Raw genomic sequence first — 57,671 nt, forward strand, 5'->3', positions numbered from 1 at the left:
AGACCGGGGCGGCTAGACTCGTCGGGTGCGTAGAGCAAAGATCGTTTGCACCCTTGGCCCGGCTGTCGACAGCCCTGAGAAGATCACCGAGCTCCTTGAGGCAGGGATGGACGTCGCCCGCCTCAACATGAGCCACGGCACGCACGCGGACCACGCGCGCATGTACGCCATGGTGCGGGAGGTGAGCGAACGCACCGGCCGGGCGATCGGCATCTTCGCCGACCTGCAGGGCCCCAAGATCCGCCTCGGCAACTTCCGCGACGGGTCCGCGGTCCTGGTCCCCGGCCAGGAGTGGACCATCACCACCCGCGACGTCGAGGGCGACGGCACGGAGTGCGGGACGACGTACGAAGGCCTGCCCGGCGACGTCAACGCCGGCGACCCGATCCTCATCGACGACGGCAAGGTCCGTCTCGAGGTCGTCGCGGTCGACGGCCAGGACGTCCGCACGAAGGTGATCGTGGGTGGACCGGTCTCCAACCACAAGGGGATCAACCTCCCGGGCGTCGCGGTCTCCGTGCCCGCGCTCTCGGAGAAGGACACCGAGGACCTGCGCTGGGCCCTCCACCAGGGCGTCGACTTCATCGCGCTGAGCTTCGTGCGTCACGCCGAGGACGCCGACGACGTGCGCGCGATCATGGACGAGGAGGGCATCACCGTCCCGGTGATCGCCAAGATCGAGAAGCCGCAGGCCATCGACAACCGCGAGGCCATCATCGACGCCTTCGACGGCCTGATGGTCGCGCGCGGCGACCTCGGCGTCGAGTGCCCGCTCGAGCAGGTCCCGCTGCTGCAGAAGACGCTCATCGAGCTGGCCCGCCGCCACGCCAAGCCGGTCATCGTCGCGACCCAGATGCTCGAGTCGATGATCAACGCCCCGGCCCCCACCCGTGCCGAGGCCTCCGACGTCGCCAACGCGGTGCTCGACGGCGCCGACGCGGTGATGCTGTCGGGGGAGACCAGCGTGGGTCGCCACCCGATCGCCACCGTGCGCACCATGGCCCGCATCGTCGAGAACACCGAGGACCACGGCCTGGCCCGCATGGCAGCCGTCGACTGGCAGCCGCGGACCAAGGGCGGCATCATCTCCAAGGCTGCGGCCGAGGTCGCCGGGCGCATGCAGGCCAAGTTCATGGTCGCCTTCACCCAGAGTGGCGACTCGGCCCGACGGCTGGCCCGCTATCGCGGTGCCATCCCGCTGCTCGCCTTCAGCCCGCTCGCCGAGACCCAGCGCCAGCTCTCGCTGACCTGGGGCGTCGAGCCGATGCACACCTCCGAGGTGCGCAGCACCGACGAGATGGTGCGCCAGGTCGACGAGATGCTGCTCGCTTCGGGCCGGGTCGAGGAGGGCGACTGCATCGTCATCACCGCCGGCACGCCGCCGGGCATCCCGGGCTCCACCAACGCCCTGCGCGTGCACCGCATGGGTGACGCGATCAAGGGCGTGGCCCCCGCCTACCGCGGCGAGGACTGAGCCCCGACGTGAGAGCCACGACGTGAGAAGGGCGCCCGACATGACGTCGGGCGCCCTTCTGCGTGGTGCGTGCCCCGGGTGGGATTCGAACCCACACTGGACGGTGTTTGAGACCGCTTCCTCTACCGGTTGGGATACCGGGGCCTGCTCACCGCGACACAACTTACTGCAGACCCGTGGCGTCCACGCCTGCCGGGGGAGGGGATAACCTCGGTACGTGACTGCCTCGCCCCTCCCCGCTCCCACCGTCGTGATCGCCGAGGACGAAGCCCTCATCCGCATGGACCTGGCCGAGATGCTGGCCGAGGAGGGCTACGACGTGATCGGTCAGGCCGCCGACGGTCAGCGGGCCATCGACCTGGCCGAGGAGCTGCGACCCGACCTGGTGATCCTGGACGTCAAGATGCCCGTCCTGGACGGGATCGCGGCCGCCGAGCGGATCGCCGCCCAGCGGATCTGCCCCGTCGTGATCCTCACCGCCTTCAGCCAGCGCGAGCTGGTCGAGCGGGCGCGTGACGCCGGAGCCATGGCCTACCTGCTCAAGCCCTTCAGCAAGGCCGACCTGGCGCCGACCATCGAGATGGCGGTGGCCCGGTTCACCGAGGTGAAGGCCCTGGAGAGCGAGGTCGCCGACCTCTCCGAGCGCCTCGAGACCCGCAAGACGATGGACCGCGCCAAGGGCCTGCTGCAGAGCGAGCTGGGCCTGTCGGAGGTCGACGCCTTCCGGTGGATCCAGAAGACCGCGATGGACCTGCGCCTGTCGATGCGACAGGTCGCTGCCGGGGTCATCGAGCACGGACCCAGCATCGCGCAGGGCTGATGCCCGGGGCCGCCGCACCTCAAGGTCACCGTTTGGCATCGGTGTGACCTGAGGACTGTGAGGTACTCCACAGGGCGTGGTTTCCTCCCTACACTTCGGATGCGCCCCAGTGGCGCGACGACGGGAGGAACGGGTGAAGAGTCCACACAGGTGGAGCATTGACGGTCCCCGCGCGCGCCGCGGTTCCGTACGAGGTGGCGTCATCGCGGCCGTGGTCGGGCTGCTGTGGCTGCTCGCGCCGGTCTCCGCGAACGCCGCGGACACGCTGTGCATGCCGACCCCCGAGTCGGGCTGCATCGCGGGCACGCTGCGTACGGAGGAGGGAGTCCTCGCCGACGTCGACATCGAGCTCACCTCGCCCTCCGGGGCCGAGGAGACGGTCACCACCAGCGACACCGGCAAGTGGAACCTCTCGGTCACCGAGGAGGGCCCGTGGCAGGTCACGATCGTCGAGGACACGCTTCCTGACGACGTGGAGACCGAGGGCAAGGTGACCGCCCGCGTACGCCTGGGCGCGACCGCCGCGGCCCTCATCGAGGTCCGCACCACCAACTACTCCTCGGAGCGCAGCTTCGCCGAGTACCTCGCGCAGAGCTCGGCCAACGGGCTGCGACTGGGCCTGCTGCTGGCGCTGGCCTCAGTCGGCCTCTCGCTGATCTACGGCACGACCAAGCTCTCCAACTTCGCCCACGCCGAGCAGGTGACCCTGGGCGGCATGCTGGCCTACGGCCTGGTCAACGTGGGTGGCCTCAACCTCTGGGTGGGCGCCGCGCTGACCGTGCTCATCTGCGCCATGACCGGGTGGACCCAGGACCGGGTCATCTGGCAGCCGCTGCGACGGCGCGGACTCGGCCTCACGCAGATGATGATCGTGACGATCGGGCTCTCGCTCGCGCTGCAGTACTGCTTCCAGTACTTCGTCGGCGCGGCCACCGTCCGGGTCGTCCGTGAGAACCCGGCCGTCACGGAGATCGGTCCGATCACCATGACCCAGCAGTCCTTCGCCGCCATGGCCATCTCGGTCATCGTGCTGGCGGTGGTCGGCTTCGCCCTGCTGCGCACCCGCATCGGTCGGGCGACCCGCGCCGTGGCCGACAACCCGGCCCTGGCGGCAGCCTCCGGCATCGACGTCGACAAGGTCATCCGCCTGGTCTGGACGGTCTCGGCAGGGCTCGCCGGTCTCGCCGGCGTGATGTACGCCCTGGTCACGAACGGCATCAAGTGGGACTCGGGCATGCAGATCCTGCTGCTGCTCTTCGCGGCCGTCACGCTCGGCGGACTCGGGACGGCCTTCGGCGCCCTGGTCGGTTCGCTGGTCATCGGCCTGGTGGTCGAGCTCGCCCCGGTCGTCGGCATCCCGGGTGACTTCAAGTACGCGACCGCCATGCTCATCCTGATCCTCCTCCTGCTGGTGCGGCCCCAGGGCCTGCTCGGCAAGGCGGAGCGAGTCGGCTAGAAGGGGACACCATGTCGATCGACGCAGAGGCTCGCAGCCTCACCGAAACGACCGAGTCGAAGCCCTCCGGGGCGCGCCGGGCGCTCGTCATCGCGGCCTCGATGCTCGGGGGCTTCGTGCTCCTCCTCCTGGTCGGCGAGTTCGTGCCGGGCGAGGCGGGCGCGATCGCCCGAGCCATGGCGCGCGAGGCGATCAGCCCGCAGACCGCGGCGGTGGCCATCGCCGTCATCGGCCTCAACGTGCACTTCGGCTTCACGGGCCTGCTCAACATGGGCCAGGCCGGCTTCATGCTCCTGGGCGCCTACGGCTTCGCCATCTCGCTGATCGAGGGCGTCCCGCTGGTTCCCGCGGTCCTGATCGGCCTGCTCGCCGCCGCCCTCTTCGGCCTGGTGCTGGGCATCCCGACCCTGAAGCTGCGGGGTGACTACCTGGCCATCGTCACCATCTCGGCGGCCGAGATCATCCGGTACGTCGGACGCTCGGCGCTGCTGACCGACGTGACGGGCGCCGCGCAGGGCCTCCAGGGCAAGCGCTACCGCGACCCCTTCACCGACCTCTCGTTCTTCGGTGACGGTGAGGCCAACATTCTCTTCCTGAACTACCAGATGACGGGCGTCAACGGCTGGTGGGTGCGCTTCGTCGCGTGGTCGCTGGTGGCGCTGTGCGTCCTGGTGGTCTTCCTGCTCGCCCGCAGCCCGTGGGGTCGCCTGTTGCGCGGCATCCGCGAGGACGAGTTCGCCATCATGAGCCTGGGCAAGAGCGCCTTCTCGGTGAAGATGCAGGCGCTGCTGATCGGCGGCATGCTCGGTGCGCTGGGTGGCATGGTCTACGTGCTGCCGGCCTCGGTGCAGCCCGACTCCATGGGTCGCGCGATGACCTTCTTCGCATGGACGGCGCTGCTCCTCGGCGGAGCGGCCACGATCTTCGGGCCGGTGCTCGGGTCGATCCTCTTCTTCACCGTGCGCATCTTCATCAAGGGCACGGCCGACGTGGTCGTTCCCAACACCATCATGAACAGCCAGCAGACCGAGCAGTTCTCCTGGATCGTCGTGGGTGTGGCGCTGATGCTGCTGGTGATCTTCAGACCCCAGGGCATCCTGGGCGACAAGAGGGAGTTGCGTTTCAATGTCTGAGAGCTCCAGTCCTCGCGTCGTCCACTCGGACCCGGCGGCTCGCCGAGCCCTGGTGGAGACCTTCGAGGCCAAGGCGGGTGGCTCCAAGCCCGACGCCATCCTGTCGGTCGACAACATCACCCGTTCCTTCGGCGGCATCACGGCCGTCGACGTCGAGCACCTCGAGGTCGAGCGCGGCATCATCACTGCGCTGATCGGCCCCAACGGTGCGGGCAAGTCGACCTTCTTCAACCTGATCACCGGCTTCGACAAGCCCACCTCGGCCGGCAAGGGTGCGCAGTGGAGCTTCGAGGGCAAGAGCCTCGGCAAGACCTCGCCGTCGAAGGTGGCGCAGGCCGGCATGGTGCGCACGTTCCAGCTGACCAAGGCGCTCAACCGCATGACCGTGCTCGACAACATGATGCTCGGGGCCACCGGCCAGGCGGGGGAGAACCTCCTCAAGGCCTGGATCAAGCCGCTGTGGTCGGCCCAGGAGCGTGAGGTCGAGGCCAAGGCGAAGGACCTGCTCCAGCGCTTCAAGCTGCTGGAGAAGAAGGACGACTACGCCGGCAGCCTCTCCGGTGGTCAGCGCAAGCTGCTCGAGATGGCGCGCGCGCTGATGACGGACCCCACGATGATCATGCTCGACGAGCCGATGGCCGGCGTGAACCCTGCCCTGACCCAGTCGCTCCTCGGCCACATCCAGAGCCTGCGGGACGAGGGCATGACCGTGCTCTTCGTCGAGCACGACATGCACATGGTCCGCCACATCTCCGACTGGGTCGTGGTGATGGCCGAGGGCAAGATCGTCGCCGAGGGCACCGCCGACGTGGTGATGAGCAACCCGGCCGTGATCGACGCCTACCTGGGCGCCCACCACGACGCCGACCTGGGTGACGACGCGTTGCTCACCGACGAGACCATGGCCCAGCTGGCCACGGAGGTGCAGAAGGAGGAGAGCGCCCATGAGTGAGGCGAGCTCGCAGCCGGTCATCGAGACCGAGAACCTGGTGGGTGGCTACCTGCCGGGCGTCAACATCCTCAACGGATGCACCATCCAGGCCTACCCCGGCGAGATGATCGGCATCATCGGCCCCAACGGCGCCGGCAAGTCGACCCTGCTGAAGGCGATGTTCGGCCTCGTCCAGGTGCACGAGGGCACGGTCCGCCTGCACGGTGAGGACATCACCAACGCCCGGACCAACCGTCTGGTCGAGATGGGTGTCGGCTTCGTGCCCCAGACCAACAACGTCTTCCCGTCGTTGACCATCGAGGAGAACCTCCGCATGGGGCTCTTCCTGCGCCCCAAGAAGGTCAACGAGCGGCTGGCCGCGATGTGGACCTCTTCCCGGTCCTCCACCAGCGGAGCAACCAGCAGGCCGGTGCCCTCTCCGGTGGTGAGCGACAGTCCCTGGCCATGGCGCGCGCCCTGATGATGGAACCGTCGGTGCTGCTGCTCGACGAGCCATCCGCCGGTCTGTCCCCGGTTCGCCAGGACGAGACCTTCCTCCGCACCCGCATGATCAACAAGACCGGTGTCTGCATCGTCATGGTCGAGCAGAACGCCCGCCGGTGCCTGCAGATCTGCGACCGCGGGTACGTCCTCGACCAGGGTCGTGACGCCTACACCGGCACCGGTCGCGAGCTCGCCGACGACCCCAAGGTGATCCAGCTCTACCTGGGCACCCTGGCCTCCGACGTGAAGACGAAGAAGGAAGGCGCCTGAGCCGAGCAGACCGCCACGGCTCGACCGCAGCGAAGCCCCGACCGCGTACGTGGTCGGGGCTTCGTGCTGCGGCGGGATGGCTGGGGACGTACGAAGGGCCCGGACCGAGTGGTCCGGGCCCTTCGCGCGGTGCTCAGGAGATCACAGCTGCTGCATGGTGCGTCAGCTGCTGGACTCGACCTCCGAGGCCCACTTGATGGTGTTGTCCTTCTGGAACTGGAAGATCCCGATGAAGGCCGAGGACGGGTCGTTCTTGTCGTTGATCGGGCCGATGCCTGCCGGACCGCGGTAGTTGATGTCCTTGCCGTCCTCGAGGAGCTTGACGCAGTCCTCGTAGGTGCTGCACTCCTCGCTGCCCTCGACGGCGCCGGAGACGGCCGCCAGGTTCTTCTGGATCGTCACCGAGGAGGTGTCGCCACCCTTGGTCGCGGCGAGCGCGGCCAGGATCACGGCGTGGTAGGACTCGGCACCGTAGGTGAAGTCGGTGAGGTCCTTCTTCTCGGCCGACTTGTACCAGCCCGACAGGTCGTCCTTGAACGTCTCGTCCGGGTTCGGGCCGGGGATGGTGCCCTGGGCGCCCTCGAGGGTGCCCTCGTCGAAGACCTCGCTGTAGTCGGCGGTGTTGCCGTCGGTGAAGTAGGTCTTGGACATGTCCCAGCCCTGGTTGGCCAGCTCGGGGACGATCGCCTTCGTCTCGTCGAACGCGAGGACGACGATGGCGTCGGGCTGCGTGTTGAGCGCTGCGGTCACCTCGGCCGAGAAGGTGGTCTGGCCGGCGGGGAACTCGTCGCCGTCGCCCTTGCCGCCGTAGACGACCTCGCCGCCCGCGTCCTCGATGGCCTTCTGGGTGAAGTTGCGCAGGCCGGTGCCGTAGGTGTCGTTGAAGACCAGGAAGGCGATCTTCTTGTGACCGTCGGTCGCGATCAGCGTGCCGAGGGCGGCACCCTGGATGGTGTCCGGGGGAGCGGTGCGGAAGTAGAAGTCCGAGTAGCCGCTCAGGTCCGTCGCGGTGTTGGCCGGCGAGATCTGGGTGATCTTGTTGCTGGTCAGCGTGTCGACGAAGTTCAGCGAGACGCTGGACGACGCGGCACCGATGACGACCGACGGCTTGGCCGAGACCATCTCGCCCGCGGCAGCGGTGGAGACGGAGAGGTCGGTGGAGTCACCGGAGTCCTCGATCTGGTGGCACGCGTCGGCGCCGCCGACGCCGCCCGCCGCGTTGATGTCCGAGACGGCCAGGCCGACGCCCGCGATCTCCGGCGGGCCGAGGAAGGCCAGGTTGCCGGTCAGCGGGAGGATGCCGCCCACCTTGAAGGTGTCGGCGCTGGTCACGTCGCCCTTGCAGACGTCGTTGGTGTACGAGGCGGCGTCTGCCTCGCCGTCCTTCTCGTTGTCGTTGGACTCGCCGCCACAGGCAGTGAGAGTGAGGGAGAGCGCTGCGGCCCCCGCCATCACCTTGAGCCACGATGGAGTGCTGGTGCGATTCACGTCGCGAACCTTTCTGGTCTGCACTGCTCAACTGATCCGACCCACGCCCGTCCCGAGGATGGGCCCAGTGCAGTCAATGTAGGGGTGGGTGGTGTGAGAGAGAACACGCGTCGCTCGTCGTTGCCGAACCGTTACCCATGGTCTGGACCCCCTCCACGCTCAGGACCGCACGGGTCCGCCGAACCGGAGTACCTACGGGCCCGATCCATGGGTACTCTGAGGGGCGGCGCGTCAGGGGGGCTCAGGCGCCGGGGTCAGTCAGTTTCGGAGGTGTGACATGTCGCGAGCGTCGGTGCTCATCCGTACCGCGACCGAGTCGGACGTGGTCGTCCTGCGTGAGCTGTGGAGCGACGTCCTGCGGTCGACCACGCGCGACGAGCAGATGGCTGACCTCCGCACCGTGCTCGGCACCGCCGAGGAGGACGAGGACTCCCGTGTCGTCGTCGCCGAGATAGACGGCCAGGTCGTGGGTGCGGTCCACCTGCGCGTCACGGTCGTCTCCACGCTCAACCTGGACCGCATGGTCCTGGCCTTCGCCCCGCACGTGATGCCCGGTCACCACCGTCGCGGAGTCGGCTCCGCCCTCATGGAGGCGGCCGCGTCGTTCGCGGAGGAGCGCGGCGTCGGGCTCGTCGGATCTGCGGCGCTGTCGGCGTCGCGGGACGCCAACCGCTTCTTCGCCCGCCTCTCGATGGGTCCCGTGGCCACGCTCCGGCTGGCCACCACCAACGGCCTGCGCCAGCGTCTCCCCGCCGCCCGCCAGGTGCGCAGCACCAGCGCCAGCGCCGTGTCGAGCGGTCGCCACATCGACCGGGTGCTGGCGGCGCGTCGCGGCCGGCGTTCGGCGCGCGTCAGTTCCTGAGGCGTACGCAGCCCACCGGCGCGCGGTCTCAGCTGCGCGGCGGGATGAGTGCGCAGGTGATGCGCGAGGTGCACAGGCGTCGCCCCTGCTCGTCAGAGATGACGACCTCGTAGCAGGCGCTCGTCCGACCCAGGTGCACCGCCGTCGCCACGCCGGTCACGGTGCCCGAGGCCGCCGAGCGGTGGTGGGTGGCGTTGATGTCGACGCCGACCGGGATCCGCTCGGGGTAGCCGTGCATCGCCGCGCCGATGGAGCCGAGCGACTCGGCCAGCACGACCGACGCGCCACCGTGGAGCAGCCCGTAGGGCTGGGTGTTGCCCTCCACCGGCATCGTGCCGACGATGCGGTCCGCGGTGACCTCGACGAGCTCGATCCCCATCTTCTCGTTGAGCGCACCCATCATGTCCTGCATCCCGGCGATCAGCTCGTGGGGCGGGCCGTCCTTGAGGCTCGGGTCGACGGCGTGCACGTTCATGGGGTGGTCGCTCATGCGCCCATTGTGCAGACCCGGTGGCCGGAGCGGGGCCGACCCCCAGGAACAGGAGAGACGTCGGTGGCTGCGGCTAGGGTTTCCGTCGTGACCGAGACGTCTTCGCGCCCCCGCCTCCTCCTGCTGGACGGCCACTCGCTGGCCTACCGCGCCTTCTTCGCGCTGCCCGAGGAGAACTTCTCCACCAGCACGGGGCAGCCGACCAACGCGGTCTACGGATTCACCTCGATGCTGATCAACGTGCTGCGGGACGAGGAGCCCACCCACGTCGCCGTGGCGTTCGACCTCTCGCGGCAGACCTTCCGCCTCGAGGAGTACTCGGAGTACAAGGCGAAGCGCAACAAGACCCCCGACGGCTTCAAGTCGCAGGTGCCCCTCATCCAGGAGGTGCTCGACGCGCTCCACATCCCGCACCTGGCGGTGGAGGGCTACGAGGCCGACGACATCATCGCGACCCTCTCCACCCAGGCGGTGGCGGAGGGCATGGACGTGCTGATCCTGACCGGTGACCGCGACTCGCTCCAGCTGGTCAACGAGCACTCCACGGTGCTCTACCCGATGCGTGGCGTCTCGGAGCTGGCGCGGATGACCCCGGAGGCGGTCGAGGCGAAGTACGGCGTCCCGCCCACCGCTACCCCGAGCTCGCGGCACTGGTCGGCGAGGACTCCGACAACCTGCCGGGCGTGCCGGGTGTCGGGCCCAAGACGGCCGCGAAGTGGATCACCACCTACGACGGCCTCGACAACGTCATCGCCCAGGCCGACGCGATCAAGGGCAAGGCCGGCGACAACCTGCGGGCCCACCTGGGCGACGTGATCCGCAACCGCCGGCTCAACGCGCTGGTGTGCGACCTCGCGCTCGACCTCTTCCCGGCCGACCTGGCCCGCCGGCCGTGGGACCGCCAGGAGGTCCACACCCTCTTCGACGGACTCGAGTTCCGGGTCCTGCGGGACCGGCTGTTCGAGTCCCTGACCTCGGTCGAGGAGACCGACGACTCCGGCTTCGAGGTCACCGGGCGCAGCCTGGCGCCTGGCGAGGTCACCGCCTTCCTCGACGAGCACGCCGGGGACACCGTGGGGCTCCACGTCCGTGGCGCCTGGGGTGCCGGCACCGGTCGCGTCGAGGGCCTCGCGCTGGCCGCGGGGTCGAGCCACGCGGCGTACGTCGACGTCGAGACCCTGACACCGGAGGACGACGCCGCCCTCGCGACGTGGTTCGCCGACCCGGCCCGGGGCAAGGTGCTCCACGACGCCAAGGGCCCGATCCTGGCGCTCGCCGCCCACGGCTGGCAGCTCGAGGGACTGGTCAGCGACACCGCCCTGGCGGCCTACCTGGTCCGGCCCGACCAGCGTTCCTACGACCTGGCCGACCTCACCGTCCGCTACCTGCGCCGCGAGCTCAAGGAGGAGAGCGACTCCGGCCAGGGACTGCTCTTCGCCGAGGACGACTCGGTCGCCGACAACGCGATGCTCCGCGCCCGTGCCGTGCTCGACCTGGCCGAGGCCCTCGCCGGCACGGTGGAGGAGCACGGGGGACGGCGCTGCTCGCCGAGGTCGAGCTGCCGCTCGTCCACATCCTCGCGCGGATGGAGCAGACCGGCATCGGCGTCGACCTCGACCACCTCACCGGGCTCGAGTCCGAGTTCGCGGGGGAGGTGCGCAAGGCGGCCGAGGAGGCCTACGCCGTCATCGGCAAGGAGATCAACCTCGGCTCGCCCAAGCAGCTCCAGGTCGTGCTCTTCGACGAGCTGGGCATGCCCAAGACCAAGAAGACCAAGACCGGCTGGACCACCGACGCCGACGCCCTGCAGCAGCTCTTCGAGAAGACCGAGCACCCGTTCCTGCTCCACCTGCTCCGCCACCGCGACGTCACCCGGCTGCGCCAGACCGTGGAGGGGCTGCTCAAGACCGTCGCCCCCGACGGACGCATCCACACCACGTTCAACCAGATCATCGCGGCGACCGGCCGCCTCTCCAGCACCGACCCGAACCTCCAGAACATCCCGGTCCGCACCCACGAGGGGCGCCGGATCCGCGAGGCGTTCGTGGTGGGCGAGGGCTACGAGTCACTGATGACGGCCGACTACTCGCAGATCGAGATGCGCATCATGGCGCACGTCTCCGAGGACGAGCTGCTCATCGAGTCGTTCCGCTCCGGCCAGGACTTCCACTCGACGACCGCCTCGCGCGTCTTCGAGGTCGCGCCCGAGGAGGTGACCTCCGAGATGCGCGCCAAGATCAAGGCGATGAACTACGGCCTGGCCTACGGCCTGTCGGCGTTCGGGCTCTCCCAGCAGCTCAAGATCGAGCCGTCCGAGGCGCGACTGCTCATGGAGGACTACTTCGAGACCTTCGGGGGAGTGCGCGACTACCTCCAGGGCACGGTCGACGAGGCCCGTCGGACCGGCTTCACCGAGACCCTCATGGGCCGTCGCCGCTACCTGCCCGACCTCACCAGCGACAACCGGCAGCGTCGGGAGATGGCCGAGCGCATGGCGCTCAACGCCCCGATCCAGGGGTCGGCCGCCGACCTGGTCAAGGTCGCGATGCGTGGTGTCGACCGCGCGCTGACCATGTCCGGGCTGGCCTCCCGGATGCTGCTCCAGGTGCACGACGAGCTCGTCCTCGAGGTGGCCGACGGGGAGTCCGAGGCGCTGGAGGCTCTCGTACGCGAGCAGATGGGCGCCGCGGCCGACCTGCGGGTCCCGCTCGACGTCTCCGTCGGCACGGGCCGCAGCTGGCACGACGCGGCCCACTGACGCAGGTCTGCTGACGCGGGTGCGCCGGTGACGGCGCTCAGACCAGGGCGTCGGACTCCACCGGCGTCACCACCGGCTTGCGCACGAGGTAGTAGCTGACCGCGACCAGGAGCGTGAGCAGCGAGCCGATCACGAGCATCACCCAGGTGAGCAGTCCTTCGACGCTCTCGGCGGTGAGCCCGCCGGCCACCAGCACGGCCAGGGCCGCCCACACGACGTAGGAGGAACGCTGGCCCTGACGGGCGAGCACCGAGTAGACGACGAGGTGGAGCAGCGCCAGCATCGTGCCGAGCAGCGCGAAGATCCAGAGCTCGCCCTGGATCTCGGCGAACTCCTGGCCGCCGACCAGGGAGAGCACCAGCGGCGAGGCGATCGCGACGGCGCCGGTGCACAGCAGCCCCAGGCCGGAGACGGCGAAGAGGCTGCGGGTGAGGGCGCGCGTCCGCTCCCCGGCAGTGGCCATCGCCGGGAAGGCGACGACGACGACGAACTGGGGCAGGAAGGTCAGCATCTTGGCCAGGATCAGCCCGCCGGCGTAGAGGCCTGCCTCGTGGCCGTCGAGGGTGTTGCGCGCGACGATCACGTCGACGTTGGAGAGCGCGAAGAAGGCCAGCAGCGCTTGGGAGTTGTGCACCATCTCGCGCAGCACGGCGGCCCCGGAGTGTGAGTCGCTGCCCTCGCCCGCGCCGCGTGAGCCACGCAGGATCCACCAGCCCAGTGCCACCGGGACCAGCGAGCCGAGCACGACGGCCAGGAAGGCGATGAAGGCGCTCGGGTTCCACGCCATCAGGGCGACGCCGATGACCAGCCGCGGCACGCCGCTGGCCATGTAGACGACGCCGAGGGGCAGCCATCGTCGCTCGCCCTGGAGGATCCCGAAGTAGCCCCCGGCCACCGTGAGCGGGACGGCCGCGACGGCGATCAGGAACGACAGGGCGAGGTTGTCCAGCTTCAGCACCCGGTTGACGACGGGCGCGAGCAGCAGCAGCGAGAGGCCCAGACCCCACGCGACGCGCCACGAGATGCGCAGGATCTCGGCCTCGATCTGGGCCACGCTCTCCGGGTGTGCCGAGATGCGGCGGGCACCGGTGGCCTGGAGCCCGAGGGCACCCACGCCGATCACCAGCAGCAGGTTCATCGAGGCCGCGAGCACGCCGTACTCGCCCGGGCCGAGCATCCGCGCCGCGAGCATCGTGAGGCCGTAGCTGCCCACGTTCATCACCACCATGGCGATGGCGATGCCGAGGCCCGTGCTCATGACGGCCCTGGCGTTGCGGGTCAGCGAACTCACCGGGCGAGTCTAGGCACACCGCCTACCCGTGGGTAGGGGATGGGCCGGACGAGGGTGGCGCGGCAGACCTGCGCACGTGAGACAGAGCACGTCCATCGTGCTTCAATGTGGCGGTGGCAGCGACAGAGGTGACCGGGGTCGACCCGTCCGTGCGCCAGGTGAAGGATGCCCAGATCTCGTCGCTGACGGGGATGCGCGGCTTCGCCGCCATCATGGTCGTCGTCATCCACACCGCCGGACGCACCGACTACCCATGGCTGGGTGTGCACGGCTACGGGCCGATCGCCCTCTTCGTGCTCTCGGGCTTCCTGCTCTACCGGCCGTTCAGCCGCTGGGTGCTCGGCATCGGGCCGATGCCCTCGTTGCGCAACTACTCGATCCGCCGCGTCCTGCGCATCTTCCCGGCGTACTGGGCCGTGCTGCACGTCTGGTACTTCATCTACCCCGCGGCCGTGCCCAGCTCCTTCGGGCAGTACCTCAAGGAGCTCACCCTCCTCAACACCCTGCAGTACTTCGGGCTCACCCAGGGGCTCCAGCAGGCGTGGTCGATGGGCACCGAGCTGACCTGGTACGTCTTCGTCCCGGTCCTGGCCACCCTCACCTTCCTGGTCATGCGGGTCGTCCCGGCCCGTCTCCGGGTCAGGGTGCACGTGTGGATGCTGCTGACCTCCCTGCCCATCTCGGCAGGGTGGATCTGGTTCGTCCACGACGGCGCCCCGTGGCAGAGCGCCGGCATGTGGCTGCTGAAGTACCTCGTCTGCTTCACCTTCGGCGCCCTGGTCGCGATGGTCATGGAGGCCGAGCGCGCCGGGATGATCGACATCTCCCGTGGTCGTCTGCTCATGGAGGACCCGTGGTTGTTGCCCCTCCTGGCGTTCCTCTTCGCGCTCATCGGCACCTCGCAGTTCGGTGGTGAGCACGACTTCGGCTTCCTGAGCCTCTCGGAGGAGCTGACCCGTGACGGGTGCGCGTTCGGCCTCGCCGCGACGCTGCTGCTGATCGCGGTCTTCTCGCCGCCCGACGCACCCTTCAACCGCTTCCTGGCGACCCGGTGGATGCAGGCCAGCGGTCGCTGGTCCTACGGCATCTACCTGTGGCACCTGCCGCTGATCGTGATGCTGTACGAGGACTACGCCTTTCCCGAGGGCTTCCTCGGCCTGGTCGTGTGGCTCATGGTGATCCTCCCGATCTCGTACGCCCTGGGTGCCGCGAGCTACGCCTGGGTCGAGACGCCGGCCATGACGCTGTCGAAGCGGCTCACCCCCTCGAGGCCGAGGGGCGGCGCCCGCGCCGCACGCCGGGGCACCGCCCCCGCCGAGCTCGCCGACTCCCGTGGAGGAGCTGCGCAGTGACCACCGACGTCGACGCGGCGGAGGCGCTGCGGATGGCGCGGGCCGTCGTCGGTCTCTACGGCGACCCCGACGTGACCTGGGGCATCTCCCTGGAGGCGACCTTCGAGGCTCCCGTGGACCTCACCGAGGTCGACGCCAGGATTGCCGCACTGGTCGCTGAGCACCCGCACCTCGGCGTGCTCCCCACCCTTCAGCGCGTGGCGCCCCAGGCATGGGCCGACGAGCGCGAGCGCAGTGCCAGCGCGCCCTTCGGTGACGACGGGCTCCTCGTCCGCCTGCTGGCGTCGGAGGATGCCACGAGGTTCTTCGTCACCGCCCACCACGGCGTCTGCGACGGCCTCGGCCTGATCGCCGTCATGTCGGCCGTGGTCGGGCGGCCGCTGACCTCCTCGGCCCGCGGAGTGGGTGACCGAACCTCGTCGCAGAGCTTCCTTGTCTCCAGCGTGTTGCGGCTGGGAGAGGCGCTGCTCGCGCCGCCGGCCCGCTTCTCCGGCGAGGGGGACCCCGCTGCGGCCGGGCGCCCCGAGCGGCTGCACCAGGTCGACGAGCCCACCGGCACCGTCAACGGCGTGCGGGTCTGTGCCGCCCTCAACTCCATCCACGCCGCGTGGCCGCGGCGACGCACGAGCGGCGGGCGTCGTTTCCTCGTCGTCATGGGTGCCTCACGACGCGTCCCGGGGGAGACCGCCCCCGACCGGCAGACCGCGTACTTCCGCATCGCCCTGAAGCCGCAGTGGGGGCTCGCCGAGGTCAAGCGCGCGCTGCAGGAGGCCGAGCCCGAGCCCACCTTCCCGAGACCTCCGCCGGAGGGATCGGCCCGATGGTCACCCGGGCGCTCAAGAACCGGCTCGGTTACACGGTCAACGTCAGCAACCTGGGCATCGTGTCGGGGGAGGGGCTGGCCTCGATGGCCATGTTCCCTGCCGTCAACGGTCCCCAAGCCGTGGGCGTCGGCCTCGTCTCGACCTCGCACGGGTCGACGGTGTCGCTGCGGACGCGACGCACCGACTTCTCCGACGACGAGGCGCAGCGCCTGCTGCGCCTCGTAATGGAGCGGGTGTCGGCGACTCAGTAGGGGTCGTAGGGCGAGTCGTGCCCGACCAGCCGCGCCACGGGGCGCAGGCGCAGGCGCAGCAGCACCTTGATGAAGACGTTGCGGATCCACCACGGCATCTCGGCCAGGATCCGCAGCCGGTCGGCACGCGTGGGCCGGCGCCGGCGGAAGAGCGCCTGGGAGTTGCTCCGACGCTCGTAGGCGATCTCGGAGGAGAAGAGCACGTGGCGCAGGATGCCCAGCGTCACCCCGATCGACGAGAAGCAGTCGTGGATCACGATGGCGCCACCCTCGGGCAGGTGCACGCTCCACCTGAGGTCGTCGGAGAGCGTCCAGTAGTCGTGCTTGCCGTCGATGTAGAGCATGTCGAACGCGGTGGTCCACGTCGGGCGCAGCGCGGTGCTGTAGTCCTGCACCAGCTCCACCACGTCACCGAGGTCGTTGGCCGCGATGTTGCGCTCGAACTTCTCCTTGGTCGACAGGCCGCCGAAGAGCTTGCCCTCGACGAACGGGTCGACGGCCAGGACCGTGCCGCCCTTCGGGCGCAGCGCCTCGCCCAGGATCACGGTGGAGCGTCCCTGGTGGGAGCCGATCTCCAGGACCTTGGCCCCCTCGCCCAGCTGGGTGGCCTCGTCCCACAGGATGCGGGCCTGCCCCTCCTTCAACCAGCCGGGCACGTCGGAGACCGCTGCCCACGCCTGGGCGAAGGTCAGGGACGCCGAGCCGCGCTCGCTGGGCACGTGCGGGACATCTGCGTGGGACATTCGTCGGACCCCTCGTGGAGAAAGTGTGGTGCTAGTAAGGTGCCCCGCAGGTTACTACTGAGTTGTCTTATTGCAAGGCGGGATTCTCACTGTGCGGTTGGGTCTGGGGACGACGTTCACCGATGTCCATCGACGGGCCTGGCCCCACGTCCTGGTGTGGCTCGCCCTCATGGCGCTCTCGTTCCGCCAGCGTCTCGGTGACACGACCTTCGACACCAAGCTCGACCTCTCCGTCGACGCGAGCGGCTTCCTCGACCGGACGCTGACCGCCTGGAACCCGATGAGTGCCTTCGGGGAGATGCAGAACCAGGCCTACGGCTACCTCTTCCCGCACGGTGCCTTCTTCTACGCCGGCGAGGTCGTCGGGCTCCCCGAGTGGGTCGTCCAACGGCTCTGGTCGGGGCTGCTCCTGGTCCTGGCGTACGAGGGTGCGCGGCGACTCTTCACGGTGCTCGACGCGCCCCGCTCGCGCCCCTGGCTGCCGATGCTCGCGGGGCTGGCGTACGCCTTCTCGCCCCGATTCCTCGGCCTCTCGGGCACGCTGACCGGCGAGATCCACCCCACGGCACTGCTGCCCTGGGTGGTGCTGCCGCTCGTGATGGCCCTGCGTGGCCGGCTCTCCCCGCTGCTGGGCGCAGCCTGGTCCGGGGTGGCCGTGCTGATGATGGGTGGCGTCAACGCCACCGAGGTGCTGATGGCGCTGCCGCTGCCCGGCTTCGTGATCCTCTGCGCGATCAAGGAGCGCACCGGTCGTCGCCTGGCGCTGTGGTGGCCGCTGGCCGTCATCCTGGCGACCCTGTGGTGGGTGCTCGCACTGCTCACCCAGGGCCGGTACAGCCCGCCCTTCCTGAACTACATCGAGACGGCCGCCTCGACCACCGCGCCCCTGGGCTGGGCCAACGTCGCCCGCGGCGCCGACCACTGGCTCTCGTTCGTCTGGGTCGGCGGCCGCCCCTGGTGGCCGGGCTCCTACGAGCTCGCCACCGACCCCTGGCTGGTGGGCGTCACCGGGGCCGTGGCCGCGATCAGCGTCTTCGGCCTCTTCCACCGCCGGATGCCGTGGCGGCTGCCGCTGGCGCTGAGCGCACTGACCGGCATCCTGCTGCTGGGCATGGGCCACAACGACGTGCTCGCCGGCCCCTTCGCCGTGACCTTCCGCGAGCTGCTCGACGGTGTGCTGAGCCCCTTCCGCAACATCCACAAGCTCGACCCCGTCGTACGCCTGCCGCTGGCCATGGGCTTCGCGCACGGCGTCGGCGTGCTCGGCGCCTGGGCGGTGGCGATGACTCGCAAACCGCTGGGCCGCAGCCTCGCCCCCTACGCACGCCCCGTCGTCCTCGGGCTCTCGGTCGTGCTGCTGCTGGCCTCCGCGCAGCCGCTCTTCCTCGACCAGATCCGCAAGCCGGGCTGGAAGGAGATCCCGCAGGCCTGGTACGACGCCGCGGACTACCTCGGCACCCACTCGGGCCAGGGACGTGCCCTCATCCTTCCCGGCGCCGGATTCGGCCAGCAGACCTGGGGATGGACCATCGACGAGCCGCTGCAGCCCCTCGCCAAGTCGCCCTGGGTCTCGCGCAGCCAGGTGCCGCTGGCGCCGGGGGCGACGATCCGCTACCTCGACGCGATCGAGGAGCGGATCCAGGACGGCGTCGGCTCCCCGGTGCTCGCCGACGCGCTGGCGCGTGCCGGCATCAAGCACGTCGTCGTACGCCGTGACCTCGACCTGTGGGCGACCGAGGCGCCGTCCCCGGCCCGGGTCGACCAGGCCCTCAGCCTGAGCCCCGGCCTGGAGAAGGTGGCCTCCTACGGCACCGCGGCGGTGGGCGGCCAGTCGATGATCGACATCTTCGAGGTCGACCGCAACGTCCCCCTGCTCGAGGCCGTCGACATCGACTCGGTCAAGACCCTCTCGGGCCCGGGAGGACACCCTCGCAGCCATGGAGGCCGGCCTGCTCAGCCCCGGCGAGGTCACCGTCAACCACTCCGAGGAGGGCTGGACCGAGACCCCCGACGTGGTGGGCGACGGCTTCCGGCGCCGGGAGCGCCAGTTCGGACGCCTGGCCGACTCGGTGAGCCAGGTGATGTCGGCAGAGGAGCCCTACCGGATCAAGCGCGTCGCCCACGACTACCCGGGCGTCTCCGAGGCCGATCGCGTCGTGGCGCAGTACACCGCGCTGGGGTCGGTCACGGCCTCCTCCTCGTCGGGCTACGTCGACGCCCTGGGGGCGATCCAGCCGGAGATGGGGCCGTTCGCCGCCGTCGACGGCGAGGAGCAGACGTACTGGCGCTCCGCCCCGTTGGAGTCGCCCACGGGCCAGTGGCTGGAGCTCAACTTCACCGAGCCCGAGCCGCTCAACGAGATCCGCCTGGTCGCCGCGGTCGACCTCGGTTCGACCGTCCCGGTGCGCAAGGTGCGGGTCGAGGTCGGCAACCGCCGGTTCGAGCGCGACGTCGACCCGGCCACCGGTGAGGTGGTGATCCCGCTGACCGGAGCTGCGGCGAAGAAGGTCCGGATCACCGTGCTGGAGGTCTTCGGCGACCCGGAGTACGGCTACGTCGCGCTGCGCGAGGTCTCCTTCCGCGGCGTCGACATCGAGCGCAGCCTGGTGCTGCCCGACAACGGCGCCGACGGCGACGCCTCCTTCGTCTTCCGCGCCCGGCCGCACCGTCGCGCGTGCGTCGACATCGGCTTCGGCCCGCAGTGCGACGTCAGCACGGCTCGTGCCAGCGAGGAGGAGCACGGCCTCAATCGCCGCTTCGCGACCGCGAGCGAGGGGCGCTACACGGTCCGTGCCCAGGTCGTGGCCCGCAGCACCGAGGAGGCGGGCATGCTGCTCAACCCGTTCCCCAGGAAGCTGAAGGCCTACGCGACCAGCACCACCGCCTGGGACCCCTCGGTCGGTGGCCAGCGCGCGGTCGACGACAACCCGTCCACCCCGTGGGTCGCCGCGCCCGGTGAGACCAACCCTGCGCTCAACCTCGACTGGGGCGTGGAGCGCACCATCGATCGCCTGCGGATCGACGTGGCCTCGCTCAACTCGTCGCGACCCGTGCGGGCGGTCATCGAGGCCGGGGGAGAGCGGCGCGAGGTCGACCTCAGCGAGGGGTCGTTGGGCTTCTTCGAGCCACTGACCGCGACCGCCGCGCGGATCACCTTCCCCACCCCCGGGCGTCGCCCCAGCGGTGAGGAGCTGCCGCCGCTGGCGGTGGGCGAGCTCCACCTCGAAGGCGTCAACGACCTGAAGGTGCCGTGGTTCCCCAACCAGATCACCGGTGCCGGCTGCGGCTTCGGCCCGGAGCTGGTCGTCGACGGCAAGAAGTACCGCACCAAGGTGATCGGCGAGACCGGCCAGGTCGTCACCGGCACCCCGCTCGACCTCGAGCTCTGCCAGACCGACCTGGTCCTCGAGGCCGGGCAGCACCGGATGTCGGTCACCTCGACCGACCAGTTCGCCGTCACGACGATGACGCTCACCCCCGCCGGCGGTGCGCCGATCCGGGAGGAGAGGCGCGCGCGCGAGGTCGCCATCCTGGACTGGGGCCCGACCGAGCGCCGGGTCTCCGTGGGGGCCGGGCCTGCCGGCGTGCTGCGCATCCCCGAGAACGTCAACATTGGCTGGCGGGCGACCCTGGGTGGCGAGGAGCTCGAGCCGCTGCGCCTCGACAGCTGGCAGCAGGGCTTCAAGCTCCCCGAGGGAGCCGGCGGTGAGGTCACCCTCGAGTTCGTCCCGGACGCGAGCTACCGGGGCCAGCTGTACGTCGGTGCCCTCGCTGCGCTGCTGCTCTTCGCGGTGGCCGTGGTCCTGGAGCTGCGCCGCGGTGGCCGACCGGCCGGGAACGAGCCGGTCCGTCCCCTCCGCTGGCTGCGCCGGAGGTCCCGCCTCCTCATCGTCGCCGTGGCGGCGGTGGCGTACGTCTTCACCGGCCTCCCCGTGGCCGTGGGCCTTCTCCTGGGGATGTTCCTGATCGAGCGCACGGTCGCTCGCCTGGTGCTACCGTCCGTGCTCGTCGTGGTGGCCACGACCGGGCAGGCGGTCTCGGCCTGGCGGGACCAGGGCGTGCACGTGTCGTGGGCCGACTGGACCGCGGGCGTCGCGGTGGGTCTGCTGCTGATGAGCCTGGTGCGACCGGACGGGGAAGAGGGACGATGACCGACACCGACACCGAGGTGCGCCCGGCGAGGTCGCAGCCCCGACGACGACTGGAGCCCGAGGCGTCCTTCTCCTGGCTCGCCATGGCCAGGGACGCGTTCCGCTCGCCGGCCGGAGCCGTCGCCGTCCTGGTGATCATGGTCCAGGCCATCTGGCGCGGCACCTCGGTGGCCGCCGGGTTCTTCACCCAGGACGACTACCTGATGCTGCGGCGCGCGGCGGACGACCCGCTCGACCTCGCCCACCTGGCAGCGCCGCACGCGGGGGAGTTCTCGCCGATCGGCAACCTCGTCTTCTGGGCGACGACGCGGGTCGCCGGCATCGACTGGGGCGCCGTGACCCTGGTCGTCGTGGTGCTCCAGGCCGTCGCCGCTGTCCTGATGTGGGTGGTGCTCACCCAGGTCCTCGCCAACCGCTGGGTGAAGCTCCCGCTGCTGGCCGTGGCCCTCTTCACGCCGCTGACCCTCGGCACGACCATGTGGTGGAGCCTCTCCTCGACCCACCTGCCGACCGTGGTGCTCCTGCTGCTCGGCGTCTCGGCGCTGCTGGCGAACCTCCGTCAGGGGTGGCAGGCCGGTACGCCGGTGGCCACCGTCTGCCTGCTCCTGGTGCTGCTGTGCAGCGACCGCTCCCTGGCGCTGCCGTTCCTGGCCTTCGTCGTGGTGGCCGCGATGCTGCCGGACGAGGAGGCGGGGGTGGGCGCGCGGCTGTGGGGAGCCGCCACCCGCTACAGCACGACCTGGATCCTGCTCGTGGTCGCGCTCGTGGCCCGGGTGATCGTCGGCGTCGGCCGGGAGAACTCCGGCTACGGGTGGCACCACTCGTTCTCCGACGTGAAGTACGTCCTCGAGCAGTACGTCCGCCAGGGCATCGCCGGCCTGGTCGGTGGTCCGTGGGGCGGCACCATGAGCTCCACCGTCCTCGAGCCCGAGGAGAACTGGCCGCTCGCCGTCGCTGCGGTGGTCTGCCTGCTGCTCCTCGTCCCGATCGTGCGGTCGTTCCGCCACCCCGTGGTGGCCGTGGCCGGGGTCGGGCTGGTCCTCAACTTCCTGCTGGGCGCGGTCGTGCTGCTCCTGACCAAGGAGGGCCTGACCGCCATGGGCATGGTGTCGCGCTTCGTCGCCGACGTCGTGCCGGCGGTCGTGGTGATCGTGGCCCTCGCGCTGCGCAAGACGCAGGTCCCGGCCGAGCTGCGGCGCCTCGTCGTGCGCTGGCCCTCCCTGGTGGCGCTCGGCCTCGCGATCGCCGTCACGGTCTCGGCCGGCGTGACCACCCGAGCGATGATGCCTCAGCTCAAGAACTCCGACGACCGCTCGTACGTCGACTACATCACCTCGGGGCTCGAGCTCGACCCTCGCATCGTGCTGCTCGACGGCCCGGTGCCGGAGGGGATCATGTCGGCCCTCTTCGGCAAGGACGCCACCGTCTCGACGGTCGTGGGCCTGCTGCCGCAGCAGCCCACCTTCGACATGCCGAGCGAGGTGCTGCGCGTCGTCGACGGCGCAGGCATCCTGCGCGAGGTCAACGTCGGGATGGCCGTCGCCGCGAAGGAGGCGCCGCCCGGTGACTGCGGCTGGGCCGTGACCGGCCCCAGCAGCAGGATCCCGATGTCGGAGGAGCTGCCGGCCGGCGACCACGTCATGGAGATCGCCTACCTCAGCGGCGGCGACACCTATGCCGAGGTCGTGACGGGTGACACGAGGGTCCGTCTTCCGATCCGCGCCGGCGTGCACGAGATCGCCCTCCCGGTGAAGTCGTCCTTCTCGGAGGTGACCTTCCTCCTTGAGGACCCCGACCAGACCGTCTGCGTCGCCACCCTGCTGGCCGGCGCGCCGGTGCCTGCCCCGCTGCCCGAAATGCCGTGACCCGCCCGAGCCGCCTCGTGCCGGCCAGGTGGCCCGACCTCCTGGTCGTCGGCGTGACCCTGCTGGTGCTGGGCCCGGTGCTCCTCGACCGCGGCTTCGTCCTGGTCGGAGACATGGTCTTCGTGCCCGACCAGCCGTGGAAGGACACCTGGACCGGCGGTGACGGAGGAGTGCCGCGGGCCGTGCCCGGTGACGCCATCGTCTCGCTGCTCACCACCGTCGTCCCCGGCGAGGTCCTCCAGCGACTGGTGCTGGCCGGCACCTTCCTCGGGGCTGGGGCGGGGATGTCCCGCCTGACGCGCGACCTGCCGTTCCTGGCGCGGGCTGCCGGCATCATGGCCTTCCTCTGGAACCCCTACGTCCACGAGCGCCTCGCGATCGGGCACTGGGCCCTGCTGTGCGGCTACGCCGCGCTGCCGTGGGTGGCGAGTGCGGTGGTCACCCTCCGTGAGCGCGGTGACGGGGGCGACGACGTACGCCGGTCACGCCGACGCGCCTGGGCCCTGCTCGCCGTGGCACTCGCGGTCGCCGGCTGGGGCTCGCCGACCGGGGGAGTCCTGACCACGGTGACTGCTCTGGTCCTCGCCCTGGGGCGCACGCGACGCGCGCTCGGCGTGCTCGGCCTCGGGCTCTTCGTCAACCTCCCCTGGATCGTGCCGGCCTTCGGCAACGGCGCCGACCAGCTCGCTCCGGACGCCTTCGGAGTGCAGGCGTTCGCGTCGCGGGCCGACACGCCCTACGGCCTGGTGGGGTCGCTGCTCACCTTCGGCGGCATCTGGAAGGAGTCGATCGTTCCCCCGACCGTGGCGATGTCCTCTCCGCGACCGTGGGGCTCGTGCTCGTCCTCGTGGCGGCGTACGGCTGGTGGGCGTCACGCCGGGACCCCGTGCTGCCCTGGCGGCACGCGCTCGGCCTGGGCGTCGGCGCCCTCGCCCTCGCGCTGCTGGGCGGCGTCTCCTCGCTGGAGGGTCTCGTGGAATGGGTGGTCGTCCACGCGCCCGGCGGTGGCCTGCTCCGGGACGGCCAGAAGTGGGTGGCGCCGTGGGCGCTGGTGGCTTCCGTGGGCCTGGCTGCTGCTGTGGCCCACCTGCGCGAGCGCTCCGTGCGACGTACGCAGTCGGGCCAGGCGTGGTTGGTCTGCTTCCTGCTGGCGCCGGTGGCGGCGCTGCCCTCGTTGGCGCTGGGGCTGGGCGGGTTCCTGCACTCCGACGAGTTCCCTGACCAGTGGCACGACGTCCGGGCCGAGATGGAGCGGCTCGCCGTCGCCGACGACCTGGTCGTGGTGCTGCCGTTCTCGACCTACCGCCGCTTCGACTGGACGCCGCGCACGATCCTCGACCCGGCGCCGCGGTTCTTCCCCGGCCGGATGGTGACCGAGGATGCGCTGACCGTGCCCGAGGGCACGGTGGGCGGGGAGAGCGCGCTCGCGGCGCGCGTACGTGGCGCCGAGGGCGCCGACGAGCTCGCCACCGTCCTCAGCGAGGCCGGTGTGAGGTGGGCGCTGGTCCACCGCAGCTCCGAGGAGTTCACGCTCCCGACCGGGGCTCGGGTCGTCGAGGACGGAGAGCAGCTGGCGCTGTGGAGGCTGGTGGACCCGGTGGGCGAGGACGCCTGGACGGGGGAGTGGCGTCCGGTCGCCTACGCAGTCCTGGATCTTCTCGTCCTGTGCGGAACAGTGGGCGTCGCGCTCCGATTCACGCTACGGTGAACACTCAGGTCCGCAACGTGGGCAAAGACTCACGCCGCGTGACCTACTCATGCGTATACTGCAAGGACGTACCCTTTTAGGTCTGGGAGGACTAAATGTTCGGGTTTGGGTGGCTCATCTCGCTCCTCACGGGAGCCGTTGCCGCGGTCATCACCGTGATCATCGCTGTTGCCAGCCTGACCGGCGTCAACGCGGACCACGAGGGTCCCGGGCAGCCGGGCAGCGGCCAGTACGGCGACGAGTAACACGGTGGCCGGGCGACCGGCCTCAACGTCCTTGAACCTCGGGCGGACCTAGGGTCCGTCCGAGGTTTCCGTGCGCCCTGATCCGGGAGGGATCGTGGCGCACGCGAAGGGCCGGGACACGCAGAAGGCCTCGACCGGTGTGGTCAAGGCCTTCGTTGCGCGCGGGGGCTGCGCGTCGAGTCGCGGCAGTGAGGTCAGCCAGCCGGCTGGAGGCATCCCTCGATGACGGCCGTGGTGGCCTCCCAGGTGAACTGCTCGCTGCGCAGCTTCGCCTTGGCGCCCATGCCCTCGCGCAGCGCCGGGTCAGTGAGCAGACGGCGTACGCAGTCGGTGAAGTCGTCCTGGTCCTGCGCCAGCAGGCCGGTCACCCCGTCGAGGATCGACTCCTGGACGCCGCCGGCTGAGCGATACGCCACGGACGGGACGCCGACGTGGGCGGCCTCGACGATGGAGAGCCCCCAGCCCTCCTTCAGCGACGGCATGACGTGGACCCAGGCGCGTGAGAGCTCCTCGAACTTCGTGGTGTCGTCCACGAAGCCCAGCAGGCGTACGCGGTCCTCGAGGCCGAGCTCGACGACCATCTCGCGCAGCTGGTCGGCCCACCACCCGTCGCCCATGACAGTCAGCGTCGCGTCGGGGATCTCGTCGCGCAGCGCGTCGAGCGTACGCACGGCGTGCTCGATCTGCTTGTGCGGGACGAGGCGACTGAGCGCCACCAGGCTGGGGTGCTCGTCGCGCGGCGGTGCGGTGAACTCGGGCACCGGCGGGACGCCGTTGTAGGCGATCCGGATCCGGTGCTCGTCCACGCCGAGCTGGACCAGCTCGGAGGCGGTGACCTGGCTGACCGCTACGTAGTCGTTCGAGCGGTTGACGCGGGGAGCGACCCGCGACTCCATGAACCAGCCGACCTTGGCCAGCACGGGGCCGACCACCGGCCACTGCTCCCGGTGCACGTGGTGCACCAGGACGGTGACCTTCGCGCGGGTGAAGAGGTGCGCCAGGAACGGCATCCCGTTCTGGACCTCGATGACGTGGTCGATCCGGCCGAGGCGTCGGGTGAGGAGGTAGAAGGCCGCCCACAGGTAGACCGTCATGTGCTTGCCGACGCGGACGTAGCGCACCCCGTCGACGACCTCGCTCCTCGCGCTGCCTGGGTAGCGGGCGGTCAGCGTGGTGACCTGGTGGCCGGCGCCCGCGAGCCGGGTCGACACCTGGCGCAGGTAGGTCTCGGACCCACCGCCCTCGGGGTGCCAGTGGTCGCGCCAGTTGAGAATGACGACATGGCTCATGCCTGCACCCTCTTCCCGGCGACTCGGGCCGCTCGCATCGTGAACACCACTTGGTCTCCCTCCCGGTGCTGATTACTCGAGGGTAGCATCGAAGGTGTGAGCCATTCCACAGACCAGATGAGTTCCTCAACGGGGCCGTCGACCGTGCCGGGACGTGACGACTGGCGCCGGTCGGTGAAGCTCTTCCGGTCCTTCCTGACCGAGCAGAGCGACCCCGAGGGCTTCTACGGCTTGATCGCCGACGACACCCTCGACCTGTTGCGTCCGCACGTGGACCTCGCCGGGCTGACCATCGCCGACTTCGGGGGAGCGGCGGGCTTCTACTCCGACGCCTTCCGTCGCGCCGGTGCGACCTCGGTCGTGGTCGACCTCGACCACACGGAGATCGTGGCGCACGGGGTGAAGCACCCCTTGTCGGTCGTCGCGCGGGCCGAGCAGTCACCCCTGCGGGACGAGTCCGTCGACATCGGCTTCTCCAGCAACATGCTGGAGCACGTGCCCGACCTCGCCTCGGTCGCCGACCAGATCGCGCGCGTGGTGAAGCCGGGCGGTCTCGTGGTGCTCTCGTACACGGCCTGGTATGGCCCGTGGGGTGGGCACGAGACGTCGCCGTGGCACCTGCTCGGTGGCCATCGGGCCGCGCGCCGCTACGAGCGGAAGACCGGTCGCCCGCCCAAGAACGTGTACGGCGAGAACATGTTCGCCGCCACCGTCGCGGAGGGCATGGAGTGGGCGCGCTCCCGCGACGACCTCGTCCTGCTGGAGGAGCGTCCGCGCTACCTCCCGCCCTCGAGCCGCCACCTGCTGAAGGTGCCCGGCGTGCGCGAGGTGCTGACCTGGAACCTGTGGCAGGTTCTGCGCAAGAAGTGATCCGCCGCATGGTGTGATCTGTCCAACACGCGGTCTCGCTCCTCGGGGAGTTTGTGGGCTGCGTCACCGTTTCGTCTACCGGCTGGTAGCGTGCGGCTACTTATTGACAGGGATGTCTGGAGGGAGCACGAAAGTGCGAGGAAAGTTGGGCCCGATCCTCTCGGGCATTGGTGGGTTCCTACTCGTTGCGGGAATCCTCCTGAACGTCTACGCGTACCCGAAGTTGGCCACGGCCCCGATGGACCAGGACAGCACCTCCACGCTGGTCGGTCCTGATGCGACCGTCTTCGACATCGGGTCGCTGACCGAGATCAACACCGAGCTCACCACGACGGCCAAGACCGTCGGTGACGTCGAGGACTCCGAGGAGGCCGGCGACAACATTCGCGTCTGGGTCAACTCGACCTCGACCAAGTCGGCTGACGGCGTGGTCCGTTCGCGCAGCATCGAGCGCGTGGCGTTCGACGGCTTCACGGGCGAGGCGGTCGACTGCTGCAACGCCTGGTCCGAGACCACCATGGGTCAGTCGGAGGAGACCAAGTTCGAGGGACAGGTCTTCAAGTTCCCGTTCCAGACCGAGAAGAAGACGTACAAGTGGTGGGACGGCACGCTGAAGCGCGCCATCGACGCCAAGTTCGAGCGCGAGGAGGAGCTGGACGGGATCAACACCTACGTCTTCGTCCAGACCATCGAGCCTGAGATCTGGACCCAGGCCCCGGCGCTGCCGCCGGAGAAGCTGGGCATGAAGGGCAAGGAGCCGATCGTCGCCGACCGCACGTACGGCAACATCCGTACCTTCTGGGTCGAGCCGGAGACCGGCGTCGTCCTGAACCGCGTCGAGCAGCAGTCCGCCACCCTGCAGGTCGACGGTGAGGACAAGATCACCGTGACCGACGTGGAGACGGAGTTCACCAAGGAGACGGTGGCCAACAACGTCAAGGAGTACGGCGACAAGGCGAAGCAGCTCAAGCTGATCCGCTCGACCCTGCCGCTCGCCCTCGGCATCGGCGGCCTTCTGCTGATCCTGGTGGGCTTCCTGCTCCACCGCCGCGCCAAGGCCTCGGAGTACTGAGCCTTCGGTCGGTGCACCACCGCTGAAGACGCACGCAAGAGCCCGGTCGGACCTGACGGTCCGGCCGGGCTCTTGTCCGTCCTCCGGTTGCTCGGGCGGTGGCCCGGTCAGGGCTCGAGGTCGGCGACGAAGAGTGCCGTGCCCGGGGTCAGCAGTCCTCGCGTACGTGACCAACCGCCCCAGACGCGGTCGTGACCCTCGGGCCACTCCGGCTCGACGAGGTCGACGAGGCGGAAGCCGGTGGCGGCGAGCAGGCGGACCCAGTCGCCCAGGGTGCGGTGGTGCTCGACGTAGGTGACCACGCCGGTCTCGGGGTCGGTCTCCACGTACGGGGTGCGGTCCCAGTACGACTGGGAGGCGGTCAACCCCTCGGTCCCGGGGTCGTCGGGGAAGGACCAGCGGGTCGGGTGGGTGATGGAGAAGGCGAAGCGGCCACCCGGGCGCAGCACTCGTGCCGTCTCCGTGACCGCGGCGTCGAGGTCCGCGACGAACTGCAGCGCCCCGAACGAGGAGAAGACGACGTCGAACGACGAGTCGCGGAAGGGCAGCTGGGTGGCTGTCCCCAGCGCAGAGGGGACCCGCACGCCGGTCTCCGCGTCGATCCGTCGCGCGTGCTGCAGCTGGCGCAGTGACAGGTCGATCCCGATGCCGGTGCCGCCCTGCTGCGTCACCCAGCGCGAGCACTGCCCCGCGCCGCTGCCCACCTCGAGCACGCGGCGTCCGCGGAGGTCGCCCAGGGCTCCCGCCTGCTGCTCGGTGAGTCCCTCGGGGCCCCAGACGAAGCCGATGTCGCCGAGGAACTCGCCGTGCGTGGCCTGGTACTCGTCGGCGTAGCGGTCCCACTCCGGGCCGTTGGCCCGGCGGGACTCGTCCTCGGTGACCGCCCTGCGGTCGACGGAGACGGACTGCGGCAGGTGTTCCCACTCGGGGGAGCGTGGCTCGGACACGCCTCGGATGCTATCCGCGGCCCCGGCAGTGGCACGACGCGCCGGTCGAGGTGGCACGATGCGCCGGTGGAGATGGAGTGGGCGCCGCTGCCCGGCGGCTGGTCGGGGGAGAGCTTCCTGACCGGGATCGGCGAGGAGCGTTCGGTGGTGCGGATCTACGCGCGCCCCAGCGCCCGGGGCGTGTACGCGGCCCAGGTCGACGCCGCACTGATGCGACTGGTGCGTGGGCTGGTGCCGACACCCGAGGTGGTGGAGCTGCGCCCGGCGGCGGAGGGGTCACCCGCCCTGCTGGTGACCCGGTACGTCCCGGGTCCCCGCGCGGACGACGTGGTCCGTGACGCCGGCCCGGACGTGCTCGCCGAGGTGGGCGGACGACTGGGGCGCCTGGCCGGCACGCTCGCCGGCGTCGCGACGCTCAAGGCGGGGGAGTTCGTCGACGAGGACCTGCGGATCGAGCCGTTCCCACAGGTGCGTCAGGACCTCCCCGCCCTCGTGGAGGACCGGCTCGACCGGTTGCGGGGGCTCGACGACGTCGCCCGGGAGTCGTTGCGCGACCTCGCGCACGACGCCCAGCAGCTGCTCGACGAGGTGGGGCGCACCGCACTCGTCCACGGCGACCTGACCGCCAAGAACGTCGTGCTGGGTGCCGGTGGGGAGGTCGCCGCCCTGGTCGACTGGGAGCACGCGCACAGCGGCCATCCGCACGCCGACCTCGGCAGCCTGCTCCGCTTCGACCGCCACCCTGCGTGGGAGGAGGCGGTCCTGTCCGGGTGGAGCGCGGTCCGCGACGAGGACCCGGGCGTGGCCCGTGACCGGGCGCGCTGCGCCGACCTCCTCGCGCTCGTCGACCTGGCGGCCCGACCGGGTGGCAACCTGGTGGTCGACCTGGCGGAGGTCTTCCTGGCCGAGGTCGTACGCACGGGAGACGTGCACGCCCATCCCTGAGGAGCGCCTCGGGGGAGGAGGGTGCCGTCGCCCCGGTTGGACGCCCGGTGTGCACGCTGCGTAGGATGGGTCATTGCGCCAGAGGTCTGCGACGAGCCCATACGGAGCGGTTCCTCGCTCATCGTGACAGGTCGCGGTGAACAACAGGTTCTCGGGCGCTCCGAACGACTCCATCCATCCAAGGACAACTCTTCCTAATGACGAGCACCAGCATTCCTCTTCCCGACTACGACGCCCCCCAGGTGGCGATCAACGACATCGGTTCCGAAGAGGACTTCCTCGCCGCGATCGACGCGACGATCAAGTACTTCAACGACGGCGACATCGTCGACGGCACCATCGTGAAGGTCGACCGTGACGAGGTGCTCCTCGACATCGGTTACAAGACCGAAGGTGTCATCCCCTCCCGCGAGCTCTCGATCAAGCACGACGTCGACCCGTCCGAGGTCGTCTCGATCGGTGACAAGGTTGAGGCCCTCGTCCTCCAGAAGGAGGACAAGGAAGGTCGTCTGATCCTGTCGAAGAAGCGCGCCCAGTACGAGCGCGCCTGGGGCACCATCGAGCAGGTCAAGGAAGAGGACGGCGTCGTCGAGGGCACCGTCATCGAGGTCGTCAAGGGTGGTCTCATCCTGGACATCGGCCTGCGCGGCTTCCTGCCCGCCTCGCTCGTGGAGATGCGTCGCGTCCGCGACCTGCAGCCCTACGTCGGCCAGACCCTCGAGGCCAAGATCATCGAGCTCGACAAGAACCGCAACAACGTGGTCCTGTCGCGCCGTGCCTGGCTCGAGCAGACCCAGTCCGAGGTTCGCCACGGCTTCCTGACCCAGCTCCAGAAGGGCCAGATCCGCAAGGGCGTCGTCTCCTCGATCGTCAACTTCGGTGCCTTCGTGGACCTGGGCGGCGTCGACGGTCTCGTCCACGTCTCCGAGCTCTCCTGGAAGCACATCGACCACCCGTCCGAGGTCGTCACCGTGGGTGACGAGGTCACCGTCGAGGTCCTCGACGTCGACATGGACCGCGAGCGCGTCTCGCTGTCGCTCAAGGCCACCCAGGAAGACCCGTGGCAGCACTTCGCCCGCACCCACCAGATCGGCCAGATCGTTCCCGGTAAGGTCACCAAGCTGGTGCCCTTCGGTTCGTTCGTCCGCGTCGAGGAGGGCATCGAGGGCCTCGTGCACATCTCCGAGCTGGCCGAGCGCCACGTGGAGATCCCCGAGCAGGTCGTCCAGGTCAACGACGACGTCATGGTCAAGATCATCGACATCGACCTCGAGCGTCGCCGGATCTCGCTGTCCCTCAAGCAGGCCAACGAGACCTCCGCTGCCGCCGACGTCGACGAGTTCGACCCGACGCTCTACGGCATGGCCGCCACGTACGACGACCAGGGCAACTACGTCTACCCCGAGGGCTTCGACCCCGAGACCGGCGAGTGGCTCGAGGGCTTCGACGAGCAGCGCGCGACCTGGGAGGAGCAGTACGCCAAGGCGCACGCTCGCTGGGAGGCGCACGTCAAGCAGCAGGCCGAGGCCAAGCAGGCCGAGGCTGAGGCCGGCGAGGCCACCTCGTACAGCTCCGGCGGCGACGTCGAGGCTGCCGACGAGGTCGGTGGCTCGCTCGCGTCCGACGAGGCGCTGCAGGCCCTGCGCGAGAAGCTGACCGGCGGCAACTGAGCCACAGCCTCACCGCACGACGAGACGGCCCGCCCGGAGTGATCCGGGCGGGCCGTCCGCCATTTCGCCTTGCTAGGGTCGCGCCCACCGGCGTCCAGTCGGGGACTCGAGCGGAGGAGCGCACTGTGGTGACCAGGGTCGGACTGACCGGTGGCGTGGCGTCGGGCAAGAGCACGGTCTCGGCGCGCCTGGCCGAGCTCGGTGCAGTCATCGTGGACGCCGACCTCCTGGCCCGCGAGGTCGTGGCCGTCGGCACCGACGGGCTCGCTGCCGTCGTGGAGGAGTTCGGCCCCGACGTCCTCGCCGAGGACGGCAGCCTCGACCGCCCGGCCGTGGGTGCCGTCGTCTTCGCCGACGAGACCAAGCGGCGGGCGCTGGAGGCGATCATCCACCCGCGGGTCCGTGCGGCCGGCGCGGCGCTGGAGGCCGCAGCCGCGCCCGACGCCGTCGTCGTGCACGACATTCCCCTGCTGGTCGAGACGGGGCAGGCTGGTTTCTTCGACTCCGTCGTCGTGGTCGACGTGCCGGTCGAGGAGCAGGTGCGTCGCATGGTCGAGCTGCGCGGGATGACCGAGGCGGACGCCCGGGCCAGGGTGGCCGCCCAGGCCACCCGTCAGGACCGTCTCGCCGCTGCGGACTTCGTGATCGACAACACCGGCGACCTGGCGCAGCTGCGCGCCCGCGTCGACGAGGTCTACGACGCACTACGGGCCCGCACCGACGCCTGATCGGCGTCGACGCGGGCCCGTGTCAGCCCCCGGAGGAGGGTCAGGCGGCCAGGTCGGGGTCTCCCAACCGGCGCAGCTTCTGGAGCGCCTCGCGCTCGAGCTGGCGCACCCGCTCGGCGGAGATGCCGTGGCGGGCGCCGATGTCGGCCAGCTTGTGCTGGCGTCCGTCGGTGAGGCCGTAGCGGGCGCGGACGATGTCGGCCGAACGGTCGTCGAGCTGGCCCACGAGGGTGTCGAGCCGGGCACGGGACTCGACGTCCAGGACGTTGGCGTCCGGGCCGGGCGCGGTCTCCTGGGCCATCAGGTCGCCGAGCGAGGTGTCGCCGTCCTCGTCGAGCGGCGTGTCGAGCGAGACGTGGTCACGGCCCCACGCCATCAGGTCGAGGACACGCTCGGTGGTCATGCCGAGCTCGTTGGCGATCTCGACGGGCTCGGGGTCGCGGCCCAGCTGGCGCTCGAGGGTCCGGCGTGCGTTGCCCACCTGGTTGAGCTCCTCGACGACGTGCACGGGCAGGCGTACGACGCGTGCCTGCTGCGCGATGCCGCGGGTGATCGCCTGACGCACCCACCAGGTCGCGTAGGTCGAGAACTTGTACCCCTTGGTGTAGTCGAACTTCTCGACCGCCCGGATCAGGCCGGTGTTGCCCTCCTGGATCAGGTCGAGCATCGGCATCTGGGCCCGGCCGTACTTGCGGGCGATCGAGACGACCAGGCGCAGGTTGGCGCTGATGAACGTGTCGACGGCGCGCTGGCCCTCCTCGGCCAGCCAACGGAGCTCCTCCTCGGTGGCCGACATCGGAGCGCCACCCTTGCGGCGGCCGATGCGGCCCGTGGCGAGGAGGTGCTCAGCCATCAGGCCGGCCTCGATCGTCTTGGAGAGCTCGACCTCGGTCGCGGCGTCCAGCAGGGGAGTGCGCGCGATCTCGTCCAGGTAGAGTCCGACCGAGTCGCGGCCTTCGATCTCCCGGTCGGCGCTGTGGGCGCGGGGTGCCGTGCGAGTTGCCATCGTGTTGCCTCCTGCTCCGTGTCCGCTCGTGGCGGGTCACACCGTGGTCAACGGTCGGTGGAGCCGGATGATTCCCGCGCATCCTGCGTTCAACCCTGCGAATCCACCGAACGTGTCTCTCAGTGGGTTCGACGTCTGGGAGAGGCCCGAAGTTGCCGTCCGGGCCGACTCTCAGGGAGTTTTCAGCCCAGCCGGCACTCTCTCCGGCTTTCCTCAGGCTCGGCGTGGTCGCAGGCGGGCGGCACCCCTCAGGAGGAGGTGGCCAGCCCCATCCGGTCGAGGATCCAGGCGAGCGAGAAGGCACGGTCGTGCCACGCCTTGTAGCGCCCGGAGACGCCGCCGTGGCCCGCGCTCATCTCGGTGCGGAGCAGGAAGTCGCGCCGACCCACCGCGGTGGCCCGCAGCTTCGCGATCCACTTGGCCGGCTCGACGTACAGCACCCGGGTGTCGTTGAGCGACGTCTCCGCCAGGATCGGCGGGTAGTCGACCGCCGCGACGTTGTCGTAGGGGGCGTAGGAAGCCATCAGCGCGTAGACCTCGGGGTCGGCCTCCGGGTTGCCCCACTCCTCGTACTCGCCGATGGTCAGCGGCAGCGTGGCGTCGAGCATGGTGGTGAGGGAGTCGACGAAGGGCACGTTGGCCACCACCCCGCCGAAGAGCTCCGGCGCCTGGTTGACGACTGCGCCCATCAGCAGGCCACCGGCGCTGCCACCCTCGGCGACGAGGGTCTCGGGGGACGACCAGCCGGTCTCCACGAGGTGGCGGGCGACGTCGACGAAGTCGTTGAAGGTGTTGGGCTTGTGCTCGAGCTTGCCCTGGTCGTACCAGCGACGCCCCATCTCGCCGCCGCCACGCACGTGGGCGATGGCGAAGGCGGCGCCGCGGTCGAGCAGCGAGAGCCGCGGCACGGAGAAGTAGGGGTCGATGGAGGCCTCGTACGCGCCGTAGCCGTAGAGCAGCGTCGGCAGCGGCTGGCCCGCCTCGCGTGCGCCCTTGCGGCAGACCAGCGAGACGGGGACCTGCTCACCGTCGCGGGCGGTGGCCCAGATCCGGTGCTCCTCGTAGTCCTCGACGTCGAACCCACCGAGCACGGGCGTACGCCGCAGCAGCGTCAGCTCGCGGGTGCGGACGTCGTAGTCGTACACCGAGGAGGGCACCGCCAGCGAGGTGTAGCCCAGGCGGACGGTCGGCTGGCCGAACTCCGGGTTGGAGCCGGACCCGATCGTGTAGACCCCCCGGTCGAACTCGACCAGGTGTCCCTCGCCCACGCCGTCGGCGTCGAGCGGCAGGATGCGCAGCTGGGTCAGCCCCTCGCTGCGCTGGTGCAGCACCAGGTGCGTGGCGAAGGCGTCGACGTCCTCGAGGCGCACGGACGCGTCGTGCGGGACCAGCGGGGACCACTGGGCGGGCGTCGCCGGCGCGGGCGGTGACACGGCGAGCTCGAAGTCGGGGCCGCTGCCGTTGTGCAGGACCAGGAAGACCGGCGCCCCGGCGATCACAGCCGGCTCGAGGTGGTACTCCAGCCCGTCGGTGCGCGGGTGGAAGACGGTGAGCTCGGCCTCCGGGTCGGTGGTGTCGAGGATGGACCACTCGGTGGTGGTCTTGGATCCGGAGACGGTGAAGAGCCAGCGGTCGTCGCGACTGCGACCGACCGCGACCCAGTAGCGCGCGTCGGTCTCGTGGAGGACCAGCTCGTCGTCGGACTGGGCGGTGCCCAGCCGGTGGCGCCAGACCTTGTCGGAGCGCCAGGCGTCGTCGACGGTCGTGTAGAAGAACGACTGGTTGTCGGGATGCCAGGTCACGCCGCCCAGAACGCCCTCGACGACGTCGTCGAGCAGCGAGCCGCCGGCGAGGCGCTTGACCCGCACCGTGTAGCGCTCGTCACCGGCGGTGTCGACGGCGTACGCGAGCAGGGCGTCGTCGAGCGAGAGGGCGGAGCCGCCGAGTGAGAAGAACTCGTGGCCCTCGGCGAGCTCGTTGAGGTCGAGGAGCACCTCCTCGCCGGGCAGGGCGGGCTCGTCCACGCGGGCCTCGGCGTCGGGGACCGGCGGTGTCCAGTCGTCGGGGTCGGTGACCGGGACGCGGCAGCTGGCGCCGTACTCCTTGCCCTCGAAGGTGCGGCCGTAGAACCACCAGCCGCGGTTGCGGGTCGGGACGGAGAGGTCCGTCTCCTTGGTACGTGCCTTGGTCTCCTCGAAGAGGGTGGCCCGCAGGTCGGCCAGGTGGGCGGTGGCCTGCTCGGTCCAGGCGTTCTCCGCCTCGAGGTGTGCCAGCACCTCGGGGGAGTCCTTCTCACGCAACCACTCGTAGTCGTCGGTGCGGGTGGTCCCGTGCAGCTCCCGGCTCACGGGACGACGCTCGGCCACCGGCGGCGCGGCGGGCGGTCGGGAGGACGAAGTGGGAGCGGAGTCAGGCATGGCGCACAGCGTACGGGGCAACGACGACAGCACCGTCGACGCGACTCGCCCTCCCGACCGTGCGCCGAGTCGCGGAGCAGGCGTCAGAATGGGCCCGTGCACGTGGACCTGAATGCCGACCTCGGCGAGGAGATCACCGACGACGCCGCCCTGCTCGAGGTCGTCTCCAGCGCCAACGTGGCGTGCGGCTACCACGCCGGGTCAGTGGCGATCATGCGCGAGGTCTGCGAGCGGGCCGCGGCGGCGCGCGTCTCCGTCGGGGCGCAGGTCTCCTACGCCGACCGGGACAACTTCGGCCGCCTGGCGCTGGACGTGCCGGCGCAGGTGCTCCGCGACCAGGTGGCCGACCAGGTCGGGACGCTGGCCGAGATCGCCCGGTCGGCGGGCATCACCGTCCGCTACGTGAAGCCGCACGGGGCGCTCTACCACCGCGTCATCGACGACGAGGTCCAGGCGGCGGCCGTGCTGGAGGGGTCGGGCGACCTCCCGGTGCTGGGCATGGTCCCGGGGGTCTTCGTCGACCTGGCCCGTGCCCGGGGACGCGCGGTCCACTCCGAGGCGTTCCCCGACCGGGGCTACACCGACGAGGGACGGCTCGTCCCGCGTGACCTCCCGGGGCCCTGGTGCACGGCGCGGAGGCCGTCGCCTCGCGCGCCGTCGACCTGGCCGCCCGCCCCGGCATCGACTCGTTGTGCCTGCACGGCGACAGCCCGGACGCGGTCGGCACGGCCCGAGCGGTGCGCGACGCCCTGCGCGCTGCCGGCTGGCGGCTGCATGGGCTGTGAGGTCGTACGACGTGGGGTGGGCGCCGGAGCGGGGCGCCGCGGGCATCGTGCGGGTGGGCCCCGACGCGTCGCTGGTCAGGGTGGCGGGGCCCGAGCAGGCCGCCTCCCTGGCGACCTTCCTGCGCAGCGCCGGCCTGGGCGCCCGCGAGGTCGTGCCGGCCGCCACGACGGTCCTGGTCGACGGGCTGGACCCGACGCAGGCTGGCGAGCTCGAGCGGCTCGTCGCGCGGTGGGACCCGACGACCGTTGCCGTCGTAGCCAGGGAGCGTGTCGAGGTCCCCGTCGTCTACGACGGTGCGGACCTCAACCGGGTCGCCGCGCACTGGGACGTCACCGTCGCCGAGGTCGTCGCCCGCACACCGGGCTCGAGTTCGTCGCCACCTTCACCGGCTTCGCACCCGGGTTCAGCTACCTCGCCGGGCTGCCGGCCGCGTGGGCCGTCCCACGACTGCCGTCGCCGCGCAGTCGGGTGCCGGTCGGGTCGGTCGGCCTGGCCGACCAGTGGTGCGGCATCTACCCGTCGGAGTCCCCGGGGGGCTGGTGCCTGCTCGGTCGCACCGAGCTCGCGGTCTGGGACCTTGCACGCACCGACGCGCCTGCGCTGCTGGTCCCGGGCACCCGGGTGAGGTTCGTGTTCGCATGAGCCTGCGTGTCATCGACCCCGGCCCGTTGACGACCGTGCAGGACGCGGGACGCCCGGGCTGGGCGCACCTCGGCGTCCCGCGCGCGGGCTTCGTCGACGCCGCGTCGGCGACGCTGGCCCACCGCCTCGTCGGCAACCCCGAGCACGCGGCCCTCCTGGAGACGACCCTTGGTGGTGTGCGGTTCGTGCTGGAGGTCGCCCGCACCCTGGCGGTGACCGGTGCCCGCTGCGACGTGACGGCCGACGGGCGGGCGATCCCGCTCGACCACGCGGTGACGCTGCCGGCCGGCACCGAGGTCGTCGTCGGCGCTGCGCGGCGCGGGCTGCGGTCCTACGTCGCCCCTGCCGGGGGCATCGTGGCCGAGCCGGTCCTCGGCTCACGCTCCACCGACACCCTGGCCGGCATCGGCCCGCCCGCGCTGCGTGCCGGCACGGTGCTTCCCCTGGGCGCGCCCGGTGCTCCGGCCGCGACCGACGTCGCTGCGCCCTCCTGGCCGGCCGCGGTGCTGCGGCTGCGCCCGGGGCCGCAGGCGGACTGGCTGCTTCGCCCGCGCGAGCTCGACGGTGCGGTCGCCCGGGTGGGGGCGGCGTCGAACCGGGTCGGGGTGCGGCTGGAGGGCGTACGCGTGGAGCGGCGGGCGGGTGAGCTGCCCAGCGAGGGCATGGTGCTGGGCGCCGTGCAGGCACCCGGCGGGGGAGAGCTGGTCGTCTTCCTCAACGACCACCCGCCCACGGGCGGCTACCCCGTCATCGGGGTCGTCGACCCCCGCGACCTGGCGTGGTGCGCGCAGGCACGTCCCGGCGACGAGGTCCGGCTGCGCCTGGTGTGAGCGAGGCGCTCAGTCGGCGGGTGCGTCCTCGTGGTCGCTGCCGTGCTCGAGCAGGGTCAGCTCGGGGTCGTCCAGGGAGAAGGAGCGGACCGGCCCCGGTCCGGTCTCGGCGGTCTCGAAGCGGACGGTGACCACGCCGCGCCCGGATCCCCACACCCAGCCGGGGCCGTGCTCGATGTGCACCACGTCGGAGCCGGGCGCCCAGGCCGGGCGGCGCGAGGGAGGGGCCGCGTCGAGCGAGATCGGCGCCTCCTCCTCGACCTCGTCGCCGAAGAGACCTTCCTGGATCCAGTCGGCCAGCCCGGAGACGCCGACGCCCAGGAGCCGGACGCCGCCGGTGGTGTCGACCTCGCCGAGCAGCCGTCGGGCCGTGCGGGCGATCACTTGGGCGTCGTCGGTGGGGGAGTCCAGCGTCGAGGAGCGGCTCAGCGTGGTGAAGTCGTGCAGCCGCACCTTGATCGTGACCGTGCGCCCTGACTGCCGGGCGGTGGCGAGGCGGCGGGCGACCGTGCCGGCCTGGCGCGCCAGCAGGCCCTCCATCAGCAGGCGGTCGGTGACGTCCTCGGAGTAGGTGTCCTCCACGCTCACCGACTTCGCCTCGCGCTCGGGCACGACCGCACGGTTGTCCAGGCCGTGGGCGAGGCGGTGCAGGCCGTGCCCGTGGGCCTTGCCGAGCAGGCGTACGACCTCCTCCTCGCTCGCCCGGGCAAGGTCGGCGACGGTGTGGATGCCGTCCCGGCGCAACCGCTCGACGGTGGCCGGTCCGACCCCCGGGATCACCCGCACGTGCATCGGCCACAGCAGCTCGAGCTCGGTGCCGGGCGCGACGACCGTCAGGCCGTCGGGCTTGTCCAGCTCACTGGCGACCTTGGCCATGAACTTCGAGCTCGCGACACCGACGGTGGCGGTCAGGCCGCCGGTGACCTCGTGCACGCGGGCGCGCAGGTCCTCGGCCACCTGCGTGACGGTGTCGAGCGAGAGGTCCGGCAGGTCGGCGGCGGCCAGGTCGACGAAGGCCTCGTCGAGGGAGAGCGGCTCCACCAGCGGGGAGACCTCGCGCAGCGCCGACATCACCAAGCGACTCGAGGCTCGGTAGGCGTGGAACCGGCCCGACAGGAAGGCGGCGTGCGGGCAGCGGGCGCGCGCCTCGCGCGTGGACATCGCCGAGCGCACGCCGAAGGTCCTGGCCTCGTACGACGCCGTCGCCACCACGCCGCGGCCCCCGGTGCCGCCGACGATCACCGGCCTGCCGCGCAACGAGGGCTTGTCGCGCTGCTCGACGGCGGCGAAGAAGGCGTCGAGGTCGAGGTGCAGGATCGAGGCGGTCGCGCGCATCAGGACCTCGGGCCCCCGCTGACCGTGCTCATGGCCCCCATTGTGGTCGTCACCGCCGACAGCGCCGAACCGCCACGCCTTCTCCCCAAGGGGCGGCAGTCCACAGCGGGGCGCTCGGCCCCGGGCCCGGCGGGGGCGTCGGGCGCCAGAGTCGCCGCATGACTCCAGACACCTCGATCACCGTCCGTACCCCCGACGACCTGCTGGCCTGCGTGCCGCTGCTGCTCGGCTTCCTCCCGGAGCGCTCCGCCGTCGTGGTCTCGCTGCCGCCCGGTGCCGGGCCGCACGCCCGGGCCGACGTCCTCGACGAGACCGACCTCGCCGACCTGACCCACGGCCTGCTCGACCCCCTGGCGCGGCACCGGGTGAGGCGGGTGGCCGTGGTCGTCTACGCCGGGCTGCACCGGGCGCGGGAGGTCGGGGCCCACCTCGTGGCGGCGTTGGAGGAGGCAGGGATCGAGGTGGTCGCCGCGGTGGCGGCCGACGGCGGTCAATGGCTCTCCGTGGTGCCCGAGACCTCGGTGCCTCGCGAGTACGACGCCCTGGCCCACCCCTACGTGGTGGAGGCAGTCGTTGCCGGCAAGGTCGTCCTGGGCTCGCGGAGCGCGGTCAGGGACCAGCTGTTCCCTGACCCCAGGCTCTGCGCCGAGGTCGCCCACCACCTGGCCGGGGAGACGTCGCCGGACGACCCCGAGTGGCTGCGCTCCTGCCTCGCACGGCACCTGGAGCAGGGCACCCTGCCGGACGCGGCGGAGGTCGCGCGCCTGCAGCGAGTGGTGGCCGACCAGGACGGCCGGGACGCGGCGTGGGCGTGGGTCGACCGGGCTGACGCGCGGCAGCACGTCGAGATGTGGCTGCGGGTGGTGCGCGGGTGCGTCCCCGAGGAGCGCGCGGCCCCGGCGGCGATCCTTGCCTTCCACGCCTGGCTCGCCGGCGACGGCGCCCTGGCGTGGTGCGCGGTCGAGGCCTCCGAGGACGCCGTCGGTGCCTGCTCCCTGACGCGGCTGGTCGAGGACCTGCTGACCCGTGCGGCGCCGCCGACGCTGTGGCAACCGTTGATGGCGGCGCCCGAGGTGCCGCGTACGTCCGAGGGCGGGAGGCGGGACTCCGGCGCCGCGTGAGGTGGGACACGGTTTCGGGGGTGGCCCCGTGTGGTTATCGTCACGACATGGGTGAAGACGTCGACGCGCAGGAGTTCTCCCGGGCCGACCGGACCCGCCACCGGGCCAAGGTGCGGCAGTGCCTGGACGTGTTCGCGCGGATGCTCGCCGAGTCACACTTCGACACCCAGGACCCGATGACCGGCCTCGAGGTCGAGTTCAACCTCGTCGACGACGCCGGCGACCCGGCCCTGAAGAACGAGGAGGCGTTGGCGGCCATCGCCGACCCGGCCTTCCAGACCGAGCTCGGGCGGTTCAACGTCGAGATCAACACCGAGCCGGGCGTCCTGCGCGGAGGGGGGCTCTCCGGCTTCGAGTCCCGGCTGCGCGAGAGCCTCAACCGCGCCGAGCAACGCTCCAGCGAGGTGAACGCCCACCTCGTGATGATCGGCATCCTGCCCACGCTGGAGGACACGCACTTCGAGGAGGACGCGCTCAGCTCCAACTCCCGCTACCACCTGCTCAGCGAGCAGATCCTGGACGCGCGCGGCGAGGACATCGAGATCGCGATCGACGGTCCTGACTCGCTGCGCGTCACGACCGACTCGATCATGCCCGAGGCCGCCTGCACCAGCACGCAGTTCCACGTGCAGACGACGCCCGACGAGTTCGCCTCCCACTGGAACGCCAGCCAGGCCATCGCTGCCGTGCAGGTGGCTCTCGGCGCCAACTCGCCCTACCTGCTGGGCCGCGAGCTGTGGCACGAGACGCGCATCCCACTCTTCGAGCAGGCCACCGACACCCGCAGCGCCGAGCTGAAGGCCCAGGGCGTGCGCCCGCGGGTGTGGTTCGGCGACAGGTGGATCACCTCCGTCTTTGACCTCTTCGAGGAGAACGTCCGCTTCTTCCCGGCCCTGCTCCCGGTCATCGATCCCGAGGACCCCGAGGAGGTGTTCGCCGCCGGCGGCGTCCCGAGCCTGCGCGAGCTCCGCCTGCACAACGGCACCGTCTACCGGTGGAACCGCCCCATCTACGACATCGCCCACGGCAAGCCGCACCTGAGGGTCGAGAACAGGGTGCTGGGGGCGGGTCCCACGGTGGTCGACATGATCGCCAACGCCGCCTTCTACTTCGGCCTGGTCCGCGCCCTGGCGCGCAGCGAACGACCGCTGTGGTCCCGGATGTCGTTCAGCGCGGCCGAGGAGAACTTCCACTCGGCCGCGAAGCACGGCATCGGCGCCCAGCTCTACTGGCCCGGCTTCGGACAGGTGGGCGCGGCCGAGCTGACCCTGCGCTCCCTGCTGCCGCTGGCGCACGAGGGGTTGGAGAGCTGGGGCGTCGACCAGGCCGAGCGTGACCACTACCTGGGGATCATCGAGCAGCGCTGCATGACCGGGACCAACGGCGCCTCGTGGTTCATCCGTGAGGTGAAGCGCCACGGTGGCGACGACGACCGATCCGCCGCGCTGCACGCCGCGCTGGCGGAGTACCGGACCCGGATGCACACCAACGAGCCGGTGCACACCTGGGAGTGAGCCCCTCAGGCGCGCAGCCGTTTCCACCGGTGGACCGCACCGGTGGGCTCGTGGCGCCACCCCTCACGGGTCACCACGGCGAACTGGTGCTCGAGGTCGAGCACGTCGCAGGCAGCGCGGGTGGCGCTGAGCCACGAGAGGTCCGGGTCGCACAAGTCGGGCGCACCCGACCGCGTGACCCAGAAGAGCGGCTGCCGCACGACTGGACGTACGAGGTGGGCGAGCGCCAGCGAGACCTCCGTGCGGACGCCGAGGTCGAGGGGCTGGCGCGCCGGCACCACGGAGGTGTCGAACGCTAGGGAGCGGGTGGCGTCGCCGGGGACGCCGACCCAGAGCACCGGCGCGACATGACCGCGCGAGCGGTGGTCCTTCAGGTCCAGGGCCGCCGAGCGCAGACCCGTGCGCAGGGACCGGGGGACTGGGGCGTCGGGCACGGGTCCACTCTGGCCCACGTGCGGGCCCGCCGCGCCGGGCTCTCCACAGGTCTCCCAAGGTTCGCACCAGCAGGTACGGTCAGGGCAGGTCCGGCTGGCCCGGAGCACGGCACGGCATGAGGAGGTCCCCATGGGGGCAGTGATCGTCGGATACGTGGCGACGGCAGAGGGCGAGGCGGCCCTGGACCGCGCCGTCCTCGAGGCGAGGCTGCGCGACGCCCAGCTGATCGTGGTGAGCTCGCACCGAGGCGGCAGCGACTTCGACGGGGACGACTCCCGCCGGGTCGACGCGCAGGTCGAGGCCGTGCGCGAGCGGCTCAGCAAGGAGGGCATCGACTTCGACGTCCGGACCATGGTGCGTGGGTTCGAGCCCGCAGAGGACCTCATCAGCCTGGCCGAGGCCAGCGGAGCCGAGCTCATCGTGATCGGGCTGCGCCGCCGCAGCCCGGTCGGCAAGCTGCTGCTGGGCAGCAACTCACAGCGCATCCTGCTCGACGCGCCCTGCGCGGTCCTGGCCGTCAAGGCCTGACACCGGCGAGCGGTCGCGGCGGCTGCGGCTGGCATGCTGGTCCCATGGCCATCCAGATCTGCCAGGACCCTGCCGCCGACGCCCTGCTCGCCGAGTCCGACTTCGCGCTGCTGATCGGCATGATGCTCGACCAGCAGTACCCGATGGAGCACGCCTTCCGCGGCCCGGCGAAGCTCAGTGAGCGCATGGGCTCCTTCGAGGTCGAGGAGGTGGCCCACGCTGATCCCGAGCGCTTCGCCGAGATGGCGGCCACCACGCCGGCCATCCACCGCTTCCGGGATCGATGGCGGCGCGCGTCCAGGAGATCGCGCAGATCATCCTCGACCAGTACGAGGGCGAGACCTCGCGGCTGTGGACCGAGGCGAAGGACGGCAAGGACCTGCTGAAGCGGATCACCGCGCTCCCAGGCTTCGGCAAGCAGAAGGGCCAGATCTTCGTGGCGCTGCTGGCCAAGCAGCGCGGGGTGAAGCCGCAGGGGTGGGAGGCGGTGGCCGGCGACTACGCCCTCGAGGGCTTCCGGTCGGTCGCCGACGTGGTCGACGCCGACTCCCTGCAGAAGGTCCGTGACTTCAAGAAGGCGAAGAAGGCGGCGGCCAAGGGCTGACCTGCGCTCGGCACGGGGGCCGGGTCACCCCCGGCAGGTGCTCAGCATCTCGGTGAGCGCCCGCCGCTCGCTCTCGTCGACCGCCAGGCCCCAGTCGCGCTTCACCACGACCCAGCGCGCTGCGTACGCGCACTGGTGCGACTGCCGCGGGCGCCAGGCGCAGGTCGTCGTCACCCTTCGACATGTTGGTGGGCCGTCGACGGCCAGGAGCACGTCGAGGTCGTTGGCGAAGGCACGGCGCCGCGCGGAGGACCACTGGCTGGCGCCCGAGCGCCAGGCCTCGGCGAGCGGCACCACGTGGTCGATCTGCACGGCCTGCGCCCGGCGCAGGTCCTTGAGGTCGTCCAGGACGAGCTCCCGCCCGGTGTAGGGGTCGATCCAGGTGCCGGCCAGCACGTCGTGGCGGCACGCGCCCTGGCGACCGAGGACCGTGGTGCCCGGCACGGCGTCACGCAGAAGCACGTCGTCGCGCTGGTTGCACCCGTTGCCTTCGACGTCGTCCCACGCGCGGCCGAAGGCGTCACGGTCGTAGGCCGGCAACCCGGCGGGGAGCGCGGCACGGACGGCAGGGACGTCAGGGCGTCCAGCGCCTCGGCCGGGTCGACGGGTGCGGGTGCCACCGGCGCGCGTGGCCCGGTGGGCGTGAGCTCCGTGCCGCCGTCGGCCAGCGAGCAGGCGCCGCCGGCGACCAGGACGGTCGCCACCACGGTCGCGAGGGACGCCGCCCGTCGGCGTGGGCGCGACGGCGTACGAGGTGGCGTGGAGGAGGCAGGCACCTGCCGAAGGGTGCCACGTCGCGCCGACAGCTCTCGGCGCGACACCGGGCGGAGGCGCAGGTCCGTCCGGGGTGGGACGGGACCGGGGCGACGTGGATCTTCACCCACCCCATGGCACAATGGCTGACGCGGCTCTTGACGTTACCGGGCTTGGCCGCGCCCCTTTTCCGCTCCCCGAGAGGTGTCAGTGTCTTCGAGCGCACGCAAGATGCTCCCCGCTGAGGTGCTTCAGCACCCTGCCATCGTCCTCCTGGTCGAGGCTGGTTCCATCCTTGGAACCGTGACCCCCGACCAGGTCCGACAGGCCAGCGATGCCGCCCAGGTGGAGCCCCGTCACCTCAAGGCGCTGCTCACGCACCTCAGTGGTGTCGGCATCACCGTCGACGTGAGCGCTGCCCCCGTGCGCGCCGCCGCTGCGGAGAGCAGCCGTCGTGCCACGACGGCGAAGGCCGCCAAGAAGGCACCGGCCAAGCCGGCCGCCGAGGCCACCAAGGCTCCGGCCAAGAAGGCTGCGGCGAAGAAGACGGCAGCGAAGAAGGCCGCTGCCCCGGCCCCGGACGACGTGGTCGAGCTCGACGGCGTCGACCTCGCCGACGAGCCCGTGGTGATCGGTGCCGACGGCAAGAAGGTCCTGCCCGACATCCCCGACGAGCAGTTCGAGAAGGACGTCGCGGCCGACCCGACGATCAAGGAGGACGAGAAGGAGGCCTCCTTCGTCGTCTCCGCGGCCGACGACACCGACGAGCCCGAGCAGCAGGTCATGGTCGCCGGCGCGACCGCCGACCCGGTCAAGGACTACCTGAAGCAGATCGGCAAGGTCCCCCTGCTCAACGCCGAGATGGAGGTCGAGCTCGCCAAGCGCATCGAGGCCGGCCTCTTCTCCGAGGAGAAGCTCGGCAAGGGCGGCAAGATCACCCCCAAGGTCCTCGAGGAGCTCGAGTGGATCGTGGAGGACGGCCGCCGCGCAAGAACCACCTCCTCGAGGCCAACCTTCGCCTCGTCGTCTCGCTGGCCAAGCGCTACACCGGCCGCGGCATGCTCTTCCTCGACCTGATCCAGGAGGGCAACCTCGGCCTGATCCGTGCGGTCGAGAAGTTCGACTACACGAAGGGCTACAAGTTCTCGACCTATGCGACGTGGTGGATCCGTCAGGCCATCACCCGCGCCATGGCCGACCAGGCCCGCACCATCCGCATCCCGGTGCACATGGTCGAGGTCATCAACAAGCTCGCCCGCGTGCAGCGCCAGATGCTCCAGGACCTGGGTCGCGAGCCCACCCCGGAGGAGCTCGCCAAGGAGCTCGACATGACCCCCGAGAAGGTCATCGAGGTCCAGAAGTACGGTCGCGAGCCGATCTCGCTGCACACCCCGCTCGGTGAGGACGGCGACTCCGAGTTCGGTGACCTGATCGAGGACTCCGAGGCCATCGTCCCGGCCGACGCGGTCTCGTTCACGCTGCTCCAGGAGCAGCTGCACGCCGTCCTCGACACCCTGTCGGAGCGCGAGGCCGGCGTGGTCTCCATGCGCTTCGGCCTGACCGACGGCCAGCCCAAGACCCTCGACGAGATCGGCAAGGTCTACGGCGTGACGCGTGAGCGCATTCGCCAGATCGAGTCGAAGACGATGTCGAAGCTGCGCCACCCGAGCCGTTCGCAGGTGCTGCGCGACTACCTCGACTGAGGGCTCACCGCAGCATCAGCACCTCCAGCGCGCCCCGTCCGGGTCTCCCGGGCGGGGCGCCCTGCATTTCGCCTCCCGTGTGGAGGCCACGCCGTGTCGGGATGTGGAACGCGGTTGGCCTCAACGGCTAGGTTTCCGGGGTGCCCCGCCGAGTGAGATTCCTGCTGTACGCCACGGTCGTCGCCGTGATCGCGACCTACGTCGGCGTCAAGGCCTGGGACCAGTGGGCGCCTGAGCCGACGGCGGCCGATGGGCTCGAGGAGTTCCTGGAGCCCTGGTACGAGGCCGTCGAGGACCGGGCCGACCAGCCCGCCACCGTGGTCTTCGTCGGTGACTCGATCTCCGAGGGCGTGATGCTGCCGGCGCCGGTGCACAAGAACCGGATGGTGGGCCTGCTGCAGACCCAGCTGCGCGACGCCCTGGACGTCGACGGCGGCGCAGGCTTCATGCCTCCGTACTACGGCGACAACGTCGGCTCCGACGACACCGTGCGCACCGGCGTACCGATGGTGGAGCAGACCTTCGGGCAGTGGGGCCTGGGGATGCGCTCGCTCAGCATGCCGGGTGGGTCGGAGCTGACCTACCCGGACCAGGAGGCGAGCACGGTCCGGGTCTGGTACGGGCAGATGGCGCTCCTGGGAGGCCAGGGCAAGGTCTTCGTCGACGGGGTCGACATCACCGCGGAGGGCACCCTCAGCAACGGCGACCCGAGCGGCGAGACACTGAGCTCGGCGGGGGAGGAGAACGCCTCGGCCCTGTCGTGGACCTCCCCGGAGCTGAGCGGCAGCAGCCACGTGGTCCAGGTCAAGAGCGTTGTGCCCGGGACCTCCTTCGTGCACACGGGCGTGGAGTTCTTCGACGGCGACGAGACCTCGGGCATCCACGTGGTCGACGGCTCCCACTCCGGGGCCACCGCCTCGCACTTCGCCAGCGATCGGGCCGTGGCCGGCCACTGGGAGGAGGTCGCTGCCCACGACCCCGACCTGATCGTGGTCAACCTCGGCACCAACGCCGAGCCCGACTTCCCCACGAGCCTGCGCAAGCTCGTCGACGAGGCCATGGCTGCTGCGCCGAAGGCCCGCATCCTGCTGGTGGACGGCTACGAGCCCGGGACGTGGACCACACCGATGTGGCAGGTCATCCGCAAGGCACGCAAGGACGTGGCGGCCGACCACCCCGGCCGGGTCGCCGTCTTCGACCTCGCCTCGCTGTGGCCCGTCCTGGCCAAGGACGGCACCAGCAACGACGGACTGATGATGGAGGACGCCGGGCCGGTCCACCCCAACGTCGAGGGCAACAAGCGGATGGCGCAGATCTACGCAGAACTACTGACCCCACCCGGAAACTGATCCGTCGGGGTGGTCAGCGTGCCGGCCTCGGGCGTAGCGTCGATCCGGTCGGAGGCCCACTCGGGGGCCTCCCGCCAAGGGGGATCAGCATGAAGAAACGTCACGTCCTGGCAGCAGCCGGCACCGCACTGATGAGCGTCATGGCGCTCGTCCCACCGGCCCACGCGGCCGCCGTCACCGTGGTCGACGGGGACGACAGCCCCGCCGCCGCCGACCTGCTGCGCGTGAGGGTCACGCACGCGCCCAGGCAGGTCCGCGTACGCCTCGTCCACGACGACCTGCTCTACAACGGCATCAAGGCAGGCCAGGGGGCCACCATCTTCCTGGACACCGACCCCGAGGACGCCGGGCCTGAGTACCGGTTCCGCACCGGGCTCAACGGCGGCACCGACTACGTCCTCGAGAAGGTGGACCGCTGGCAGGGTCGCGGCACGCTGGTGCGGTGCCAGTACCGCCTCACGATCTCGTGGAAGGACGACGTCGCCGTGCTGTCGATGGGACGCGGGTGCCTCGGGCGTCCCGAGACCGTCAGGGCAGCGGTCAAGGTCGGCGAGACCAGCCACGAGGGCGAGGAGTACATCGACTGGATGACCGGTCCGAGGCGCTACACCCCGGCGGTGGCGAGGGGCTGAGGCCCGTCAGAGCACCAGGAGCCCGACGACCCAGGTCAACGCAGCCAGGACGGCGGCGACCAGCTCGATGAGGATGCTCAGGCCGACGGCCTTCAGCGCGCCCACCGTCGCCGGCCAGGCCCGCTCGGGGCCGAGGCGCCGGTACTCCGCGAGGTAGACGCCCAGCGGGAAGCCCAGGAAGAGGCCGACCACGGGGATCACGAAGAAGCCGACGATGCCCAGGGCAGCGCCGAACCACAACGTCGAGCTCGGGACGCCGGCGGTCTGCAGACGCCGTCCGGGGACGAGGAACTTCACCACGGTGCCTGCCACGATGAAGGTGGCGGCGACGGCGAAGACCACCCAGGCCCCGGGGGTGCCCATCAGGACCGCCCAGGTGAGGACGGCCCCCAGCACGAGCAGGGAGCCGGGGAGCACGGGCACCACGATGCCCAGCAGGCCGACGGCGATGGCCACGCCGACCAGGATGTTCGTCAGGGTCACGCCGCACACCCTGTCACACGGCAGGTGGGGGAGCGGCACGCCGTCGTACGGACGTACGACGTGGGGACGCGAGAGGCCCCGGACCGTTGCGGTCCGGGGCCTCTCGTGACGTGTCGGTTCGGGTCAGCGCTCTTCGAGTCGGTGGGTCTCGTCCACGACGGTCACCGCGATCTCGCGGATCTTGTCGCCGTGCTCTCGCGCGTGGTGGGCGCAGAAGAGCAACTCGCCACCGCTCTGGAGCTCCACCCGGAGGTAGGCCTGGGCTCCGCACCGGTCGCAGCGATCCTCCGCCGTGAGGGCGGGGTTGGGGGCAACTGCTGTAGTCACATCGGCCTCATTTCTGTGCTTCGGTGTCTGGCCCAACGTACCGGCGAGGGAAAAGATTCCCAGCGGGACCTCACCGGAAACCCATCCAACCACGGAGAGGGTCGCAGTGCCTCACATTCCACCCTCTGGCGCGACGTCGTGGCGGCTGCAGGCGTGGCAACACCGTGGCGGACGGCGCCCCCGGTAGATTCGCCTCCCGTGGCAGCCCCCAGCGACAACACGTACAACGCAGCGCACCTCCTCGTCCTCGAAGGACTCGAGGCCGTGCGCAAGCGCCCCGGCATGTACATCGGGTCGACCGACACCCGCGGCCTCATGCACTGCCTGTGGGAGATCATCGACAACGGCGTCGACGAGGCTCTGGCCGGCTTCGCGAGCAACGTCGAGGTCACCATTCACACCGACGGCTCGGTCGAGGTCTTCGACGACGGACGTGGCATCCCGACCGACAAGGAGCCCAAGACCGGGCTGCCCGGCGTCGAGGTCGTGGCCACCAAGCTCCACGCCGGCGGCAAGTTCGGAGGCGGCTCCTACAACGCCACCGGCGGTCTGCACGGCGTCGGCCTGTCGGTCGTCAACGCGCTGAGCTCGCGCGTCGACATCGACGTCGACCGGGCCCCCGCGCAGCAGGGCCTCTCCTTCCGCCGCGGCGTCCCCGGCGTCTTCGACGGCGAGGGCCCCGACGCGCCCTTCACGCCGCAGTCGGGCATCACCCGCAAGGGCAAGAAGGTCGCCAAGGGGCGCAGCGGCACGCGCATCCGCTTCTGGCCCGACCGCCAGATCTTCACCAAGGACGCCAGGATCGAGCTCGAGGGACTGGTCGGCCGCGCCCGCCAGACCTCGTACATCGTCCCGGGCCTGGGCCTGACCATCACCGACCTGCGCGGTGAGGAGCCGGTCACCGAGACCTTCCGCCACGAGGGCGGCATCGCCGAGTTCGTCGACTTCCTCTCGCACGGCGAGCAGGTCACCGACGTGCTGCGGCTGCAGGGCCACGGCTCCTTCACCGAGACCGTCCCACTGCTCGACGACCACGGCCACATGACGCCGCAGGAGGTCGAGCGCGAGCTCGGCGTCGACATCGCGCTCAAGTGGGACATGGGCTACGAGACCACGGTCCGTTCCTACGTCAACGTGATCGCCACCCCCAAGGGCGGCACCCACGTCAGCGGCTTCGAGCAGGGCATCACCAAGACGTTCAACGAGGTGATGCGCGCGACCAAGGCGCTCAAGGTCAACGACGCCGACGTCATCAAGGACGACGTCCTCGAGGGCCTGACCGCCGTGGTCACGGTGCGCCTGGCGGAGCCGCAGTTCGAGGGCCAGACCAAGGAGATCCTCGGCACGCCCGCCGCGCGCAACATCGTCCGCAAGGTCGTCTCCGCCGAGCTGAAGAAGTACCTCACCTCGTCGAAGCGCGACGAGAAGGCGGCCGCGAAGCTGGTGATGGACAAGGTCGCCGGCGCTGCCCGCACCCGCCTGACCCTGCGCCAGCAGAAGGAGACCCAGCGCCGCAAGAACGCGCTCGAGTCCTCGGCGCTGCCGGCCAAGCTCGCCGACTGCCGCGCGACCGACAACGAGCGCACCGAGCTCTTCATCGTCGAGGGTGACTCCGCGCTCGGCACCGCCAAGCTGGCCCGCAACTCCGAGTACCAGGCGCTGCTGCCGATCCGCGGCAAGATCCTCAACGTCCAGAAGGCGTCGGTCGCGGACATGCTGAAGAACGCCGAGTGCGCGTCGATCATCCAGGTCGTCGGAGCCGGCTCCGGGCGGACCTTCGACATCGAGGCCGCGCGCTACGGTCGCATCATCTTCATGGCCGACGCCGACTCCGACGGCGCACACATCCGCTGCCTGCTGGCGACCCTCTTCTTCAAGTACATGCCCCAGCTCCTGGAGGCCGGCCGCGTCTACACCGCCGTCCCGCCGCTGCACCGCATCGAGCTGACCAACCCGAAGAAGGGCATGGACAAGTACGTCTACACGTACAGCGACGACGAGCTGCACCGGAAGCTGGCCGAGCTCAAGAAGAAGAACGTCCGCTGGAAGGAACCGGCACAGCGGTACAAGGGTCTCGGCGAGATGGACGCCGACCAGCTGCAGGAGACCACGATGGACCCGCGCTTCCGTACGCTGCGCCGGCTCACCGTCGACGACGCCGCCGAGGCCGCCGAGGTCTTCGAGCTGCTGATGGGCTCCGAGGTCGCGCCGCGCAAGGAGTTCATCGTCCAGGGCGCGTACGAGGTCGACATGGCCACGCTGGACGCCTGAGGCTTCCTCGGAACGCAGTGCCGTCCGCCGGTGGCCAGGCTGCTGCCGGGAGTGGCAGCATCTCGGCTGTGGCACAGCGTGCGTGGTTTCCGACGGTGGGGCGAGGTCGCCCGTGGCTCGTCGTGGTCGTGGCGGCCACGCTCGCCCTGGTCGTCGCAGCGCTCACGTGGTGGGCGCTCTTCCGCTCCGAGCCCACGCCCTGGGGTGAGGTCGAGGTCGACGGCAACCGCGTGTCGGTGCGCTACGTCGGAGGGGAGTGCGACCGCAGCGCGCGGCTCGACGTCGAGGAGACCGACACCGAGGTGGTGCTCACGGTGCAGGTGAAGCGCGGGTCGCTGTCGTGCAGCGACGTCGGTGTGCCGCGTACGGTGCGAGCCAGGCTCGAGGCACCCGTGGGGGACCGCGAGGTGGTCGACGGAGCCTGCCGCCTGGAGAAGTACGCGTCGTACCTCGCCTGCAGCGACTGAGGCCTCGCCGACCGCCTCGCGGGCTTGATCAGGGCAGGATCACTCGACGGGCGCGAGCAGCCCCGTGTCGACGTCGTAGATGAAGCCGCCGACCTTGACGGTGTCGGGGATCAGCGGGTGGGAGAGGACCTTGCGGACGTCCTCACGCAGTCCGGCGACCTGGTCTGGGACCACGCCGAAGGACTGCCACGACGCGTCGACGCCGGAGGACTCGGTGATCATGTCGCGCAGCACGGGCTCGCTGTGCTTGGCCATCGCACATTTGGTGTGCGGCACCACGAGGATGCGCTCCACGCCGAGCAGGTGCACGCCCAGCACGAGGGCCTCGAGGGCCTGCGGCGTCACGCGCCCACCCGGGTTGCGGAAGATCTTCGCGTCACCGTGCTTCAGGCCGAGCATGGCCAGCGGGTCGATGCGCGAGTCCATGCAGGTCACCAGCGCTACTCCGGCGTGGGCCTTGCCGTCGAACCCACCCAGGTCGAACGTGTCGGCGAATGTCTTGTTGGCTTCCAGGAGGTCGTCGAAGTCACCCATGCGGCAAGCCTAGTCGGGCCTGTTCGCGCACCTTCGAGGGTGCCGCCGATCGGAACACCCAGAGCGCCACGAGGGCGGCCACACCCGCCACCACGGCGGCCCCCGCGAAGACGGTCGTCTCCTGGGCGATGCCCGCCTCCTTGAGCAGGAGCGTGTAGTCCGCGCACCGCGACCGGCCGTCGCACACCTCCCGGACGCCGGGGAAGTCGTCCTGGACGGCGTAGTAGCGCCGCAGGCCGACGGCGGTCAGCGCGGAGATGCCCACGAGCATGCCGACCATGCGCGCCACCACGACCAGGGCGCTGCTCAGGCCGTGCACCGCCGTGGCGGTGAAGGCCAGCACGGCGGCGTTGACCGGCGCGAGCGCCAGGCCGAACCCGAGGCCGCAGGCCACGAGCACGACCGTCGAGTGCCACTGCTCGAGCGCGTCCAGCCCCCACCGCGACATCAGCACGAAGGCACCGCAGGCCAGCGTCATGCCCAGGGCGGTGGTGGGCCCGGATCCCCAGGCGCGGGTCAGCCATCCACCGGCGACGGCGCCGACCGGGAGGGCGACCAGGAAGCGTACGAGCACCAGGGCCGCCATCAGCTGGGAGTCGGCGTGGACGGTGGTGCGGGCGAAGAGGGGGATGTCGACGACGGCCGCGATCAGGGCCGCGCCGACCAGGAAGCTGACGACCAGGGCGCCGCTCGCGGGCAGGGCCGCGAGCGTGCCGCGGGGGATGAGTGGAGCCGCGGCGCGACGCAGGTGGACGACGAGGCAGACAGCTGCCAGGGCCGCACCCAGGAGGTACCACTCACCCTGCTCGGCGAAGAGCTGGACCTTGGGGTCGGCGGTGGCGAAGGCCAGGATCACGCCACCGAGCGCGACCGCCAGGAACGTGGAACCGACCAGGTCGGCCTCGCGGGCGGCCCGCACCCACGGGCGTACGTCCAGCAGCGGACGGCGCGCGGTGAGCAGGCGTACGACGAGCAGCACGGCTGCTGCCATCGCCACCGTACCCACGGGGCTGAGCCAGCGCCCGGCAGGGACGAAGGGCACGAACATCTCGCCCCAGACCAGGTCACGCATCACGAAGGAGGGTCGCAGGACCACCAGCCCGGCCGCGGTGACGGCCACGAGCAGCAGCACCAGACCCACGACGTCGAAGCCGCCGGCCCGCTCGCGGCGCGCGGCGAGCAACGCCCGCGCGCTCGCGTCCAGCAACCCCGGGTGTCGCGCGGCCAGCTGGCGCAGGGCGGCCGCGAGGACGCACGCCACGGCCAGGTTGACCGCGAAGATCGCCCGCCAGTCACCGACGGCCAGCACCACTGCACCCAGCAGGGGCCCGAGCACCGAGCCCGCCTCCTGGACCGCCGAGACGACGCCGAGGGGGACACCGCGCCGCTCGGCGGGGTAGAGGTCCGCGACCAGCGCCAGCGTCGCCGGCACCAGAGCGCCACCGCCGACTCCCTGCAGGAACCGCCCTACGACCATCGAGGGCAGGTCGTAGGCGAGCGCGGTCACCAGCGAGCCGACCGCGAAGACCACCATGGCCAGCACCAGTACGGGGACCCGCCCGTGCAGGTCGGCGATGCGGCCGATCATCGGGAGCATCGCGACGTAGCCGAGCAGGAAGCTCGAGACGATCGGGGCGGCTCGCTGCAGCTGGTCGACCGGGATGCCGGCGCTGCCCATCATGTCGGGCAGGGCGAGGACGACCACGTAGGTGTCGGCGGCGGCGAAGGCGACGGCCACCGCCGCCAGCGCCAGCAGGGCACGCGTCCCGGCCGGCACCGCAGGGCGCTGGGCCGCGTCGGTCACGGCTTGCGGATCGTCTTCTCGAGGCCGTAGTCGGTGACGCCCAGGACGTACGTCATCTCCTCGCTGCCCTCGTAGAAGACGCCGGTCACCTCGGCGCGACGCAGCTCCTCGTCCTCGGTGACCAGGTAGGTGACGTCGAAGTCGTGCGCTGCGCTGCTGCTCGGGATGACCCGCTTCACGACCTCGCCGGGGATGGTGCCGGTGTAGGTCGTCAGGATCTCGCGGTTGTCCTGGCCGCCGCGCTCGCTCTCACCCGCCTCAGCCTCCTCGGTGCCGCGCAGCAGCGCCACGACGCCGTTGTCCGCGCCGATCAGGCGGGAGGGGTCGGGAGCGCCGTAGTCACCGGGGTCGATGTCCTGCCAGGTGGTGGTCAGCGGGACCGTGGCCCAGACGGTGTCGTCGACCGAGACCACCGGGACGTCGAAGTCGGTGCCGGCGACCCGCACGGTCAGAGTCCCCTCGAAGGCGGGGGCGTCGGTGACGGCGCCCTCCGCCTCGACGATGCCGTTGACGCCGTCGGGCAGGTCGTCGGTGCTGAGGCTCAGCATGACGCCGCTGCTCGACTCCAGGGTGTCGGCGGCCGCAGCCAGGACCTCATCCGCGTCGCCGTCGGCCTTCTCACCGTCGCTGCAGGCCGTGGCCGCCAGGGCGATCACGGCCACGGCAGCAACGAGGCGGGAGCGCACGCGACTCACCCCTCGCCGGCCGCGGTCCGCACCGCTGCGTGGAGGGCGACCGACGACGCGCAGGCCGCGATCGGCTGCGGGGAGGGGACGCCGGAGCCGTCCCGCTTGCCGTTGGCCTCGGGCAGCGGGACCGGGGCACCGCTCGCCGCGGCGGCGCGCGCCGGCGCAGAGCCGGCCCAGGCGAAGACGAGGGCGTCCTCGCCCTTCAGGAACCGGTGGCACCGGACGCCGCCCGTGGCGCGGCTCTTGCCGGGTACTCGGAGAACGGGGTCACCTTCACCGACCCGTTGTCGGTGCCGGGCAGGGCGGTCGACGAGCCCGACGAGGTGACGACCACGGAGTCGTCGGGGTCGACCGCGCCGAACCAGACGACCTTGGCCCCGTCGGCGACCCGGACACCGGCGATGCCGCCGCCCGTGCGGCCCTGGGGGCGCACGGCCTCGGCGCCGAAGTGCAGGAGCTGGGCGTCGGAGGTGATGAAGCAGAGGGTCTCGGTGCCGGTGGTGAGCTCGAGCGCGCCGACGACCTCGTCGTCACCCTTGAGCGAGATGACCTCCCACTCGTCGCGGGTCAGGATCTCGTTGGTCACCCGCTTGACCACGCCGTCGCGGGTGCCGAGGGCCAGGCCCGGCCCGTCCTCCTTGAGGCGGGTCAGCGCCAGCGGTCGCTCGTCCTTGGCGAGCTCGACGATCTCGCTCAACGGCAGTCCGCCCTGGATCGACGGGTCGTTGGCCGAGGCCGGCAGCTCGGGCAGGTCCAGGGCCTGGAGGCGCAGGATCCGGCCACGCGAGGTCAGCAGCCCGACCTCGCCGCGCACCGAGGTCCGCACCGAGGAGATGACGACGTCGTGCGACGTACGGTCGCCGCCCAGGCCGGGCGTCTCGACGTCGGCGGAGCGCGCGAGCAGCCCGGTCGAGGAGAGGAAGGCCAGGCACGGGTCGTCGGCGACCTCCAACGAGGCCCCCGCGGTGGCAGCGGTCACGGTGGTGCCGGCCGAGGCGAGCAGGACGGTGCGCCGCGGGGTGCCGTAGGTCTTCGCGACCTCGGTGAGCTCCTCGGAGACGACCTTCCGGAGCAGGGTGTCGTCGGCCAGGATCGCCTCGAGCTCCTCGATGGTCCGCTCCAGCTCGGCCTTCTCCTTGTCGAGCTCGAGCTTCGAGAACTTGGTGAGTCGGCGCAGCGGCATGTCGAGGATGTAGTCGGCCTGGATCTCCGAGAGGTCGAAGATCTGGATCAGCCGCTCCTTGGCCATCGCCGAGTTGTCGCTGCCGCGGATGATCTGGATGACCTCGTCGATGTCGAGGATCGCGATCAGCAGGCCGTCGACCAGGTGCAGGCGCGCGGCCGCCTTGTCACGGCGGAAGGTCGAGCGACGACGTACGACGTCGAAGCGGTGCCCAGGAAGACCTCGAGCATCTCCTTGAGGCCCAGGGTGCGGGGCTGGCCGTCGACCAGCGCGACGGCGTTGATGCCGAAGGAGTCCTCGAGCGGGGTCTGCTTGTAGAGCTGCTCGAGCAGGACCTCGGGGACGATGCCGTTCTTGACCTCGATGACCAGGCGCAGACCGTTGGTGCGGTCGGTCAGGTCCTTGACGTCGGAGATGCCCTGGAGCTTCTTCGACTGCACGAGCGTCTTGATCCGCTCGATGACCTTCTCGGTGCCCACGTTGTAGGGCAGCTCGGTGACGACGATGCCCTTCTTGCGGGCGGTGACGTTCTCGATGCGTGCCGTGGCGCGCATCTTGAAGGTGCCGCGACCCGTCTCGTACGCGTCACGGATGCCGTCGAGCCCGACGATCTTGCCGCCGGTCGGCAGGTCGGGGCCGGGGATGAAGCGCATCAGGTCGTCGAGCGTGGCCTTCGGGTGCTTGACCAGGTGCTTGAGCGCCTGGACCACCTCGACGAGGTTGTGCGGGGCGATGTTGGTCGCCATGCCCACCGCGATGCCGGAGGCGCCGTTGACCAGCAGGTTGGGGATCGCCGAGGGCAGGACGGTCGGCTCGAACTCGCGCGAGTCGTAGTTGGGCTTGAAGTCGACGGTGTCCTCGTCGAGCGAGGCCGTCATCGCCACTGCGGCCGGCGACATCCGGCACTCGGTGTAACGCATCGCCGCGGGCGGTCGTCGGGGGAGCCGAAGTTGCCGTGGCCGTCGATCATCGGCAGCCGCACCGAGAAGGGCTGCGCCATGCGCACCAGCGCGTCGTAGATCGCCGAGTCGCCGTGCGGGTGGAGCTTGCCCATCACCTCGCCCACGACACGGGCCGACTTCACGTGCCCGCGGTCGGGCCGCAGGCTCATGTCGTCCATCGTGTAGAGGATGCGGCGCTGCACCGGCTTCAACCCGTCACGGGCGTCCGGGAGCGCGCGCGAGTAGATGACGGAGTAGGCGTACTCCAGGAAGGAGGACTTGATCTCGTCCCCGACGCTGATGTCGAGGATGTGCTCCTCGAAGTCCTCGGGGAGCGGATCCTTGGTGCTGCGACGTGCCATGGGCCCATTGTCCCCAATCGGGGGCACGATGCGGGCGCAGGGCGCGCCGTGGAGGTCGTACCGATAGATTCGACCTCGTGAGCGACTCAGCCAACGGTGCAGGGACCGGCACCGAGGTCCACGAGCCTCCCAGCCACTGGGAGGCCGACGTCCTGCTGCGCGACGGGAAGGTCGCCCACATCCGGCCGATCCGGGCCGACGACGCGGAGCTGCTGGTCGACTTCTACAGCCGGGTCTCCGACGAGTCCGAAGTACTACCGCTTCTTCGCCCCGATGCCGCGGCTCAGCGACAAGGACGTACGCCGGTTCACCCACGTCGACCACGACGCCCGCGTCGCCTTCGTGCTCCTGTCGGGCCAGCAGATGATCGCGGTCGGCCGCTACGACACCGTCGACCCCGGTGAGGCCGAGGTCGCCTTCCTCGTCGAGGACCGGCACCAGGGCCGCGGGATCGGGCAGCTGCTGCTCGAGCACCTCGCCCAGGCCGGTCGCGAGCGCGGCATCGAGCGGTTCACCGCCGAGGTGCTGCCCGACAACCACCCGATGATCCGCACCTTCAAGGACGCCGGCTACAGCGTCGCCAGCCAGTACGACGACGGCGTGGTGAGCCTGGAGTTCCCGATCGACGCGACGATCACCGCGCTCGACGTCATGGAGCAGCGCGAGCACCGCGCCGAGTCGGCCTCGATCGAGCGCTTCTTCAACCCCCGCTCCATCGCCGTCATCGGCGCCAGCCGCCGCCAGGACACCATCGGCCAGGCACTGGTGCGCAACCTGGTGCTGGGCGACTTCTCCGGCCAGGTCCACGCGGTCAACCC

The 57,671-nt window shown here is 70.8% G+C and carries 45 protein-coding genes, 1 tRNA gene and 8 pseudogenes (1 of these 54 only partly in view); 36 read left to right on the forward strand and 18 right to left on the reverse strand.

The window, feature by feature from the left end; translation table 11 throughout:
• Positions 1-25: 25 nt before the first annotated feature.
• Entirely contained in the window at positions 26-1,474 is a 1,449-nt protein-coding gene (pyk, locus tag E2C04_RS07150; RefSeq protein WP_135832095.1) for a pyruvate kinase, read from the forward strand.
• Between the two features lie 70 nt (positions 1,475-1,544).
• Here pyk and E2C04_RS07155 read toward each other — a convergent pair.
• A tRNA-Leu gene (locus tag E2C04_RS07155) sits at positions 1,545-1,618 on the reverse strand.
• Between the two features lie 73 nt (positions 1,619-1,691).
• On the opposite strand from E2C04_RS07155, the gene E2C04_RS07160 reads away from it, so the two are divergent.
• The 6 genes and pseudogenes from E2C04_RS07160 (at position 1,692) to E2C04_RS19530 (ending at position 6,588) form a co-directional block, all read left to right on the forward strand.
• A complete protein-coding gene (locus E2C04_RS07160; protein WP_135832096.1) occupies positions 1,692-2,294 on the forward strand; it encodes an ANTAR domain-containing response regulator in 603 nt (200 codons plus the stop codon).
• 133 nt (positions 2,295-2,427) lie between these two features.
• Positions 2,428-3,750, forward strand: a complete 1,323-nt coding sequence (locus E2C04_RS07165) for a branched-chain amino acid ABC transporter permease (protein ID WP_202977927.1) — start codon at positions 2,428-2,430, stop codon at positions 3,748-3,750.
• A gap of 11 nt (positions 3,751-3,761) precedes the next feature.
• A complete protein-coding gene (locus E2C04_RS07170) occupies positions 3,762-4,883 on the forward strand; it encodes a branched-chain amino acid ABC transporter permease (protein WP_202977928.1) in 1,122 nt (373 codons plus the stop codon).
• A complete protein-coding gene (locus E2C04_RS07175; protein ID WP_135832097.1) occupies positions 4,876-5,835 on the forward strand; it encodes an ABC transporter ATP-binding protein in 960 nt (319 codons plus the stop codon). Before E2C04_RS07170 ends, E2C04_RS07175 begins: the two co-directional genes overlap by 8 nt.
• Positions 5,836-5,938: 103 nt before the next feature.
• A pseudogene (locus tag E2C04_RS19525) lies at positions 5,939-6,273 on the forward strand (ATP-binding cassette domain-containing protein); the annotation flags it as partial.
• 6 nt (positions 6,274-6,279) lie between these two features.
• Entirely contained in the window at positions 6,280-6,588 is a 309-nt protein-coding gene (locus E2C04_RS19530; protein ID WP_238694564.1) for an ATP-binding cassette domain-containing protein, read from the forward strand.
• Between the two features lie 162 nt (positions 6,589-6,750).
• On the opposite strand, the gene E2C04_RS07185 is transcribed toward E2C04_RS19530, so the two are convergent.
• A complete protein-coding gene (locus E2C04_RS07185) occupies positions 6,751-8,076 on the reverse strand; it encodes an ABC transporter substrate-binding protein (RefSeq protein WP_202977929.1) in 1,326 nt (441 codons plus the stop codon).
• A gap of 277 nt (positions 8,077-8,353) precedes the next feature.
• On the opposite strand from E2C04_RS07185, the gene E2C04_RS07190 reads away from it, so the two are divergent.
• A complete protein-coding gene (locus tag E2C04_RS07190) occupies positions 8,354-8,938 on the forward strand; it encodes a GNAT family N-acetyltransferase (protein ID WP_135832098.1) in 585 nt (194 codons plus the stop codon).
• Between the two features lie 28 nt (positions 8,939-8,966).
• Here the strand turns inward: E2C04_RS07190 and E2C04_RS07195 are convergent, their stop codons facing one another.
• Entirely contained in the window at positions 8,967-9,428 is a 462-nt protein-coding gene (locus E2C04_RS07195) for a hotdog fold thioesterase (protein ID WP_170213495.1), read from the reverse strand.
• An 87-nt stretch (positions 9,429-9,515) separates the two neighbouring features.
• Here E2C04_RS07195 and polA point away from each other — a divergent pair.
• A pseudogene (polA, locus tag E2C04_RS07200) lies at positions 9,516-12,186 on the forward strand (DNA polymerase I).
• 37 nt (positions 12,187-12,223) lie between these two features.
• Here polA and E2C04_RS07205 read toward each other — a convergent pair.
• Positions 12,224-13,477 (reverse strand): lipopolysaccharide biosynthesis protein, encoded by a 1,254-nt coding sequence (locus tag E2C04_RS07205; RefSeq protein WP_135832099.1) that lies wholly within the window; start codon positions 13,475-13,477, stop codon positions 12,224-12,226.
• A 113-nt stretch (positions 13,478-13,590) separates the two neighbouring features.
• Here E2C04_RS07205 and E2C04_RS07210 point away from each other — a divergent pair, with 113 nt between their 5' ends.
• Positions 13,591-14,829 (forward strand): acyltransferase family protein, encoded by a 1,239-nt coding sequence (locus tag E2C04_RS07210; protein WP_135832100.1) that lies wholly within the window; start codon positions 13,591-13,593, stop codon positions 14,827-14,829.
• Positions 14,826-15,878, forward strand: a complete 1,053-nt coding sequence (locus E2C04_RS07215; protein ID WP_135832101.1) for a hypothetical protein — start codon at positions 14,826-14,828, stop codon at positions 15,876-15,878. Before E2C04_RS07210 ends, E2C04_RS07215 begins: the two co-directional genes overlap by 4 nt.
• 19 nt (positions 15,879-15,897) lie before the next feature.
• On the opposite strand, the gene E2C04_RS07220 is transcribed toward E2C04_RS07215, so the two are convergent.
• Positions 15,898-16,647, reverse strand: coding sequence for a class I SAM-dependent methyltransferase (locus tag E2C04_RS07220; RefSeq protein WP_135832102.1), 750 nt, complete (start codon positions 16,645-16,647; stop codon positions 15,898-15,900).
• Between the two features lie 169 nt (positions 16,648-16,816).
• On the opposite strand from E2C04_RS07220, the pseudogene E2C04_RS07225 reads away from it, so the two are divergent.
• From E2C04_RS07225 to E2C04_RS17695, 6 genes and pseudogenes are all read left to right on the forward strand, one after another.
• A pseudogene (locus tag E2C04_RS07225) lies at positions 16,817-18,550 on the forward strand (alpha-(1->3)-arabinofuranosyltransferase domain-containing protein); the annotation flags it as partial.
• Positions 18,551-18,887: 337 nt separating this feature from the next.
• The gene (locus tag E2C04_RS21295) at positions 18,888-20,798 is read left to right on the forward strand and encodes a discoidin domain-containing protein (RefSeq protein ID WP_338088817.1); all 1,911 of its coding nucleotides are present in this window, start codon (positions 18,888-18,890) and stop codon (positions 20,796-20,798) included.
• Complete coding sequence (locus E2C04_RS07235) at positions 20,795-22,663, forward strand: hypothetical protein (protein ID WP_135832105.1); 1,869 nt, start codon at positions 20,795-20,797, stop codon at positions 22,661-22,663. Before E2C04_RS21295 ends, E2C04_RS07235 begins: the two co-directional genes overlap by 4 nt.
• Before the next feature lie 53 nt (positions 22,664-22,716).
• Positions 22,717-23,454 (forward strand): annotated as a pseudogene (locus E2C04_RS22285) (MmpA family trehalose lipid delivery protein); the annotation flags it as partial.
• Positions 23,455-23,498: 44 nt separating this feature from the next.
• Complete coding sequence (locus tag E2C04_RS07240) at positions 23,499-24,371, forward strand: hypothetical protein (RefSeq protein ID WP_135832106.1); 873 nt, start codon at positions 23,499-23,501, stop codon at positions 24,369-24,371.
• 95 nt (positions 24,372-24,466) lie between these two features.
• Entirely contained in the window at positions 24,467-24,616 is a 150-nt protein-coding gene (locus E2C04_RS17695) for a hypothetical protein (protein WP_158630627.1), read from the forward strand.
• A gap of 194 nt (positions 24,617-24,810) precedes the next feature.
• On the opposite strand, the gene E2C04_RS07245 is transcribed toward E2C04_RS17695, so the two are convergent.
• Positions 24,811-25,905, reverse strand: a complete 1,095-nt coding sequence (locus E2C04_RS07245) for a glycosyltransferase family 4 protein (protein WP_135832107.1) — start codon at positions 25,903-25,905, stop codon at positions 24,811-24,813.
• A 117-nt stretch (positions 25,906-26,022) separates the two neighbouring features.
• On the opposite strand from E2C04_RS07245, the gene E2C04_RS07250 reads away from it, so the two are divergent.
• Together E2C04_RS07250 and pgfA are read left to right on the forward strand one after the other, a co-directional pair.
• Positions 26,023-26,775: a class I SAM-dependent methyltransferase gene (locus tag E2C04_RS07250; RefSeq protein ID WP_135832108.1), complete on the forward strand. Its 753-nt coding sequence runs from the start codon at positions 26,023-26,025 to the stop codon at positions 26,773-26,775.
• Positions 26,776-26,887: 112 nt separating this feature from the next.
• Complete coding sequence (gene pgfA / locus E2C04_RS07255; RefSeq protein WP_135832109.1) at positions 26,888-27,847, forward strand: cell envelope lipid trafficking protein PgfA; 960 nt, start codon at positions 26,888-26,890, stop codon at positions 27,845-27,847.
• A 107-nt stretch (positions 27,848-27,954) separates the two neighbouring features.
• Here the strand turns inward: pgfA and E2C04_RS07260 are convergent, their stop codons facing one another.
• Entirely contained in the window at positions 27,955-28,794 is an 840-nt protein-coding gene (locus tag E2C04_RS07260; protein ID WP_229721503.1) for a class I SAM-dependent methyltransferase, read from the reverse strand.
• A gap of 72 nt (positions 28,795-28,866) precedes the next feature.
• On the opposite strand from E2C04_RS07260, the gene E2C04_RS07265 reads away from it, so the two are divergent.
• The 3 genes from E2C04_RS07265 to coaE all read left to right on the forward strand — a co-directional run bounded on the left by E2C04_RS07265 (position 28,867) and on the right by coaE (position 32,137).
• Complete coding sequence (locus E2C04_RS07265; protein WP_135833704.1) at positions 28,867-29,739, forward strand: phosphotransferase family protein; 873 nt, start codon at positions 28,867-28,869, stop codon at positions 29,737-29,739.
• Between the two features lie 197 nt (positions 29,740-29,936).
• Entirely contained in the window at positions 29,937-31,409 is a 1,473-nt protein-coding gene (gene rpsA, locus E2C04_RS07270) for a 30S ribosomal protein S1 (RefSeq protein ID WP_135832110.1), read from the forward strand.
• Between the two features lie 128 nt (positions 31,410-31,537).
• Entirely contained in the window at positions 31,538-32,137 is a 600-nt protein-coding gene (coaE, locus tag E2C04_RS07275) for a dephospho-CoA kinase (protein WP_135832111.1), read from the forward strand.
• A 40-nt stretch (positions 32,138-32,177) separates the two neighbouring features.
• Here the strand turns inward: coaE and E2C04_RS07280 are convergent, their stop codons facing one another.
• Both E2C04_RS07280 and E2C04_RS07285 read right to left on the reverse strand, forming a co-directional pair.
• Positions 32,178-33,143, reverse strand: a complete 966-nt coding sequence (locus E2C04_RS07280) for a sigma-70 family RNA polymerase sigma factor (protein WP_135832112.1) — start codon at positions 33,141-33,143, stop codon at positions 32,178-32,180.
• Between the two features lie 248 nt (positions 33,144-33,391).
• The gene (locus E2C04_RS07285) at positions 33,392-35,560 is read right to left on the reverse strand and encodes a S9 family peptidase (RefSeq protein WP_135832113.1); all 2,169 of its coding nucleotides are present in this window, start codon (positions 35,558-35,560) and stop codon (positions 33,392-33,394) included.
• Between the two features lie 96 nt (positions 35,561-35,656).
• Between E2C04_RS07285 and E2C04_RS20785 the strand changes: the two are divergent.
• The 3 genes and pseudogenes from E2C04_RS20785 (at position 35,657) to E2C04_RS07300 (ending at position 37,818) form a co-directional block, all read left to right on the forward strand.
• Positions 35,657-36,345: pseudogene (locus tag E2C04_RS20785) on the forward strand (LamB/YcsF family protein).
• Positions 36,346-36,497: 152 nt separating this feature from the next.
• Positions 36,498-36,988, forward strand: a pseudogene (locus tag E2C04_RS21300) (5-oxoprolinase subunit B family protein).
• Positions 36,985-37,818: a 5-oxoprolinase subunit C family protein gene (locus E2C04_RS07300; protein WP_135832114.1), complete on the forward strand. Its 834-nt coding sequence runs from the start codon at positions 36,985-36,987 to the stop codon at positions 37,816-37,818. The pseudogene E2C04_RS21300 and the gene E2C04_RS07300 overlap by 4 nt, the downstream one beginning before the upstream one ends.
• Positions 37,819-37,827: 9 nt before the next feature.
• On the opposite strand, the gene E2C04_RS07305 is transcribed toward E2C04_RS07300, so the two are convergent.
• The gene (locus E2C04_RS07305) at positions 37,828-39,153 is read right to left on the reverse strand and encodes a DNA polymerase IV (protein WP_135832115.1); all 1,326 of its coding nucleotides are present in this window, start codon (positions 39,151-39,153) and stop codon (positions 37,828-37,830) included.
• A gap of 158 nt (positions 39,154-39,311) precedes the next feature.
• On the opposite strand from E2C04_RS07305, the gene E2C04_RS07310 reads away from it, so the two are divergent.
• Together E2C04_RS07310 and E2C04_RS07315 are read left to right on the forward strand one after the other, a co-directional pair.
• Positions 39,312-40,274 (forward strand): DUF4192 domain-containing protein, encoded by a 963-nt coding sequence (locus E2C04_RS07310; protein ID WP_135832116.1) that lies wholly within the window; start codon positions 39,312-39,314, stop codon positions 40,272-40,274.
• 47 nt (positions 40,275-40,321) lie between these two features.
• The gene (locus E2C04_RS07315) at positions 40,322-41,788 is read left to right on the forward strand and encodes a glutamate-cysteine ligase family protein (RefSeq protein WP_135832117.1); all 1,467 of its coding nucleotides are present in this window, start codon (positions 40,322-40,324) and stop codon (positions 41,786-41,788) included.
• Positions 41,789-41,793: 5 nt separating this feature from the next.
• On the opposite strand, the gene E2C04_RS07320 is transcribed toward E2C04_RS07315, so the two are convergent.
• Positions 41,794-42,222: a hypothetical protein gene (locus E2C04_RS07320; protein WP_135832118.1), complete on the reverse strand. Its 429-nt coding sequence runs from the start codon at positions 42,220-42,222 to the stop codon at positions 41,794-41,796.
• A 130-nt stretch (positions 42,223-42,352) separates the two neighbouring features.
• Between E2C04_RS07320 and E2C04_RS07325 the strand changes: the two genes are divergently transcribed.
• The 3 genes from E2C04_RS07325 to E2C04_RS21310 are packed head-to-tail and all read left to right on the forward strand — an operon-like array spanning position 42,353 to position 43,355.
• The gene (locus E2C04_RS07325; RefSeq protein WP_135832119.1) at positions 42,353-42,751 is read left to right on the forward strand and encodes a universal stress protein; all 399 of its coding nucleotides are present in this window, start codon (positions 42,353-42,355) and stop codon (positions 42,749-42,751) included.
• Positions 42,752-42,795: 44 nt separating this feature from the next.
• Positions 42,796-43,137 (forward strand): HhH-GDP family DNA glycosylase, encoded by a 342-nt coding sequence (locus E2C04_RS21305; RefSeq protein WP_338088818.1) that lies wholly within the window; start codon positions 42,796-42,798, stop codon positions 43,135-43,137.
• Complete coding sequence (locus tag E2C04_RS21310) at positions 43,035-43,355, forward strand: HhH-GPD-type base excision DNA repair protein (RefSeq protein WP_338088819.1); 321 nt, start codon at positions 43,035-43,037, stop codon at positions 43,353-43,355. Before E2C04_RS21305 ends, E2C04_RS21310 begins: the two co-directional genes overlap by 103 nt.
• Positions 43,356-43,379: 24 nt before the next feature.
• Here the strand turns inward: E2C04_RS21310 and E2C04_RS07335 are convergent, their stop codons facing one another.
• Positions 43,380-43,895 (reverse strand): HNH endonuclease family protein, encoded by a 516-nt coding sequence (locus tag E2C04_RS07335; protein ID WP_158630629.1) that lies wholly within the window; start codon positions 43,893-43,895, stop codon positions 43,380-43,382.
• Between the two features lie 417 nt (positions 43,896-44,312).
• Here E2C04_RS07335 and E2C04_RS19540 point away from each other — a divergent pair.
• The 3 genes and pseudogenes from E2C04_RS19540 (at position 44,313) to E2C04_RS07350 (ending at position 47,792) form a co-directional block, all read left to right on the forward strand.
• Positions 44,313-45,811 (forward strand): annotated as a pseudogene (locus E2C04_RS19540) (RNA polymerase sigma factor).
• A gap of 152 nt (positions 45,812-45,963) precedes the next feature.
• Complete coding sequence (locus E2C04_RS07345) at positions 45,964-47,160, forward strand: SGNH/GDSL hydrolase family protein (protein WP_135832121.1); 1,197 nt, start codon at positions 45,964-45,966, stop codon at positions 47,158-47,160.
• Positions 47,161-47,249: 89 nt separating this feature from the next.
• Positions 47,250-47,792: a hypothetical protein gene (locus tag E2C04_RS07350; RefSeq protein ID WP_135832122.1), complete on the forward strand. Its 543-nt coding sequence runs from the start codon at positions 47,250-47,252 to the stop codon at positions 47,790-47,792.
• 6 nt (positions 47,793-47,798) lie between these two features.
• On the opposite strand, the gene E2C04_RS07355 is transcribed toward E2C04_RS07350, so the two are convergent.
• Together E2C04_RS07355 and E2C04_RS07360 are read right to left on the reverse strand one after the other, a co-directional pair.
• Entirely contained in the window at positions 47,799-48,275 is a 477-nt protein-coding gene (locus tag E2C04_RS07355; RefSeq protein WP_135832123.1) for a DUF456 domain-containing protein, read from the reverse strand.
• A gap of 123 nt (positions 48,276-48,398) precedes the next feature.
• Positions 48,399-48,602 (reverse strand): DUF7455 domain-containing protein, encoded by a 204-nt coding sequence (locus tag E2C04_RS07360; protein WP_135832124.1) that lies wholly within the window; start codon positions 48,600-48,602, stop codon positions 48,399-48,401.
• A 198-nt stretch (positions 48,603-48,800) separates the two neighbouring features.
• Between E2C04_RS07360 and E2C04_RS07365 the strand changes: the two genes are divergently transcribed.
• Both E2C04_RS07365 and E2C04_RS07370 read left to right on the forward strand, forming a co-directional pair.
• A complete protein-coding gene (locus tag E2C04_RS07365; RefSeq protein WP_135832125.1) occupies positions 48,801-50,873 on the forward strand; it encodes a DNA gyrase/topoisomerase IV subunit B in 2,073 nt (690 codons plus the stop codon).
• Between the two features lie 68 nt (positions 50,874-50,941).
• Positions 50,942-51,340, forward strand: a complete 399-nt coding sequence (locus E2C04_RS07370) for a hypothetical protein (RefSeq protein ID WP_135832126.1) — start codon at positions 50,942-50,944, stop codon at positions 51,338-51,340.
• 39 nt (positions 51,341-51,379) lie between these two features.
• On the opposite strand, the gene E2C04_RS07375 is transcribed toward E2C04_RS07370, so the two are convergent.
• The 4 genes and pseudogenes from E2C04_RS07375 to E2C04_RS07390 all read right to left on the reverse strand — a co-directional run bounded on the left by E2C04_RS07375 (position 51,380) and on the right by E2C04_RS07390 (position 56,853).
• A complete protein-coding gene (locus tag E2C04_RS07375; RefSeq protein ID WP_135832127.1) occupies positions 51,380-51,874 on the reverse strand; it encodes a beta-class carbonic anhydrase in 495 nt (164 codons plus the stop codon).
• The gene (locus E2C04_RS07380) at positions 51,867-53,678 is read right to left on the reverse strand and encodes an MFS transporter (protein WP_229721504.1); all 1,812 of its coding nucleotides are present in this window, start codon (positions 53,676-53,678) and stop codon (positions 51,867-51,869) included. Before E2C04_RS07380 ends, E2C04_RS07375 begins: the two co-directional genes overlap by 8 nt.
• Positions 53,675-54,364, reverse strand: a complete 690-nt coding sequence (locus E2C04_RS07385; protein WP_158630630.1) for an LppX_LprAFG lipoprotein — start codon at positions 54,362-54,364, stop codon at positions 53,675-53,677. The genes E2C04_RS07380 and E2C04_RS07385 overlap by 4 nt, the downstream gene beginning before the upstream one ends.
• Positions 54,365-54,369: 5 nt before the next feature.
• Positions 54,370-56,853 (reverse strand): annotated as a pseudogene (locus tag E2C04_RS07390) (DNA gyrase/topoisomerase IV subunit A).
• Positions 56,854-57,126: 273 nt separating this feature from the next.
• Here E2C04_RS07390 and E2C04_RS07395 point away from each other — a divergent pair.
• On the forward strand, positions 57,127-57,671 hold the 5' portion of the coding sequence (locus E2C04_RS07395) for a bifunctional acetate--CoA ligase family protein/GNAT family N-acetyltransferase (RefSeq protein WP_238694472.1). Its footprint extends 1,981 nt past the window's final position; only the first 545 of its 2,526 coding nucleotides appear in the window; its start codon is at positions 57,127-57,129; its stop codon lies off the right edge, out of view.

Source organism: Nocardioides daphniae, assembly GCF_004777465.1.
Taxonomy (GTDB): domain Bacteria; phylum Actinomycetota; class Actinomycetes; order Propionibacteriales; family Nocardioidaceae; genus Nocardioides; species Nocardioides daphniae.

Coding starts and splice junctions, on each gene's coding strand:
- E2C04_RS07250 (WP_135832108.1), top strand. CDS start 26,023: ATGAGTTCCTCAACGGGGCCGTCGACCGTGCCGGGACGTGACGACTGG.
- E2C04_RS07325 (WP_135832119.1), top strand. CDS start 42,353: ATGGGGGCAGTGATCGTCGGATACGTGGCGACGGCAGAGGGCGAGGCG.
- E2C04_RS07310 (WP_135832116.1), top strand. CDS start 39,312: ATGACTCCAGACACCTCGATCACCGTCCGTACCCCCGACGACCTGCTG.
- E2C04_RS07190 (WP_135832098.1), top strand. CDS start 8,354: ATGTCGCGAGCGTCGGTGCTCATCCGTACCGCGACCGAGTCGGACGTG.
- E2C04_RS07305 (WP_135832115.1), bottom strand. CDS start 39,153: ATGCGCGCGACCGCCTCGATCCTGCACCTCGACCTCGACGCCTTCTTC.
- E2C04_RS07315 (WP_135832117.1), top strand. CDS start 40,322: ATGGGTGAAGACGTCGACGCGCAGGAGTTCTCCCGGGCCGACCGGACC.
- rpsA (WP_135832110.1), top strand. CDS start 29,937: ATGACGAGCACCAGCATTCCTCTTCCCGACTACGACGCCCCCCAGGTG.
- E2C04_RS07195 (WP_170213495.1), bottom strand. CDS start 9,428: ATGAGCGACCACCCCATGAACGTGCACGCCGTCGACCCGAGCCTCAAG.
- E2C04_RS17695 (WP_158630627.1), top strand. CDS start 24,467: ATGTTCGGGTTTGGGTGGCTCATCTCGCTCCTCACGGGAGCCGTTGCC.
- E2C04_RS07285 (WP_135832113.1), bottom strand. CDS start 35,560: ATGCCTGACTCCGCTCCCACTTCGTCCTCCCGACCGCCCGCCGCGCCG.
- pgfA (WP_135832109.1), top strand. CDS start 26,888: ATGTCTGGAGGGAGCACGAAAGTGCGAGGAAAGTTGGGCCCGATCCTC.
- E2C04_RS21295 (WP_338088817.1), top strand. CDS start 18,888: ATGGGGCCGTTCGCCGCCGTCGACGGCGAGGAGCAGACGTACTGGCGC.
- E2C04_RS21305 (WP_338088818.1), top strand. CDS start 42,796: ATGGCCATCCAGATCTGCCAGGACCCTGCCGCCGACGCCCTGCTCGCC.
- E2C04_RS07170 (WP_202977928.1), top strand. CDS start 3,762: ATGTCGATCGACGCAGAGGCTCGCAGCCTCACCGAAACGACCGAGTCG.
- E2C04_RS07280 (WP_135832112.1), bottom strand. CDS start 33,143: ATGGCAACTCGCACGGCACCCCGCGCCCACAGCGCCGACCGGGAGATC.
- E2C04_RS07175 (WP_135832097.1), top strand. CDS start 4,876: ATGTCTGAGAGCTCCAGTCCTCGCGTCGTCCACTCGGACCCGGCGGCT.
- E2C04_RS07220 (WP_135832102.1), bottom strand. CDS start 16,647: ATGTCCCACGCAGATGTCCCGCACGTGCCCAGCGAGCGCGGCTCGGCG.
- E2C04_RS07300 (WP_135832114.1), top strand. CDS start 36,985: ATGAGCCTGCGTGTCATCGACCCCGGCCCGTTGACGACCGTGCAGGAC.
- E2C04_RS07375 (WP_135832127.1), bottom strand. CDS start 51,874: ATGGGTGACTTCGACGACCTCCTGGAAGCCAACAAGACATTCGCCGAC.
- E2C04_RS07265 (WP_135833704.1), top strand. CDS start 28,867: ATGGAGTGGGCGCCGCTGCCCGGCGGCTGGTCGGGGGAGAGCTTCCTG.
- E2C04_RS07350 (WP_135832122.1), top strand. CDS start 47,250: ATGAAGAAACGTCACGTCCTGGCAGCAGCCGGCACCGCACTGATGAGC.
- E2C04_RS07235 (WP_135832105.1), top strand. CDS start 20,795: ATGACCGACACCGACACCGAGGTGCGCCCGGCGAGGTCGCAGCCCCGA.
- E2C04_RS19530 (WP_238694564.1), top strand. CDS start 6,280: ATGGCGCGCGCCCTGATGATGGAACCGTCGGTGCTGCTGCTCGACGAG.
- E2C04_RS21310 (WP_338088819.1), top strand. CDS start 43,035: ATGGCGGCGCGCGTCCAGGAGATCGCGCAGATCATCCTCGACCAGTAC.
- E2C04_RS07245 (WP_135832107.1), bottom strand. CDS start 25,905: ATGAGCCATGTCGTCATTCTCAACTGGCGCGACCACTGGCACCCCGAG.